The organism is Nitrosomonas aestuarii (assembly GCF_003046585.1).
Classification (GTDB): domain Bacteria; phylum Pseudomonadota; class Gammaproteobacteria; order Burkholderiales; family Nitrosomonadaceae; genus Nitrosomonas; species Nitrosomonas aestuarii.
Map to the genome: position 1 here is coordinate 1 of NZ_QAAE01000014.1, position 57,671 is coordinate 57,671.

A 57,671-nucleotide genomic window follows, 5' to 3' on the forward strand; every position below is an offset into this window, starting at 1 on the left:
TATATTAACAGTATTGCTGGCGCTGTAATTCCAGTCTTTACCAGACTCTAAAAGCAGGTTAGTAACAACGCCGGTACACCACTGTCGCAAGACAGCCGGTGTACCGGTTTTTTTATTGAGAAGGAATAAAATAAAACGCAAGGCACCGCATAAGATGCAGGAAAAGGGACAAACAAAAAGCAAGCAGAGTACAGACAAATGTAAGGAACCAGTGCTGTGCTCTGGTCAGGAGGAAACAGGTGTGTTTAGGCGAGCCAGTAAAATAGGTGCAGCAATAATAGTATTGATCGCGGCGTTATATACAGGCGCAGTATTTGCGCATGGAAAAGAGGCTTTGGAAGATGATAGCTGTATGCGCCGCATCGGTGAAAACATGATTCATTTAAGTGTATACCAGCCGCAGGTAGATGAAGCAGGGCATTATTGTACTGACATACCTGCATCGGGTAATACCGTGCTGGTTGTAGATCTGGTTGATCCGCTGCTGCGGGAGGTACCGATAGGAGTGAAACTGATACGAGGCAGTAATGAAGAAGGGGATGTTATTGCGAATATACGAACAGATATATATGCTGATGGCGTCATCAATACACAACAGGTATTGGATGAAGGCAGGCATGTTTTGGTAATAACAGCCGATGGAATGCCTCCCTTAAAGTATCTATATCATTTGCGAGTTGAGATGATCAACTATGCGGATGTATTCAGGGCTACGATAGGCCCCGTGGTTGGATTGCTGTTGACCATGTTAATTGGATACAAGTTATTCAAATCCAAACGCTTTAAGAACTGGATGGCAAGCCGAAGAGATAAGAAAACAGCGTAGTAATAAAATCTTTAAACTGCTCTGGACAAACAGAGGCGCGTTGTTGTACTAGATAGATGTAAGTAATTAATTAAGTAATTATTGTTGTATTCAAAGAAAACTCAATGCAATGCTTTTGCATTGGTGTTCCTGCCAATAAAACAGTATTCCTGCCAGGTAGGAACTGCAAAACAGTTAGTCGATGGCTGTGATTTGCTCGCAAATCACTTTTTATCATCAAACAGTGCTTAATGAAAAATTGGTTGGTCAAGTTTCGATTGAAAGTGCTATTTGATGTGATGGATTGCGCGTTTATAATGGTAAGGTGGATGTGAAATGTTAAAAGCATTTTCCTGTATTTTAGGGTGATAATGAATTTGACGGTGACCATCACTCTTGAGTTTTGTTAAACGAAGACACACAAAGTTTAACGACGTTTCCGTTACTTTTGAGTTGCATTTAAAAGAGCCTCAATGGCATTGGAGGAACAGTCGGGTGAACCAGCCCAGGAAACCATGTCGTGATTCATTAAATATTATAATTTCAATTAGGCTAGAGCTTTAAAATTAGTGCGAGTATCTAATAGGACTATATGCAGCCATTGTGAAAATTATCTATAATCAATTTCGATAAACATCATGCGAAAGGAACTCGTTCTGTCATTTCAAATCAAAACTGTTTTCAACAAAGGCTTTTATTAAAAATGCGATAAAAATGGAAAATAAAATGCAAATAAAAAAATATATTGAGATAGCAATAAAAAGAACTTTGAAGCTAACAACATGTTTTTGCCTGTGCTTATTGTTAATACAAGTGCCTAACGTGTTTGCGCATGCATCTTTAGTAAAATCTGACCCGCCACGCAGAGCCTCTCTTTCCGAATCGCCATCCCAAATACAACTGTGGTTCAGTGAGGAAATTGAAGCCGCCTATGCATCCGTAGTTGTTCTTGATTCAAATGATAACAATGTCACAAATTATGAGCCTCAAGCTGCGGAGGGTGATCTGAAATCTATCATACTAGCAGTGCCAGAATTAGAACCAGGTGGTTATAAAGTACAATTTCGTGTCTTATCGGTAGATGGACATGTTGTTGAATCAAGCTATGGTTTTAGAATAAAAAATACTCACTGATGAAATGTTAGAAATTATTGCGGCTGCCGCTCGTTGGTTCCAATTGGCGGCAAATTTGATTTTATTGGGTAGTTGCGTTTTTTTAGTTGTTGCAGGTGCAGACAAAAGTACTTATACAGAGCAATGGGTTGAAAGGTTAGAAAGATTATTTCCAAAACTGGCCATAAGTATTGTTATCGGACTTATTGTTATTCTTGCTGCAACGATTGGATTAGTTACTGGTGAAATAGACAATATCCTGCAATTAGAGATTTGGATTGATTTCATCAGTAACACCCGGACCGGTCAAATATGGGGTTTTCATGTGGCTTCTGCCATTTTGTTAACCGTAACTGTTCTTTATCTGCTAAAAAAAACCAGAACGCGTTGGCGCTACATAGTATGCGCATTGATGGCAATGTTTCCATTAGTTGTTGGCGCCATGGTCAGCCATGTGGCTGCTGAAGGTCTAACAGTTCTTAGTTTTTTGCCTTATGCGCTACATATCATCTTGGCAGGTGTCTGGCTAGGAGGCCTACCTGCATTACTGTTGTTGAAATATACATATGTAAAGCAAGTTAAAAGTAAAAAATCAAGCCTTCAGGATGTTGGGATACTAAAACGATTTTCAGCAATGGCTCTGCCTGTTATGTCATTTATTATAATAACGGGGATTGTCGTGGGAGATCATATTTTTGACGGTGATTATGCCGCACTGGTGGCATCCCCATATGGTTGGTTACTTAACACTAAGCTGTTGTTATTGTGCATTGTTCTGATCATTGCTTCAAGTGTGCGCTCATATTGGCTACCATTGTTTTCCAATAGCCAAAATAGCCAAGAGACACAAAAAAGTGCGATCGGAATGCGAAAATGGGTACGGATAGAATTTCTGTTTGCTATGCTATTAGTGTTGGTTGCAACGATTCTTGCAAATAATACGACTCCAGCTAAGCATGTCATCATAGAAGAGTGGCCTTTTCCCTTTCGCTTTTCAATTATCGCAACATGGGGTGCCGAAAATGTTGCATTGCAAGTATGGAGTGGAATAGCAATTGCCGTTTTAGCTGTGTGCGTCTTGTATTTTGGTCGAGTGGCAAATTGGGGTATGAAACGGTTGGTTACGATTCCTGCAGTACTCATTATTTCTGGGATGGCAGTAGCGCTTCCGCCATTGACTATAGAAGCGTATCCTGAAACTTATCAAAAACCGCCAGTTCCTTTTGATGCAATTTCAATTTCGTATGGCGCGGAACTTTATTCGGAATATTGTATAGACTGTCATGGACATCAGGGCAAGGGGAATGGAATCAAAGCAAGGACATTATCGACTATAGTGCCGGATATGCTAACCGAACCACATACTGTAGAGCATACACCCGGTGATTTTTATCACTGGATAACATTTGGCATGAAAAATACCGACATGCCTGGCTATGCTGATAAATTGTCAGAGGAAGAACGTTGGGATTTGGTCAATTATGTGTATGCTTTGTCACGCGGCTATCAAGCGCGTGTTTTATCACCTGAAATCATACCTAACAGAGCAAACGTTCAACCACCCTTATTTTCCTTCTCTACACATGATGGTACAAGAGGCATTCTCCAGGATTTCCGCGATCAGAAATCTGTGTTGCTGGTGATTTTTACATGGCCACAATCTGCAGACAGAATTGGACAACTTAAGAAAAATTATGAAAAACTCAAGGCACAAGATATTGCAATTCTAGCTGTTCCCGCAAAGAAATTATCGTCGGAAGAGCTGGTTGAAATTTCTCAAGATTCACCTTCACCTTTTCCTTTGGTGACACAAGGCGCTGAAGAGATAGTGCAAAGTTATGCCCTATCACGCCGCACTTTGAGTCATCCAGACTTATTAGGTCGTGGGTCAGTTCCGGATCATATGGAATTCCTAATTGATCGAAATGGTTATTTACGTGCACGATGGATTCCTTCGGCTGAGGAGTCCGGATGGAGTGATATTGAATTACTTGTAGAACAAGTAAAATTATTGAATAAAGAAAATTTAAGTATTTCCGCTGCGCATGAGTTTATTCGATAAATATTCGTGACATTTTGGAAGGCTTTGGAACCTATAAATCTACGGACATTATTTGAAAAATGACACTAAGTTAAACCTTTTTCATCGTTCCGGAAGATCACTCTGTTGGAAATAGTTGTTATAGGGCGCTGGTTTACCGATATAGTATCCTTGTACATAGTCGATTTTCATTTTTTTGAGTTGTAAAAAGACTTGTTCGTTTTCGACAAATTCGGCAGTTATTTTTTTGCCAAAACCGCTTGCTACATTACACAAAGCGTTAACCAGAATTCTGTCATCGCTATTTTCTGTAATATTGCGTATAAATGACCCATCAATTTTAACTGCGTCTACTGGAAGTTCTCTTAAATAATAGAAAGATGAAAAGCCAACGCCAAAATCATCCAGCACAAACCCACAGCCCAGTTCTTTAATCTCTTTCATAAGGATTCGTGCCCCTGGTAGATTTTCCAATGCAGCGGTTTCGGTAATTTCAAACATAAGTGTTTTGGGATCTACTTCGTGGCTTATCAATTCTTGCTTGATAATTGGCAATAATTCTGGATCATTAAATGCATGTGCTGATAAGTTAATCGAGAAGCTGATTTTGTGTTTTCCACTTTGATTGATTTTTGCGGCCTGAGTAATGGCTTTCCGTAAAACCAGGTGATCAATTGAATGTATTAGTCCAGTATGCTCTGCTGCTGAAATAAACCCGGCAGGAGACAAGATGGAACCGTCTGAATCAAGCATACGCAGCAGCACTTCATAGTGCTTTATTTCGTGCGTCTGAATATCCATGATTGGCTGTAAGTACAGTATAAAACTGTCATGCAAAAGTGCATATTCAATTTTTTCTTTCCAGTACACGAGGGTTTGCACGCGCTCACGACTGCGATCTTCGTTAGAAAACAAATACCATGCGTTGCGTCCGGTGTCTTTAGCCTGATACATGGCTAAATCTGCCGCAGCCAGTAAATCGTGTACATTCTCGCCATGTTCAGGAAAAATCGCAATTCCTACACTTGCTGAGACCTTATGCGTGCGGCTATTAATTGTTAACTGTGTTTCATTGAGGTGCGTAAGAATTTTTTTGGCAACCTCGATGGCGCCCCCTGTGCTTATTTCGGGTAGAATTACAGCGAATTCATCACCGCCTAAACGCCCAGATATGTCATCCGACCGAATTGTGCGCAGTAACATACCTGCGACCATCCTGAGTAGTGCATCACCGGCTTGATGGCCACTTGTGTCGTTAATGTATTTAAAACGATCAAGGTCGAAAAAGAGTAAAGCACCTGCGTGTTGATATCGATCAGACCGACTAATTGCCTGTTCAAGTTCTTCGCTAAAGCGGCGTCGATTATAAAGATTAGTCAAAGGATCGTGGTCAGCTAACCAAGCCAGATGACCTTCAACCCGCTTATATTCGGTAACATCAAGACCTACCGATAAGATTGATGGATCGTCAGTAGAGTTCCAGGACAGGCGTGAATGCAACCAGGCAACATGACGCGTTGTGCCATCTTTGCAGTGTGTGATGGCTTCGTGACGTAATTGATCTCTTAATCCTCTGTTTATTTCATCCAGATGCACGGATAAATCTTGAGAATCATAATCGGAAACGAGAATGTTTAAAAACGGCGTGTCCTGCAGTTCTTTTTCAGAGTAAAAAGTTAGCATTTCACCATAGGCATTCATAGAAATAATTTTGCCATGTGCGTTTTGCGTGAGAACAATGACCTGGGCCGTGTCAAGTAGGTTGGCAACAAAGTCTCTTTCTTTGCTGAGTGTATCCTTCTGCTCAATGAGCAGCTTAGTCCGAGAAGATACTTTATGCTCTAAGTCCTCAAGCTGTATTGATAACTTAACAGCTGCGTCGTAAAGCATATCGATTTCGTCTCTAAATAATTGTTTTTTCTTTGTCTGTGCGAGTGAAAAGCGGAAATCTTCAAAGTGTCCACTCGATAATAAAGGTAAGGTATATGAAACATCTTTTAGGCGTGAGAGTAAGCGCGTAAAAATACCAAATAATAGAAACTCTGAAATGACAAGTCCCAGCAAACCAATCAATGCAATTGTCCAGATTGATTCATGAATATTGTTGACAACTGAAGTGACATCTGAAATGACTACCAGATGTGCTTCATCTGCATTAACTGATTGTAATGGAAAAAGCTTAATTTGATGATAATTGTTTTTCCAATTAATCTGGATAATCTCTCTGAGAGCATCCATGGAAGAGAACATTGCTGCGGCATGTTTTAAAATTTCGTAACTTTCATTTTTATTGGTAAATGCTGCAATATAAATATCCCACGGCTCGATATATAAAGTATTTGTAGTCTGGTTAGAGTCATGCAGCAATAAACCGATTTCAGCGCCTGATATGCGTCTGAATGCCAAGAGTGCATCTGCCAGAGAGATACCAATAACGTCGATACCTCTGGTTTTTCCTTCTATCAACAGCGGTGCCACTGTGAGCTGAATACAGCTTTTTCTACAAAGTAATGGGTTGATCGGGACTTCATCCTGATTCACCTGTCTGACCCACTCCAGAATAATCTCGTCATCACTATGATTGGGTTCGGCAACGCCCCAATCAGCTGTTAGTTCATTTGAGGCATTGTAAAAACGAACAAATTCAACACCATTATGAAAATGCAATAAGGTCCAATGCTGCTCAAATATCTCATTGATTTTATCCTTGTCATCGGTCAACAAAGCTTCAGTCATTCCATCCAGATAAGGAATTGTCTCGGCTTGTTGGCGGAGTCCGCGTGACAATCTTTCAATCAGGCTATTAATTTCTCGCGAATAACGTTGATATTCGATGTCGCGCTGGTTATCAAAATTAGTAATTAATCCCAAATAACTGACGGAGCAAAACAATAAAACAACCGCCAGTAAAATAAGGCTGCTTAAAGATGTAATTTTCCATTTAAAGCTAAGGAATGTACGTTCCTTAGTGCCAGATACCTGCTCAATATTCGCTTCTTTTTTGATAACTTGTGACATCAGATTGCTTAGGTCTAGAAACGGAAGGAGAGTTGTGCTGCAAAAAGATCCCACTCTTTAACTGTTGACCCGGGAGTATTATCCAATCCTGAAAGCCAGCCTGTTCCGTTTACATGATGATATTCCAATCGCGCCATGATCTGGGGGGTAATATTCCAACGCAGCCCGACTGTTATATCCTTGGCAAAACGGGAATGCGCCGGTGCTGAACCAAACCCGCGATCTTGCCGCCATTGGACAAATTCGCTTCCATCTCGATCATTCCGGTCTGCGTAATAGACATCATAGCGTAAAAGCGCCTCCCATTTATGATTAAAACGATAAACACCCTGAAAATAAAAGCTTTCGCCAGTTGTATTATTGGCTTGTTCGTCAAACCTGGGGTCGCCGAAATTTTTAAAATCCAAGCGTCGAAGCGCATACTCCGCAGTTAGACTCCAGCGTTCAGCATTGTATTGAGCGGACAGATATAGTGGTGAGAAGGAAAACGCTCCGGGTGTGAAGCGATCATTTATTCCCGGCTTGTAGTCAACATTGAGCCAGATGCCGCTGATCGCCAGGCGCAGGCGTGAATCGTGACTTTCATAAATTCCTCGTCCAATAATCGATGTTTCAGGTGTTAATTTTCCCTCTGGCGAGTGAGCAAAAATAGCATACTCGGTTTCCCTATCTTTGACTAATGGTCGCCATACGCCAAATTGTACCGAAAAATTGCCAATTGTCGGATGCGATGTTTCACCGTAGAGCTGTACCGAATCTCCGGATAAGCCCAAGTTACGCGTTCGATCAAAATAAATAGATTGTGGCAGCAAAATGCTGGGGCGGGTAAAAGCAACATCGCGCGTATCATTATAAAAACCAAATGGATTTTTTAATCTTCCTACGCGTATGCCAAACTGATGCGTTTCATGCGAGAAAAGCCTGTAGTCCAAAAAACCGAAATCCAGGCGAGGTTCTCCGGCGGTTCCCCCTTCTCCGGCACGGCGGGATAGCATTTGTCCAGATAATTGCAATCTTGGAAGTGGCCTGAACAGCGCGTTTAATCCAACTTCCGTAAAGCCAAAGCTGCCACCCTGGTCTGTATTGCCAAAAACATCATTATCTGACGTGGCAATAAATGCTTGGCTGGCAAAACCTTGTATCTGGAAGTTATCCCACATATTTTTAACTTTGGGCCAGGTTGATGTGGCTGCATCATTGTTTTTGTAATGGATGTCCTCCTTTTTATCTTGAGCGTATGCTGATAAGTTGAATCCCAGTAAACATGCCAGAAGGGCGAGCAGAGCAAGATTAGGCGGCCCTAAAGAAACATTAATTAATCGATTATTTAATTTTGAGCACATGGAGGTCATTATTTATATAAACGGTTTCTAAATATCCAATGGCGCCTGGTGTATTTGCTATTTTTTTCAGCATTTCTTCATTTGAAGATACCCTGATCGGTGCCTGGCCAGTGCCGGAGAATACCAATCGATCCCAGGTGGAACGTAACTGATAGGGAAAAACGCTCAATTTCTCTTTTGCAAAATCATTGTGCAGAGGGTGATCATCCGGTAATACAAAAACTTTAATTAAGTGGCCATTAGGCCAGGTTTTCATACGCATGCTGAAAATGGCTCGTAGCACATTTACAGAAATTGTTTCTTGATGTATGTCTGGATGTGCTACGACCTCATAATGTCCATTTGCTTGTGCTTTACCAACCGCCAGAAGTAGCAGAATACAATATAAAATTGATTTGACTCTAGACATGTGGTTTTTATAGATATATTTTATTTATTCTTGGGTGCCGAGGCTCGGGAAAGGGGGTTTTTTTCATACGAGTGTATATGAGAAGGTATATATCTGCCTTGATCAGTCAAGATTTCCCAGACATCGTGGTTGTCACTATAAATTCTGTCTAGGACGTCTATATTTTTTACGAAATAAGGTTGTCGAAGCCCATGACACTCAACAAGTGGGCCAATCGGTATAAAGTCTAATCCCGAGAAGCAGAGCAGTCTGTTTAAAGAGGGATTCATGAATGATAACCAGTTCTTAACGTCGTGTTGAGCGCTCATTTGTACAACTGCAGCCATTAGAATCAAAGTGATATTGATCGAAGTCCGCCGCTCTTTTTTTATGGCAGTGCCGTCCAGGTTACTGTCATGAGTATTGGCTTCATTTTGTTTTGCTTGCTGGAAATAGCAATCACCTTTACGTCGTTGAAATTCTTTGATAACGAGAAAACGTGATATTTCCACTGTGTTCTGGCGAGAAATGTTGTTTTTACTAAAAAATTCGGCGTCGAGCTGTGTATATGCTTCAACCGGGAATGGTTTATCCGAATTCTCAGGATCCGGTAAAACCAAGCGTACAGTGCCGATAAATTTTCCAGTCGAACGATGCTTCAGTAATGCATGTGTAGAATGACTGTCATAGGTGTCTTTTTCAAGTTTGTCAGGATAAAGCGATTGATCAAATCCAGGGATACGTTCTTCCGTACATAAAACTTGATAACGTATACTATATACTTCGTTCTTTAATTCGGGCGTATCCGCTATCACAATTTCAAAAAAATTTTTATATGCATCATATAATTGGTTCATCAATGCGCTAACCTCAAATTTTGTTTTGGAGTGCGTGGCATTTACTTATATCTTGATTTATGCCATTGTTCCAGCATCATTAATATCCAGATCATGGTGCCATGATATCCTGCGTGCTCACTTAAGTGCTGCTCAAGTAATTTGTCAATAAAGTCCGTCCGGATTATATTACGTGACTTTAGATCTGTAAGGCTGTCAGCTGCCAATGCTTTAAGCTGTGGATGCGTCTGTAACCAAACCCCAAAGGGCAGACCGAATCCATGCTTTTGTTTGATGATGATCTCATGAGGCAAAAAGTCCTTTAATGCTTCTTTAAAAAAAAATCGTAACTTAGTTCCCTTGACTTTGTAATCCGGTCTGAGTTGGGAAGAAAAGGCTACCATCTCATCACTAATCAGTGGAAACGCGACATCGATTTGCGCAAGCTCACATGCTTTAACGACTTTAGGTAGATCATTGTCAGCAAGTGTGAATTGCCAGTCATATGCCAACATACGGTTAATTAGGTTATTGGTGTGAGCCTGATGATAGATTTCATTGTTTAATGATTCAGGAAAGGTGGTGTCAACATGTGCAAGAAATTCAGTTGTGAAAACAGAAGCGAAACCATGACGTATAAGTAGGTTATAAGTATCCATGCGTGCAGGCATAGGTATTGCTGCCTGTTCTATATAACGGTATGATTTTCGGATGAATGGTGGCAGTTTTTTCCCTGAGGCACTTTTTGCCCAGGGTTCTAGGATTCTTTTTTGTAAAAAAGAAGGCAGGTATTCATATAGTGAAAACAAATATTGTTTTGCGTAGCGTTCGTTTCCGCCAAACAGTTCATCACCGCCATCGCCTCCCAGGATTCTACTGAGCCCATCTTCTTTTGCCATGTGCGCACAAAAATAAGCAGGTATGGCAGAGGCATTGCCAAAAGGCTGATCAAAAATAGCGGCTATTTCGGGTATTGCCGTTACTACATCGTCGGGCGTTACATAGTATTCATGATGCCGGGTTGAGAAATGGCGCGCTGCAATGCGTGCATATTCCATTTCATCATATCCATTGGCTTCAAAGCCAATGGAATAGGTTGATGCAGGTTCTCCTGTGACTTCGCTGAGAATACCCGCTATCGTTGAGCTATCAGTTCCTCCGCTCAAGAAAGCGCCAACTGTTTCGTTGCCTATAGCATCGCGTACGCTGGACCGTAATATAGTATGCAGTTCAAATTTGAGTTCTTCAAAAGAACGTCCTTTGAGTTCGTTAAAACTTGGTTTCCAGTATTTATTTGTCTTAATCTCATTGTGTTGAAAAGTAAGATATTCTCCCGGTAATAAACGGCGCAGGTTTTTATAGATGGTTCCCGGACTCGGAATCATATGAAAGTGTATGTAATTAAACATATTCTGAGCATCGATCTCGGATTCGGTGTATGGGTGCCGAATGATAGCATCTAACGACGAAGAAAAAATTAAGTGCCCTCCACTTGCCTGGTAAGCCAGTGATCTTGTGCCCATACGATCAACTGCGAGAATAAACTGGTTCTTATTTTCATCCAAAACACATACCGTAAATTCACCGGCAATCTCGGTTAACACTTTTTCGCCATTAATTCTCCAGTTTTCCAAAAAGGATTTGGCGATATTCTGTGAGTCAGAATCTTGACCGAATTGGGTATTTATAAATCTAATTTGCCCCCATAAACCAACGATAATGCCCTGGTCCTGACAAGTATGTACGCTGTTAGGCCGCCCTATCACAGCAAGCGCAGATCTTTTACCGAAAAGCATTTGAACCGAGTGGCTGTCATGCTGCACAATTGGTTTAGTCATTTCCTCAAGAAGAGCGCGTCTCTCAATGATCGTCATATTGCAGCCTGTCCAACCGCATATACCCCCCATGCTGATCTCCTAATATTTTATTTTTTATTAATTTGGCTCATTATAGATTGACTATTCGTTTTAATTATAATCAATTGTTTGATGGCGTTACGATTAATGAAAATGAGCGTGATTTTTTATTTAATGACTAAACCATGATTTCTATTGGTACAGGATGGCCGAGAAATGCTGTAGGACTTGCTGTGAGTCCGTAAGCACCTGACTGTAAAACAACAACAAGATCATTTTCCTCTGCCTGTGTCATTTCCATTTGATCAGCCAGTAAATCTAAAGGTGTACATAATGGACCCACGACAGTAACAATTTCTTTTTGGGCGTCTTGTACTTTGTTACCAATCATAACCGGATAATTTTTACGAATGACCTGGCCAAAATTACCTGTCGCAGCCAGATGATGATGCAAGCCACCATCAGTGACTAAAAAAGTTCTCCCTCTGGATTGCTTGCGCTCAATAACACGGCACACATAAATACCTGCCTCAGCGACCATGTATCGGCCAAGTTCAATAACAATTTGCGCCTCGGGCAATTGTTGTCTGACTGCTGGCAAAAGATTATGTAGATGCTTGCCAATAGATTGAATGTCCAAGGGTTCTTCACCTGAGAAGTAGGGTATGCCAAATCCACCGCCTATGTTTAATAAACGAACCGGTGCAGGTGCATTTTCAGCCAGTCTCATGCTCAATTGCAATGTTTTTTCGTGTGTTTCCTTAATAGCTTCTGCCTTCAGGTTCTGTGAACCGCTGAAAATATGGTAACCTACAAAATTCAAACCAAGCTGGCCAATTTGTGTCTGCATGGTTGATGCAAGCTCAGCATCTACACCAAATTGCTTGGGGCCGCCACCCATTTTCATGCCCGATGATTTGAGTTCAAAGTCAGGATTAATGCGGATTGCAACATTAGGGCGAATACCGAGTCGTTCTCCCAGTTTTGCAATCAGAAGCATTTCCCTTTCTGATTCCATGTTCAAAACAATACCAGCTGCAATTGCACAAGATAGTTCATGTTCTGTTTTTCCAGGTCCTGCAAAGCTGATTCGTTCTGCCGGCATGGTGGTGTCTAACGCAACGTGCATTTCACCAACAGAAGCTACATCAATACCATCAACTAAGCCTGCTAAATGTTGTACGACTGCCGGCATAGGATTGGCTTTCATCGCATAATGCAAATGAACTTCATCGGGGAGTGATTGCCGCAGCAGTCGAATACGTTCTGTGATTTTTTGCCGGTCATAAGCATAAAAAGGCGTTTTGCCGACCCGTTGCGCCAAGCGTGTAAGGGGCATGCCACCTATCATCATGCAGTTGTCATTTACAGTAAATTGAGTAAGCGCTGTATGCTTCGGTTGAGAGCGTGTCATGAGTTGTTTTCTATAAATATATTTTGCATTTCCTGAAACAGGGATTTTCTGTCAATCTTGCCGTTTGGGCTTCTAGGTAAATTGTTTTCGCGAATTTCGATATGACTGGGCAGCATAAAGGCTGGCAGGCGGTGTTTGCAGGCGGTCAGTAAATCTTCTGCTTCCAGTTGCTCACCCTCACGTGGTGTTGCAATAACCAAAATGGCCTGTCCAAGTACTGGATGTGGCACACCAACCGCAACTGCTTCTCCTACAGTCTCGGTTGCGTAGATGACTTCTTCAATTTCAGTTGGACTTACTCGATACCCCGAAGTCTTAATCATTTCATCACGGCGGCCTATGAAGTAAAAAAAACCTTCATCATCCACGCGCACAGTATCACCCGACCAAACTGCAAGTTCTGGGATAGTTAAGCCATTTTGGCGCGAGATAATGGGTTTGAAACAGGCGGCTGTTTTTTCGGCATCGTTCCAATATCCCATGGAAACAAGAGCGCCGCGGTGTACCAGTTCTCCCGGTTCTCCCGGTACACAATGTGAACCATCTTCTCTTAAGATCAGTATTTCAGCATTGGGAATTGCCTTACCAATTGAATCGGGATGCCGATCAATTTCTTCAGGTGGAAGATACGTTGAACGAAAAGCCTCTGTAAGACCGTACATTAGAAAAACCTGGGTTTTGGGCAAAGCGTTACGAAGCTGGTCGAGCGTGGTACGCGGCATTGCGCCGCCAGAATTTGTAATGTAGCGTAACGATTTGACTTTGTCCCAATTCAATTGGGCTAATTGAATCCAAAGCGGCGGAACTGCTGCAAGACCGCTGATATTTTCTTTTTCGACAGTCCGGATAATATCTCTCGGCAGTAAGTAATTCATCAAAACGCTGGTCGCACCGACATGAAATGCAGTTGTCAGTTGGCTAAGCCCGTAGTCAAAGCTGAGCGGCAATACAGACAAGATTCGGTCATCTGGCCGGTTCTCAAGGTATTCTGCAACGCTTTTTGCGCCGGCAACAATATTGCGGTGTGATAGTACGACACCCTTGGGTTTTCCAGTACTGCCCGAAGTATAAAGAATGGCGGCCATATCGCCATCAATGACGCGGCTGGGTTTGAGTAACGAGTGAGCAGAAAGCATATCTGCCCAAGATACAATGTTGAGCCCGGCGATTTTTGCAAGATCTTCTTTGTCATCGACAATGATAACTGTGTGAAGATCATGACAGGATGGCAGAACTTCAGTCAACAGCTTTAATCTTTCTGCCGAAGTAACTAAAATGCGTACATTGCAGTCTGCCAGGATATAACTGACCTGCGCGGGCTTTAAAAGTGGGTTGACCGGTACGAAAACGCCCCCTGCAGCATTTGCTGCGAATAAAGTGCTGACGGACTCTAAACGTTTTTCCAGATATACTGCAAGGCGTTCATTGCGGCCTAATCCCACGCTCAGGAAGCCAGTTGCTAATTGTTCTATTTCATCGGCAAGGACTTCATAATTCTTTTTCTGACCCTGGAATGATAACGCTTCAGCATCTGGCGTATGATTTGCAGATTGATAAATCAAGTGATGAACTAAATTAACCATCTTGGTTCTCTTTGAAAACGTTTAAGAATGCTGTGATGTTTAAAAACTGCGTTATCGTAACGCTATATGTGTGTTACGTCTATCTAAGACCGCATCGACTCATTAAGTCATAAATCGTAGGACGGCTAACACCAAGTAATTTGGCTGCTTGGGCAACATTTCCATCGGCTCTTGCCAATGCTTTGACGAGTGCTCTACATTCCTCTTGTTCGCGTATCGTTTTGAGATTCAGCGGTTCTACTGAAGAATCAGTTGTTTTGAGACCCAAATCTTGTGCTGTGATACTCGAATCTTCAGCCATAATAACAGCGCGTCTGACGCAGTTTTCGACTTCACGTACATTCCCGATCCACTGATGCTTTTCAATTGCAGCTAATGCTTCTTGACTGAAGTTTAGTGTTGCTTTTCTTTCTTTGGCGCAGAACTTGTTTTTAAAATGGTGCGCAAGCAGTAACGCATCGCCAACTCTGTCTCTTAGTGGCGGAATTGTAATTACAATTTCGCTGAGGCGATAATAAAGATCCTCGCGAAACCGTCCTTCTTCCATTAATTTGGTAAGATCCTGGTGTGTGGCGCAAACAATCCTGACATCTACTGGCACTTCTTCACGTCCCCCAATGCGTTCAATGACTCTTTCCTGAAGGAAACGCAAAAGCTTTGCTTGCAGTTGAAAGGGCAGGTCGCCCACTTCATCAAGGAAAAAAGTTCCGCTGTCTGCCAGCTCAATTTTACCGAGTGTCTGTTTTGAAGCACCTGTAAACGCACCTTTTTCATAGCCAAATAACTCGCTTTCTAACAGCGATTCAGGAATGGCTGCACAATTTATGGCAATAAAGCGATTGTCTTTTCTCGCGCTCAACGTATGTAAAGCTCTAGCCAATACTTCCTTGCCCGTACCACTTTCACCCAGAAGCATTACTGTTACATCGGATGAAGCCATCTTTTCAATGTTACGACATGCCTTTAAAAGTTCGGGATCGCGAGTTATCAGGCCTTCAATTGGGGAATTACTTTGGGTTAGGCTTAAACGACGGTTTTCCTGTTGTATGGTATGTAAATAGAATGCCCGTTCTACTACCAGTTTTAACATCTCTGGATCAAATGGTTTCTGGTGAAAGTCATATGCACCCATTTCGATGGCCTTCAATGCATTGGCATGATTCTGGTTGCCTGTCAGAACGATTATTTTTGTGTCTGGCGCCATAGCGAGGATTTGTTGCAGTGTGGCAAGTCCTTCGGAAGCACCATCCGGATCGGGAGGTAATCCTAAATCCATGGTAATTACCGCAGGCTCGTGTCGTCTAACCTTGGTTAATGCGCTTTCCCGGTCAGATGCTGCGCTCACTTCATAATTATCAAAATTCCAACGTAGTTGTTTTTGTAAACCGAGGTCATCTTCAATAATCAATAGTTTCTTTTTTTCCCGATTTCCTGACATACTTTTACCTGTTTGTGATTTCTGAACTGTAGTTTGATAAATGTATTGCTTTATATATGTTGTATGTAGATTATTCCTGCAGTATCAAGGTAAAATATTTGCCGATCTTCTTTTTTGAAAATTTGAATTCGGACTAGCAAGTTGTTGATACACACCAAGTTTGCGAATATGACGTTAACATTAATTTAACAGGTTGTTATACTATTTACGTTGCCTTTCAATTTAAAACAAGCAAGTGTAAGGCGCTGATTTATTATGTATGAGGTCAGATTTGCCTGCCTGGAAAACATTTTTCAATGACCAGCTAAATGCTGGCGACTTATGCAAATATAGTTTTTAGCCAGTTTCAGTGCGATATTCCGTTCTTGTGAAAAATTCCAACAACATGCTCAATATTTTCTGTAACTCTAAACACTACGTTTAGTATTCTACAGTTGACCGCTTAGATTCTTTTATTCGAACAAGCATGTTAGTTGACTTTTAATTGATAGTTTAAGTGATTTTATGCGCAGTTGCTTGTGTGGGTCGGGTCAAGCAATTTTAAAGTAATATAAAATGTGGTACCTATTGATTCCTGAGTCGATACATCCATTTTTCCGCCTAGTTCCTGTATATATTCTCTACTTTCAAAAACACCGATACCCATACCTGCCGATTTTGTAGACTCAAATGGTATAAAAAGACGATCCTGAACAAATTTCTCACTCATTCCATGCCCTGTATCCTGTACTTCGATAGTCGCTTCGGAGTTTTGGCAGTATAAACGGATTTTAACAGAGCCTTTTTTTGGTGTGGCTTCAATCGCATTTTGCACGATGTGGCTAATGACACGTTTCAAACGTGACCGATCTGCAGAAATATAGAGTTCAGTCGAAGTGGTTTCAAATACCGGTTTTGGTTCGAAAATGGATTTACTCTCAACAATTTCTTGTAATAATTGATTCAGGGGAATTTGATCTGGCTTATCCTGAGAACTGCCGTTACTCAGCTTTTCGAGTAGTCGCTTCATTTTGCCAATTGATAGATTAACCGTTTGAATCATGTCTTCCTGAAATTCAGGGTTGTTTTTATGTTTCTGTGCATTCGACAATAAAAGCGAGAGTTGAAAAATCAGGTTTTTTAAATCATGTACCACAAAAGTTGACATGCGATTAAAAGATTCAAATTGACGTGCGATCATGAGCGCCTGTGATGCCGATTCTTGTGCAAGGTAGCTAGTGGCCTGCTTACCCGCAACCTTGAGCAGATCTCTGATTTCCCAATTAAGTTTGATTTTGCTTCTTGGCTTCATTAATACAACAAAACCAAATAAATTGCTGTGCTGTATTAATGGAATAACAAACCAGGCATCCGTTATATTAAGAAGCCAATGCGGGGTGACCAAGGGTGCGTATTTTAAGGGATTTGCTTGATATTCTTTCAAATCAATGACCCAATCCCTTTGTTCCAGGAACTCACACAGCGAACTGTCGGCTTCTTCCGTTTCCTTGATTAAGCACATATTCCATTGCTGGACTGGAATAAACTGACCTGCATCATGCCTCAGCCATAATCCGCCTCCAGGGCTTTCGACTAATTGGGCCAGCGATTGAATGACACGTTCTTTGAGTGCTCCTTTTTCTTCTGATAAGGTGTGAGTAAATCGTAACCATTCTTCCCTATAATCATAGTTATAGCTATAAAAATGTTTGCTGATGAAAACTTTTAACCATGAGCGGATAGTGCCAGAAAATAAGATACCTACGAGCAGGATGATGGCGCCGAACAAAAAGCTCATTTGCAATACAATGCCCCATTTACCTCCCGAGAACCGAAGATAATAACCAGCGCCGGCCATAATGAGCAGGTAAATGGCCGTGCCAAATAAGGCAGCTGTATAAAAGATCATTTGACGGGAAACAGCAATACCAACTGTCCATTTTGGATTACGTGCTGCCGACACAGCAATTAGTGGTACTGCCAGGGCGTTGATAATACCCCTTGCAGTCCAGATATCAAAATTAACGCTTCTAAATAACAGCGCATCACTGAACAGATAGAAGTCATATATAAATATCGCTCCAATACCCAGACAGATAAATTTGATTCCCCAGCGTTTTTCAGGCGGTGTATTTCGGTAGAATTGCTCTATAAGAATGATGCCGATAATAGCCGTTACCACGCAACCTATGATCCCGGTAAGCGCCTGGATAGGCATGCCTGGTACAAAAGACCCGTCTTGATAGGTGTATAGTGCGTAACAAATAAAAAAAAGATACGCTAAAGCAATGAATAATACCGAGCTTCTGATTCGTGGCGTTGACGAATTGATAGTTGTTTGCTGAAAGGGGCCTATTAATACTATGAGAAATGTTGACCAGCCGGCATTTCTCAGCAATTCCAGCATGTTGGTTAAAGCCGTAAAAGAATAGCCCCATGTAATGTTAACAACAACCGCTGTCGCCCATGTTGCTGATAGCAAACAAGCGATGGCCAGCATCATGCCGTACAATCGGCCACGCCAGCTTGTCAATAACAGCGTGGATATGAAAAAAAAAGCGATTGCTGCCGCTGAATAACTGATGGTTGCAATATTAGTCAACATAGTCTTTTTGCAGGAAGGTGATTATCTGCTGCCTTTGCCCAGCAATACGACTTCAACGGTAAGAATGAGGATGAGTACGTCAAGAAACAGACTATGATTTTTGACATAATATAAATCATATTGTAGTTTCTCAATCGCATCTTCAACAGAGGATCCATAAGGGTATCGAACCTGTGCCCAGCCTGTAATGCCGGGTTTGACGCTGTGTCGTACGTTATAGTAAGGTACTTGCGCGCTAAGCATGTCGACAAAATAAGGGCGTTCAGGGCGCGGTCCAACAAAACTCATTTCGTTCTTTAATACGTTGACTATTTGGGGTAACTCATCAATACGTAATTTGCGGATAACATTACCTGTTTTGGTAATGCGGGGATCATCAGTGGTGGCCCATTGCGGTTTTTTATTCTTTTCAGCATTCTTGCGCATACTGCGGAATTTCAGCACCATAAAAGTCTCCCCATTCTTTCCAACTCTTTCTTGCCGATAAAAAATAGGAAAACCATCTTCCAATAGAATCAACAATGCTGTAATCAGCATAATAGGTAAAGTGACAGCGAGCAGGGTGAGGCTGGATATCAAATCAAAAATTCTTTTAATGGTTGATCGTAGGAGGCTTTGGTCAAATCCGCCACCCAGAACCAGCCAGCTAGGATATAAGGAATCCATTCGAATGTGACCGTATTCTCTTTCAAAGTATGTTGCGATATCCATGACTCTGATACCGTGCATTTTACACTCCAGTAATTCTTGAATGGGAAAGTAACCACCTCTTCTTTCCTGGGGAGCGATAATGATTTCCTCAGCTTTATATTGTTCAACCAGAGATACCAGGGAATGCTTACCGGTAATGACTAAAGAAGCTGGAACCCGACGTTCTTCACCAGGGAACGGAACAAACCCGACAATTTTCTGCCGACGGTATTCTGAGCTCTCTCCATTATGGGTAATGAGATCGTTTGCATTTTTTCCAATTCCCAGCACTAACGTACGAGGCCTCAAAATGCTAATGTTTAGCCATCTATATAAAATTGCTCTAGCGAGTAGAATTTCAAAAAAAGACAGCACCATGACGAGGAGTAATGTGCCGCGACTTAAATATGTTTCCGGGAAAATATAAAATGTCAACGTCATTAATCCAAAACACAGCACTGTGGAAGGCATGAGCCGGAAAAGAATTGTATTGATACTGCGTTGTGTTTCCAGGAGATACATGCCCATGGCCGCCATACTGATTATCATGACAGACACATAAATCAATGCTTCTGAGCGTGAGGCGTTATAAAAATCAAAATTAAGCGCGTCCCATTCTGCCTGCCGAAGAATAATTCCACCAAAAAAAGCGGTCAACAAAAGTAATAAATCAATACTGATGATTAAAACAGAAAATTTAGGAATATATATGTTACTGATTTTGTACAACTTTACTCTCCAGCTCTATGTAAAAATATGGTTTCAATCTTTAAGGCGGTGTTAGCCCCAATATTGCACAAAGAATAACGGCAATTCTTTATAATTCAGTTGTTTTAATTATTGTGATTGCGATTGAAAACGATAAAGTGTACCCAAGAATGATTTAATTTTCTAGGATGCCTTTCGACAATAGATTGTTTTGTATAAAGTATGTCAATCGGCGCAAATTAGGGAGGTAGTGTGTACCAAATAATTGAAAATGTTACTTTTGACTGGTTTTCTTGCCATAATCATGGTTTTCGTCCGTATTTTTGTGATTCCGAGTGTTATTGAGTAATAATAGCAATTAATGAAACCTGAATCATACCTGAATGTTATTCAAACAACGCATTGCTTGATGCGATTTCGATATGGCTCAGAGAATTCCTGTATTGCTGGGTTTGTATTTGATATTGGCCAGCTTTCGTATTAAACCAGAATCTGGTCTAGGTAATTTATGCTTGAACTACGATATATCAATAAAGCCTATGCCGAAAATCGGCAAGTACTTTGCAATCTGTCTTTTGCCTTGAAATCAGGTGAATATGTTGCGATTATGGGTGAATCCGGTGTGGGTAAGTCGACTTTGCTGAACCTTGTCGCGGGTCTGGATAAGCCAGATTCGGGGGAAGTGCTGATTGAGGGAATTGAAATTTCAAGACTCGACGATGAGGCTGTCACGCTGTTGCGACGTCAAGTATTCGGTTTTATATTCCAGGCGTTTCACGTTTTGCCGCACTTGACGCTCAGTCAAAATATTGCATTGCCTCTGTTGTTGAATCATATCTCCGATGATCGTGTAAATAAAATGCTGGCTGAAGTCGGTTTGCAAGGCCGAGGTGATCATTTTCCACGTCAATTGTCGGGCGGTGAGTTGCAGCGGGTGGCCATAGCGCGTGCATTGGTTCATCGTCCCAAACTTGTACTGGCTGATGAACCAACGGGTAATCTTGATCCTGATACGGCTCATGATGTTCTTCAACTGATGCGTGATGAAATTAAGAGAAATGGTGCTTCCGGTATACTCGTTACCCATTCGCATGCCGCTGCGGCTACAGCCGATCGTGTTTTGATTTTGACCAAACAAGGCTTGCAACCAGCTGAAAAAGTCAAATCTATATGAAAGCCGCATCTTTGACCACTTGGCTTTTACTGAGTGAATGGCGGGCACGCTTTGTGCAGTTGATTGTTGCGGTTATGGCGATTGCGCTTGGGGTGGCCCTGGGATTTTCGATTCACCTGATCAATACCGCGGCTTTTAATGAATTTTCTGCTGCCAGTAAAAGTCTTTCGGGTCAGTCGGATTTGCAAGTTTATGGTACACGAGGCCTGTTTGACGAGTCGCTTTACCCCAGACTGGCACAATACGAAGGTGTCAAGCTGGCCAATCCGGTGCTTGAATTCACTGCGATTGTGCCGGATAAACTGGAAAGCAGAAATAATCATAAGCTGAGAATACTCGGAATAGACATGTTCAGGGCGGCAAACATGTCGCCCGATTTGCTGGGTGTGCCGGCTGAAGATAAATTGATGGATGGTCTGGCTGATGATGCAATTTTTTTATCGCCCGCTGCTAAGGAATGGCTACAGGTTAGACAGGGCGATATCCTGCGTCTAAATGTGGGCATGCAGTCCATAGCATTACGCGTTGCAGGTGGATTGACGCGTGCGCGTGCCGGTCAACGAGTTGCAATCATGGATATTGGCGCGGCGCAATGGCATTTCCAATACCTGGGACTCCTTTCCCGGATTGAACTTAAACTCGATGCAGGTGTTCGACACGCAATCTTTAAAGAAAAATTGCAGAAAGAATTGGGGGCGCAATTCTTTGTAGCTGAAATTGTTGATCAGGAGGCGCGTGTTGCCAATATGTCGCGCGCCTATCGTGTCAATTTGAACATGCTGGCACTGGTGGCGTTGTTTACGGGGGCATTTCTGGTTTTCTCCACACAGGCATTGTCGGTCATTCGACGTCGTAGTCAGTTTGCGCTGTTACGGGTACTCGGCTTCACGCAGCGACAATTATTGCGACAAATGGTGATGGAAGGTTTTGTCCTGGGGGCCATAGGTTCTCTAGCAGGGTTAGCTGTAGGATACAGTTTTGCAGCGCTAGCAATCAAATTGTTAGGTGGAGATCTCGGCAGTGGTTTCTTTCCTGGGATACAACCAAGCCTTTATTTGAGCCCGATAGCAGCTTTAGTATATTTTTTTGTGGGGTTAGGCGTTACTTTACTGGGGAGCATTTTGCCAGTATTGGAAGCAGTGCGGGCCAGGCCCGCTGTGGTACTTAAACCTGGCAGTCAAGACAGCGCCATGGAGCGTCTGTCAACACCCTGGCCAGCAATGATTTGCTTGTCTGCCGGAATTCTATCGACACAATTGCCACCGATTCATGAATTACCGGTGTTCGGTTATCTGGCGATTGCTTTATTACTGATTGGTGGTATTTCATTAATGCCACGTTTTGCTGTCTGGGCTTTTTCATTTTGGATGCGTATTGTGAACGGCTTCATCAGTCGTGGCCGATTGAATGCGGTATCACTCATGATATTTGCACGTTTGGCCAATGCACCCAATCAGGCCTCAATTGCGTTGAGTGGTGTGCTGGCCAGTTTCAGTTTGATGGTGGCAATGGCGATCATGGTATTGAGTTTTCGAGTGTCGGTTGATAACTGGCTTGAATATGTATTGCCGGCGGACCTCTATGTGCGCGCAGCTGACAGTGGTAATCAAGGTGGTTTTCAAAGTGTTGAGCAACAAATCATGACAGCCTTGCCGGGATTTGCACGCATTGATTTTTTTCGTGTGCAGCAACTGGTTCTGGATCCGAATCGACCGGAAATTACTTTATTTGCACGCCCAATTGATAATGCGAATCCTGGTAATACCTTACCCTTAATAGGGGAGATGATGGAGCAGACTCAATGGCCCAAAGACAGCAGACCCTTATGGGTATCTGAAGCGATGGTTGATTTGTATGGCTATACAGTCGGTAAACAGGTAATGATACCGATCGGTAATATGTTGCGTGAGTTCACTGTTGTCGGTATCTGGCGTGATTATGGACGACAGTTTGGTGCTGTACAAATGCAGTTGTCGGATTATCAGATGCTGTCTAATGATTTGAGTATCAATACAGTCGCCTTATGGTTGCAATCGCAAACCACGATGACCGATGCCTATGCGACATTACAACAGTTACCGTTCAGTGATGCACTGGAAATTACTCAATCACAAGCGATACGCGCCAAAAGCCTGGAAATTTTCGATCGCAGCTTTGCCGTTACTTATTTGCTGGAAGTGATTGCTGTAGTGATCGGCTTGTTAGGTGTGGCGGCTAGTTTTTCTGCGCAGACACTTGCGAGGAAAAATGAATTTGGCATGTTGCGCCATATCGGCGTTACCCGTCGGCAGATTTTGGCCATGTTGGCCGCTGAAGGCACCCTGTTGACATTGCTGGGGGTTGCGATCGGATTTATGCTGGGATGGGCCATTAGTCTGATACTGATTTTTATCGTCAATCCGCAATCTTTCCATTGGACCATGCAGCTTCACATGCCATGGAGCTGGTTAATACTGATAGCAGGTATTTTGCTGGTTTCGGCATCAATGACGGCTCTGACTGCAGGACGGCGCGCTGTTTCAGCAAATGTTATCCGTGCCGTGAAGGAGGATTGGTAATGCAAAATGACAGATACAAGCAGTATATTTTTATAGCGCTGATTTTGTTGGCAGCCTGGCTTGCGTTCCCAGTTTCGCAGCTATTGGCAGAGGGCCCGCGCTATAAACAAGTTGTTCCTCACTATGATCTTACATTTCCGCAAGATTATGGCGCACATCCCGACTTTCGCATTGAGTGGTGGTATGTGACGGGTTGGTTGGAAACAAGCGAAAAAAAACCGCTGGGGTTCCAGATAACATTCTTTCGTCCATCTACTGGCCATAATCCAGAGAATCCGAGTCAGTTCGCGCCAAAACAACTGATCATCGGACATGCGGCCTTGTCTGACCCTGCTGTGGGTCGTCTGATTTATGATGAAAAAACAGCGCGCGCAGGTTTTGGTTTGGCTTATGCCCGTGAAGGAGATACTGATGTGAAACTGGATGACTGGTATTTCGTTCGTAGTCCGGATGGAAGTTATACAACAGAGGTACAGGCAGATAAATTTGGGCTGCATTTGACGCTTAAACCGTCACAATCACTTATGTTACAAGGCAAAAAAGGATTTTCACGTAAAGGACCTGATATAGAACAGGCCAGCTATTATTACAGTAAGCCTCATTTGCAAGTATCTGGCATCATCAGACATCAAGGGCAAACATTAACCGTGAAAGGTCATGCCTGGCTTGATCATGAATGGTCATCAGAACTCTTGGACTCCCGAGCAGATGGATGGGACTGGGTAAGTGTTAATTTAGATGATGGTTCTGCATTGATGGCTTTTCAGATACGCGGGAAAAATGATAAGAAACTGTGGGCTTACGCTAAGTTGCGAGATGCTAATGGTCATGAAATCCTTTTTGCTCCAGAGCAAGTAGAATTTATACCGGTGCGCACCTGGCAGTCTCCACATACCAATGCAACATATCCAGTCGAGATGCGTATTCGTACGGACAAAACTGAATGGCGATTGATGCCATTGTTTGATGATCAGGAGCTGGATTCTCGTAGTTCAACAGGTGCCGTTTATTGGGAAGGTGCCGTAACTGTTTTTCGTGATGAGCAAAAAGTGGGACGGGGCTATTTGGAATTAACCGGTTATGTGGAGTCTTTAGATTTGTAAAATTATTTGTTTAGTTTATAATCATTGCATTACAATCCAAACTTAAAAAAAATATTAATATGGTTTTGATTTTTGTAAACTATAAAAAAGCATCATAATCAATGGTTTTTTTAAGGAATGCAAAGCGATCAGAACAAATAAAATGTCATATCGTGAATTGATGGAAGTATATTCTGTGTAGGGCATTAATATAGTGTGGCAGCATATTGCAAAATCCGTATTTTGAACATCAGTGTTTATTTATAACATAAACAGTGTTAACGAAATAAAGTGATTTTATTTTGTTATACAGAATGTGCTTTTGGAACGTCGCGCTAAATATGTACAGTATCTAACGTTTAGAGAGGATTGGCTCCATGTTTGACAAATTTACTAGAAGAAAATACGGTCTTGTCCTGATTGTATTATTGTTATTAACCTTGGCAAGCCAGGTTCAAGCAAATCCCCGTTATGCTTCTATCGTAATCAATGCGGATACGGGTGTCGTACTCCATGAATCTAATGCTGATGCCAGCCGTTACCCGGCTTCTTTGACAAAAATGATGACGCTTTACATGCTGTTCGAAGCAATGAAGCAAGGTAAAATAACGCTCAATACTCAAATGCCTGTGTCGGCATATGCTGCGTCTAAGCCACAAACTAACATTGGCCTGCGAGCAGGGGACTACATACGCGTTCGTGATGCAATACCTGCTTTGATTGTGCGTTCCGCGAATGATGTGGCTGCGGTGATAGCCGAAGCACTGGGTACTTCCGAAGCTAATTTTGGTCGCATGATGACTGATAAAGCGCGTAATTTTGGTATGCGTTCAACCACTTTCCGCAATGCTTCAGGCCTTCCTGATAATGAACAGAAAACTACAGCGCGTGATATGGCGACGTTATCCGTGCGATTAATGAAAGATTTTCCTCAGCATTATCATTACTTTTCTACAAGATCTTTTGCTTACAAAGGTATTACTTATAATAGTCACAACCGCATGGTTCGTAACACTCAGGGTGTTGATGGCTTGAAAACCGGTTTTATTCGTGCTTCTGGGTTTAATGTGGCGACTTCCGCGAAACGTGGTGATCGCCGAGTGATTGCCGTGGTTATGGGTGGGCAAACTGCAGCATCCCGTGATCAACACATGGCGCAGCTATTAGATCGCAGTTTTAAACAGTTCTCGACAACGCAAATGGCTGGCACGAATGCTAATAAAGGTGATAGAAAAGACAGTCAGCATGGTAATCCAACAAGCTTAATAACAACCGAGGCTCCCATTCCCGTCGTTAAGCCAAACAATATCGTCGCAGGTGATGGCCCCGACCCGGCTGCAATATTGCGGGGTGAATTGTCAGTGGTTACTGCAGCGCAACACCAACCTGTCCGGGCGAGTAACGATACCTGGGGGGTGCAGATTGGCTCATATTATGAGCATGATCGTGCACAGGCCCAGGCTAAGGCGGCGACTCGTTGGGTTGCAGGAGAAGTGGCGGTCGTCGAGGTGGAAATTAGCAACCGTAGATTGTATCGAGCAAGGTTAATTGGGTTGCAGCGGAACCAGGCGCATAATGCCTGTCAAAGCTTATCGCGACATGGAATGGATTGTATGGTTGTCCGGTCGCATGGTTAGTTAAGCTGGCAACGATATTATTTCCTTAACCGAAACGACTGCATAGATAAAATGTGCATTCGATAATTTTCGGCCGGTATCGTTATCTTTCATGGCGCCTTCTTACGATATGTTTCATTTGAGCGCGATCACTACTTTTTTTAAACAAAGTGCGACAATGAATGTGGGTCGCATGCATTTCGTGTGATGCTATTTTACCGCAAATACTTTTTTTAAATTTGCCCATATCTTATTTGATCTTGCTGACTTCGATGGGTGGGGTCAGGTTAACACCCCAGTAAAATGCCTGGTTGTGGTCAGTCATATTTTTTAATATTCCATTTTCAACATCAGCCATGAATCAATTTGTTAAGAAGCTACTCGTTCCGACGCTTACTTCGAACGGGGCTTTAAAAAAACCGCATCATATTGCTTACATGGATTGGGGTGATGCATGCAATCCACATATTGTTTTCTGCGTTCATGGCTTGACACGTAATTGCCGGGATTTTGACTACTTGGCGTCCGCGCTGTCTTCGCGGTGTCGTATCATTTGTCCTGATGTGGTTGGACGTGGCCAAAGTGATTGGCTTGAGGATGAAAAAGACTATGATTATCATCCTGTGTATCTCTCTGACGCGACTTCGCTAATTATGCATATCCAGAGCCAATATAGTGTTCCTATAACAATCGACTGGGTAGGGGTATCTATGGGTGGATTAATTGGCATGATGGTAGCCATAGAGCCGGAGATTACTATCAATAGACTGGTTATCAGCGATATCGGGCCGTTGATTCCGGCTGCGGCGTTAAAGAGAATGTCGGAATATGTCGGTAAAGATGTTCATTTCCAGAGTCTTGAGGAATTTGAAGCTTATATCAGGAAGATTTCAGCTCCTTTTGGTCCATTGACTGATGAACAATGGCGTCATCTTACGATTCACAGTGCGCGTTTTAGAAGTGATCATACCTATAGCTTCTACTATGATCCTAAGATTTCTGCAAGCTTTAAAGAACACGCACTCATGGAGGATATTGACTTATGGAGATACTGGGACATGTTATGCACATCAACATTGGTAATTCGCGGAGCCGAGTCCGATGTTTTGCTTGCAGAAACAGCGGTAGAAATGCAAAAAAGAGGTCCTAAAGCAAAAATTGTTGAGCTGCCTGGTATAGGGCATGCGCCGATTTTGCTTGATAATGCTCAGATTTCGATGGTAAAAGATTTTTTGTTAATGTGAAACATAATATGACTGTCTTGTGCTTTTTGTACCGTATCTTTGCATGATTTTTTAATAGAAAATTTCTCTCAATAAATACACAAAAGCGTCCGATGTAATTAATGTCTGAATGCTCGGCGAAGCACCTGTCTGGCAGGAAGGCAAATTTACATTCATAAACAGACGAAAGTAGCATTGGATTGATTAAAACAAGTTTTTTCCAGCTTTTGTCATTCTTAAAAGGAGTATTTATGAAAGGACTGTTAATTTATGCAGTTTTGTTACTGGTATTTTCAGGACCCGCTTTTGCGGTTGTCAATATCAATACGGCAACGCACGCTGAGCTTGAAGCGCTTCAAGGTATCGGGCCGGCTAAGGCAAAAGCAATTGTAGAACATCGCGAAAAGAATGGCATGTTTGCTTCAACAGAAAGTTTGATTGAGGTTGATGGCATTGGTCAAGGTACCATGAAACAACTCGAAAGCAGTATAACAGTTGGTAATATAGTAGATACTGAAACGACTGCAGCCATGACAAAACAATAAGATTAAATTAATAATCAACCATAAAAAAAGCCCTCCGTATATGTCGGAGGGCTTTTTTTATGGTTACTGGCTTTTCTAATTGATAGCATGTGCGATAATCCATGACTACCCATCTTAGATTATTTATTCATTTTGCTCATGTTCAAAACGATAGAAGATTTTGTCGGCAATACGCCACTTGTGAAATTGAAGCGTCTACCCGGAATAACAAATAATACTATTCTTGCCAAGCTTGAAGGGAATAATCCGGCGGGTTCAGTTAAAGACCGCCCGGCACTTTCAATGATTAAGCACGCGCAACAGCGTGGTGATATTAAACCAGGTGACACTTTGATTGAGGCTACAAGTGGTAATACAGGCATTGCGCTGGCTATGGCCGCTGCCATCATGGGTTACCGCATGGTGCTGATTATGCCTGAAAATCTAAGCATAGAACGGCGTCAGTCGATGAATGCCTATGGTGCTGAGATTATATTAACACCGAAGGAAGGCAGTATGGAGTATGCAAGGGACATGGCCGAAAAAATGCGAGCGGAAGGTCGTGGTGTAATCCTTGATCAATTCGCGAACCCGGATAATCCCTTTGCCCATTATGAGGGCACAGCACCTGAAATTTGGCGTGATACGAAAGGTACCATAACGCACTTTGTCAGTAGCATGGGAACAACTGGTACGATCATGGGCTGTTCTCGTTTTTTTAAGGAACAGCGACCGGCAATAAAAATTGTTGGTGTTCAACCTGAAGAGGGTGCGCAGATTCCAGGTATACGTAAATGGCCGTCAGCATATCTTCCAAAGATTTATGACGCGAAACAAGTGGATGACATGATTTATGTTTCTCAGTCCGAAGCGGAAGATATGACGCGGCGATTGGCGCGGGAAGAGGGTATTTTTGCTGGTATTTCATCTGGCGGCGCATTGGCTGCTGCACTTAGGCTCTCGGCTGAAGTGGATAATGCGGTGATTGTTTTTATTGTCTGTGACCGGGGCGATCGTTATTTGTCTACGGGTGTATTTCCTGCATAGCTACACTATTTAGTATTGTTTTTATCACTAATGTGTAATCGGTTAATTATTATTATATTTGCTGCGCTCGTTTTAACGCTCTATGTACTGATGTTATCCGCTTCAGCAGCCGATTTCCGGTTTGCGCTGGTGTTGGATGATATCAAGAATCCTGTTTTTGAAGCACAACAGATTCAAGTTCAACTGACTCATGGCTCTTCTGGAGCCGGACGGCTGGATATCAATATTGCAGAAATTAAAGTGCAGCATGATGTCTGGAAAAACGTCAATGTTTCATGTCGTACATTCCATCTGGAACAAAAAAATATTAATTGTACCAGTGGGTACTTAAATATTCCGGGGTTGTTATCATATCCGGTTTCATTGCATTTGGATTCTGATTCCTCGCTTCTGAAAATCAAAGTATATCCAACAAAAAGTGAAGACTGGCAATTCACATTACAGTGGAGTCATACATCTTGGCAAGGCGTTGTTGCGATCAATAATGGTCAGTTGAGCCAGATTGTCGCATGGTGGCCGAGCTATGAACAAATGCCTAAGCTCAGTAGCGGTAAAATCAATGGGGTAGCACGATTGCAGGGTGATTGGTCGGGTCTAAAGATTGCGTCTATTGATATGTCGGTTGATGCACTCACATTTGCGGATCAGTCCGGTTTGCATGCGGGAGAAGATATATCGTTTGCGCTGAAATCAAATATTGCGCGCTCAATGCAGCCTAACCAATGGGACTGGCAAAGTGATTTGTACTGGCAAGACGGGGAGGTTTTCTGGCAACCTGTTTATATGACGGGTGACGGTCATCATCTAAGCTTGCAGGGTGTTTGGGACGATACAAATGTGCGACTGCTCGATAGTAGCTTGATACTTGCCGGCATCGGTACTTTTAATTTTTCCGGTTTGATGAGTAGAACAGGCAATCAAATAAGTGCATTCAAACTAGTAGCGGATAAAGTTGAATCATCGACCTTATTTAGTCAAATTCTTAAACCGTTTCTGAGAGATACTTCGTTTGCGGAAATGGAAGTTACTGGGCATTTTGACCTGTCTTTGCGTTTGCAGGAAGGCGAACTGCAATCCATAAGCCTTGATTGGGACGATGGGAGCATTATCGATTCGCGCGATCGGTTTGCTTTTCATCGTATTCATGCACATATTCCTTGGCGTGCGGGCAGTACTACAATTGCCGATATCAGTATGTTGAAGGGGCATGTGTTAAATATTCCGCTGGGGGCGGTGCGTGTACCGCTTGAAATAAACAATTTTAATTTGTTCCTGCCACAATTGGTATTACCAGTGCTGGATGGCGTGCTAAAACTGGAAGATTTCAGTGCTGCTTATACTGAAAATGGTTGGCAATGGAAATTTAATGGTGAGCTTTTGCCGGTATCAATGGAAACTTTAACAACGGCACTGCAAATACAACAGATGCATGGCACACTGTCGGGCTATATCCCGGAAGTGAGTTACGATGGCAACAATGTGTCTGTGAATGGCGTGCTGCAAATTAATGTTTTTGATGGAAGTGTGGTTGTTCACAAATTGATGTTGATTGAACCAATGGGATTAACGCCGCATTTGAAAGCAGATATTGCCATGCGCGATTTGGATCTTGAGTTGTTAACAAGAACTTTTTCATTTGGAAAAATGGAAGGGCGAGTTGATGTTGATCTTCGTAATCTTGAACTCGCAAATTGGAGACCTATTCATTTCGATGCACGATTGTTCAGCAGTCCTGGCGATTACCCCCGCCGTATCAGTCAGGCGGCAATCAGAAATATATCTGCTTTGGGGGGTGAAGGCGCGGTTGTAGCCATTCAGCGTAGTTTTTTGCGTTTTTTTGAAGAATTTCGATATTCAGAGATTGGTTGGCGCTGCGCTTTACGTTTAAACATATGTTTTATGGGCGGTATAGAACCTGAACTTCAATCCAGCTACATGCTGGTTAAGGGGGGGGGGATACCAGCAATTACGGTGATGGGCTATAATCAAGAAGTGGGATGGCAAGAGCTGGTCAATCGTCTGCAACGGATTACTCAGGAAAATGAACCCATTATTCAATAGACGAGTAAAGAAAATAGGGTAAATATGAAAAAAAATTTATTTTATGCAAATCTGCTTGTGGCTTTTGTGATGTTTTTGTCAGCGTGCGTTACCATTAATATCTATTTTCCGGCAGCCGCAGCAGAAAAGGCGGCGGATAAGATTATTGAAGAAGTTTGGCAGCTGGAAAATGAAAAGAAAGAAAAAAAGAGTGATTAGTTTTTTTAAGTTACGCATTTTTGGATCGGCTTAACTCAGTCAATTATCCTTTTATTCGAGGTAATCATGATCAAACGGACAATATATTGCTCGTTGTTATTGTTATTTTTAATGTTTGCTTCAATACTGTTAATCAGTCGCGTACAAGCAGCAAATCTTGAAATTAATACGCCGGCAATAACCAGCATCAAGCAAAGTATGCAAAGTAGACATGCACAGCTTGTTGAACATTATGATAGTGGGGCCGTGGGATTAACCATGGACGGCATGATTACGATGCGCGATGCGAATGCTGTACCACTGGCTAAGCGACAGTCGGTCAATTCGCTCGTATCAGCTGAAAACCAGGACAGGAATGCACTGTATCGTGAAATCGCCCGCGCGAACAATCACCCTGAGTGGGAATCCCAAATACGATCAACATTTGGTCAGCGTTGGATTAATATGGCAAGACCTGGCTGGTGGTATCAAACCAACCACAATAGCTGGGCACAAAAATAAATAAACATAAGAATTTGCAGCTTTCTGAATGGTAATCGTCTTTCAGTATTGTATTTTTTTACAACTCTATTTTAACGTGCAATAAGATTTATCTTATACTTGCACTGGCATCATGGTTTTTCGTGATGTGCTTGAACTAAAGATATTGTTTGTTAGTCTCATTTACTTGGTAGAATAGTTTGGTATTTAATTGTCAATAGGAGGTTGTTTAATAATGAATCAAAACTACTCAACAATTGGTCGAAAAGCACGATCAGGAATTGAAATAAACAAAGTATTGCGTAATACATATATGCTGTTATCGCTCACATTGGTGTTTAGCGGTTTTACTGCTGCAATTTCCATGGCGATGAACATGCCACCGATGACTTATTTAATATCAGTGATTGGCGGCATGGTGATTGCTATGTTTGTACTGCCACGTTTTGCGCACTCAACAGCCGGTATTGGGATAGTTTTCCTCATTACCGGTCTTTTGGGGTTTGGACTGGGTCCAATATTGAGCATGTATGCATCGCTCCCTAATGGCGGTAATATCATTATGCTGTCGTTGGGTGGTACGGGTGTAATTTTTATGGGTTTATCAGCATACGTACTGACTACACGTAAGGATTTTAGCTTCCTCGGTGGGTTTCTAATGGTGGGTTTTCTGTTGGTATTGCTTGCTGCAGTTGCCAATATCTTCCTGGCAATTCCAGCGATGTCATTGATGATTTCTGCTGTAGTAATCATGCTGATGAGCGGTTTCATTTTGCATGATACGAGCCGTATCATCCATGGTGGTGAAACCAATTATATTCTGGCGACCATCGGGTTGTATATGACTATCTTTAATATCTTTATCAGCTTGTTGCAGATTCTGGGTATTATGGGTGGAGATGATTAATTTTTGCATGTACTTTGATTAGTGAGCAAACCCCGGCTAGTCCGGGGTTTTGTATTTATGGGTGCATGCATGATATTGAATAATTCGAGTAAAGGGTTTATAAGCATATGGACTGGATGAAAATAGTCGCCGCTATGGCTTTGATAATGTTCATAATATTTCTCTTCCCAAGAGCCCGCCACATGATGGAAAACAGCCCTAAAGGCTCATCGTCAGATTGGATGAGTTTTGTGATTCCTATTGTGATGATTGTCTTATTTATTATGCTTTTAATTCAATTAGTATAGCTGTTAGTTGGATATACACAGCAAAATCAGGCGAACACTATTCAGGCGCCGGCAATTTTTCCCCATGAATCGCGTAATGTCACTGCGCGGTTGAATACGGGTTTCCCAGATTTGCTGTCAATGCGGTCGGCGATGAAATAACCATTGCGTTCGAACTGAAAGCATTGTTCCGGATCGGCTTTACATAGAATTGGTTCAACGTAAGCATAAATAATTTTTTTAGAATCCGGGTTGAGGGAAGTTTTGTAATCCTTACCTCCGCTATCAGGGTAGGGATCGGTAAACAGGCGGTCATACAGGCGAACTTCTGCTTTTTTTGCATGTTTTGCCGAAAGCCAGTGTATGTTTCCTTTTATTTTGCGTTTCGCTGAGCCATCTGTGCCGCTTTTGGTGTCCGGGTCATAGGTGCAATGTATGGCTTCTATTTCGCCCTGTGCATTTTTGTCTACCTGGATACATTTCACAATATAGGCATAGCGCAGACGGACTTCTTCACCGGGTGCAAGGCGAAAATAACCTTTAACAGGCTGTTCCATAAAATCATCCTGTTCGACGTATACTATTTTGGAAAACGGTACAATGCGTTTTCCCCATTCCGGTTTTTGTGGGTGATTGGGTGCAAAGCAGTCTTCTTCCTGTTCTTCGGGATAATTATCAATAATCAGTTTCAAAGGTTTCAAAATAGCGATTCTGCGTGGTGCAGATTCATTCAGATCTTCACGCAGACAATCCTCCAATACCCCCATGTCTATCCAGGAATCAGCTTTACTGACGCCAATTCGTTCGGTAAACATGTGAATTGAACGGGCTGTATAACCACGTCGACGCACACCTGCAAGGGTACTAAGACGTGGATCATCCCAGCCGTCGACAAGTTTGCACTCCACCAGTTCAATGAGCTTGCGTTTGCTCATGACAGTAAAGGTTAGATTCAAGCGAGCGAACTCGATTTGTTGTGGATGGCAGGGTATTTTTTGCTGCAGTTGATCCAGTACCCAGTCATAAAGCGGGCGGTGATCTTCGAATTCGAGCGTGCATAACGAGTGGGTGATGTTTTCCAGTGCATCCGAAATGCAATGGGTATAATCGTACATGGGATAAATACACCATTTGTCTCCCGTGCGTTGGTGGTGTACGTAGCGAATGCGGTAGATGACCGGATCACGCATATTGATATTAGGTGATTCCATATCTATTTTTGCGCGCAATACATGTGTACCTTCGGCAAATTCACCCGCTTTCATGCGCCGAAACAAATCCAGGTTCTCAGCAGTGGAACGTTCGCGGTATGGGCTATTCTGACCAGGGTTGGTTAAGGTGCCGCGTTGCTCGCGTATTTCATCAGCCAACTGGCTGTCAACATATGCTTTGCCCTGATTAATCAGATATTCTGCAAAAGAATACAATTGTTCGAAGTAATCAGAGGAATAATATAGGTGTTTTCCCCAGTCAAAACCCAGCCATAGCACATTATCGCAAATAGCATCGACGTATTCCTGTGCTTCCTTCGCGGGATTGGTATCATCAAAGCGTAGATGACAGATACCGTTATATTCCTGTGCGATACCAAAATTCAAACAAATACTTTTTGCATGTCCAATGTGCAGATAGCCATTAGGTTCTGGTGGAAAACGAGTTTCTACGCGTCCCTGCCATTTGCCGGTACGATTATCTTCATTAATGATACTGCGAATAAAATTGGAAACAGCGGGTTCAGTGGATGCGTGTGTCGGGAAATTCTTTTTGGATTTGTCTTTCAAGTGTTGCCCCTCGTCATTAACGACAATAGTTTTGGAGTCCGGCTGGCGTTGATGTTGTAAAAATCTAATTATAACCATGAATGCCCTGGAATCTATACACCAGTCGATATATGTTTAGTCAGTTATTACTTTGTTTGACTTTTTGCTTCGAGTGAAATAGAATTGCCGCCTCTTTTTGAATTTGCAGGATATAGGTTTTTCGTGAAAACATTCTCAGCTAAGCCACATGAAGTAAAGCATGACTGGTTTGTAATTGATGCGACTGATAAAGTATTGGGGCGACTTGCTTCGGCGATTGCACATCGTTTGCGGGGCAAACATAAAGCCATTTATACACCTCATGTTGATACCGGTGATTATATTATCGTGATTAATGTTGATAAGCTTCGCGTTACCGGTAATAAGGCGGAAGACAAAAAATATTATAGGCATACAGGCTATCCCGGTGGATTGTATGAAACCAACTTCAAGAAATTGCAAGTACGTTTTCCTGGAAAGCCATTGGAAAAGGCAGTCAAAGGCATGTTGCCAAAAGGACCGCTCGGATATGCTATGATTAAGAAACTTAAATTGTATATAGGTGATACACATCCACATGCAGCGCAACAGCCACAACTCCTTGAAGTCAAGGGTTAAACTATGAGTTCACAATATAATTACGGAACCGGTCGACGAAAAAGTGCAGTAGCGCGTGTATTTATCAAGCCTGGCACAGGAACGATTGTTGTTAATAGCAAACCTGTAGATGAGTTTTTTTCACGCGAAACAGGACGTATGATTGTTCGACAACCACTTGAACTGACGGATAATCTGACGAAGTTTGATATTTTGGTGAATATTCACGGTGGGGGTGAGTCGGGACAGGCAGGAGCTGTGCGTCATGGGATTACGCGTGCACTTATTGACTATGACGATGAACTAAAGCCGGTATTAAGTAAAGCCGGTCTTGTTACGCGTGATGCACGTGAGGTTGAAAGAAAAAAAGTTGGCTTGCGTAAAGCAAGGCGGCGCAAACAATTTTCTAAACGTTAGTGCTTTACTGCTGATATTAATAAGAGTACACGAAGCATCAAAAAAGCCGCCGATGTTATGGCGGCTTTTTTTATTTGAAGCTTGTTTTTTTTGTTTGCTTTTTGTTTTTAACCTGTCATTATATTTCTTGGAAGTAAAGACTGATTAAACCAGAAATTAGAATTGAATATGATTAATGTCGGTATCGTAGGCGGAACAGGTTACACAGGTGTGGAGTTGCTGCGTTTCCTGGCGCAGCATCCTAAAGTAAATATTAAGACCATAACGTCTCGAAGTGAGGCGGGGATGGAAGTCGCTGAGCTTTTTACCAGCTTAAGGGGCTATGTTGATCTAAAATTTATTGATCCGGCTGAATCAAAGCTGACTGAATGCGATCTTGTTTTTTTTGCGACGCCAAATGGTATTGCAATGCAACAAGCAGAAGCGCTGATTAATTCAGGTGTGAGAATAATTGACCTGGCTGCAGACTTTCGCATAAAAGATATTACTGAGTGGGAAAAGTGGTACGGTATGCAGCATGCTTGTCCTGAACTGGTAGCGGAAGCCGTTTATGGGTTGCCTGAAATAATAAGCCGTGACCAGATTAAAACAGCGCGTCTGATTGCCAATCCTGGGTGTTATCCGACTGCTGTGCAACTGGGTTTTTTACCGTTGATAGAATCGGGATTAGTCGATATCAAACAGCTAATCGCAGATGTCAAATCAGGTGTTTCAGGTGCTGGCAGAAAAGCGGAAGTACATACGTTGCATGCAGAAGCTTCCGATAACTTCAAGGCCTATGGTGTTCCGGGCCATCGTCATCTTCCTGAAATCAAGCAGGGATTATCCAAGGTGGCCGGAGAACAGGTCGGGCTTACATTCGTACCTCACTTGGTGCCCATGATTCGTGGCATACATGCGACGCTCTATGCCAGATTAAGCAGTAATAAACAAATTAATTTGCAGGATTTATACGAAAAACGCTATGCTGGTGAAGCATTTGTGGACGTATTGCCAGCAGGGAGGCACCCCGAAACGCGCTCGGTGCGCGGTTCGAATATTTGTCGCATAGCAGTTCATCGGCCGCAAAATTGCGATACAGTTGTAATTCTCTCAGTTACCGATAATCTGGTTAAAGGTGCTGCCGGTCAAGCAGTGCAGAACATGAACATAATGTTCGGTTTGCCAGAAACGTTGGGCATCACTCAGATTCCGCTGCTGCCTTAGTCATTTGCTGATTAACAATAAGTAATTTTTCACAGGTTTGCTAATTTAATTTGTTGAGTTTTGCGCGTGAAAAAACTATTCAAGAAAAAATCTGAAATATTGTCTTCACGTGTTGTGGTGCGTCCACATGTATCATGGCAGTCACGTTTGCTGGCCATTATTGTTGTTTGCTTACTCTTGTTGCTGCTTTCTTGGGGAATGTATGAAGTGGGCAGAAGTTCAGCGGGTGAGATGAGCGCCGTACCGCATAACAAATTGGGCGGGTCTTATAATATGGCGACTTGTTTACAGAAGAAACGCGCGGCTTTATGCACGCAACTGGCCGAATTAACGAGACAATTTCAGATGATACAAGCAGCCAACGATAATCTGGCTAAACAAACCAAGCTGCTCAGTAAAGAAAATAATCGTTTGAAAGAAGAGCTCGATTTTTTTGAACATGTCATGGCCGGCAATACAAAAATTAATAGCGGAATTTCCATACATCATTTCAGTCTGAAGAAAGATATTAATCCTGGTGTATATCGATACACGGTATCGTTAGTGCAAGGTGGTCAGCGGCCTAAAGACTTTAACGGAAGTCTGAAGTTCTTTGTAAATTTGCGGCAAAATGATCAAACAAAAACAGTATTGTTGGCCAATAAAAATACAAAACAAAATTTTAATGTCAATTTTAAGTTTTATCATAGAATAGAAGAGTCTTTTAAAGTGCCTCCTGATAGCGTCGTTGAGAGTATGAAGGTGCAGGTTTTTGAACAAAATGATGCTCAAGCAAAATTGACTCAAACTGTCGAACTATCTTTGTAAGGGAGATAATGATGTTTGGAAAAAAGAAAAAGACAAAAATGCATAATCATATAGATACCCTGATTGGGGCAAATACAAATATCACGGGTGATATTAATTTTAGTGGCGGTCTGCGCATTGATGGTCATATTAATGGTAATGTTATTGCTGAGGATGAAGAACAGAGCACATTGGTGCTCAGTGATGCAGGCCATATAGAAGGAAAAATTCAAGTGGCCAACGTTATCATTAATGGAACGGTAACAGGGCCGATTCATGCATTCAAATATCTGGAGTTACAGGGGAACGCCCAGATTCATGGAGATGTGCATTATGGTGCAATAGAAATCAAACTGGGCGCTTCTGTCGATGGAAAAATGATTCATCAGGATAAACTTCAATCGGAAAAAATGGTCACACTAATACCGGTTGCTCCTGAATAAGATACTTGAGTATTTTACAATCGTTTATCAATCTAAATTGAATCAATTTAAATCCACTAGCAATTTAATATATTAATAAATATGTCAATCGAAGATCCCAATACTCCTATCCTGTTTACCGAGAATGCGGCAAACAAAGTCAAAGAACTGATTATGGAGGAAGGTAACCAGGCCCTTAAACTTAGAGTCTTCGTGAGTGGTGGAGGCTGCTCCGGTTTCCAATATGGATTTACATTTGATGAATTGATTAACGATGATGATATGGTACTGGAAAAAAACGGTGTTCAGTTATTAGTTGATTCCATGAGTTTTCAGTATCTGGTTGGCGCTGAAATCGATTATCAGGAAAACATACAAGGCGCGCAGTTTATAATCAAAAACCCGGGTGCTTCTAGCACATGCGGTTGCGGCTCTTCATTTTCGGTATGACTGAAAAGGCAAGCATGGAGAAGAGTGTGTGTAAATATTCGCTTGTTTTTTATAGCACTCAAGCTGAATAGATGGCGCCCAGTATTCTCTCTCCTTTGGCGCCAGTAACTGAAGGAATATTTCCCGGTTGTTTCAAGATCGCCTGACGCGCTAACCAAGCAAAAGCACAGGCCTCAACCCAGTCAGCTTGTACTCCCAGTTCATCAGTTACGGCTACCTTTTTATCGGAAAGAGCGTTTTTCAAATGACGCATCATTTGTAAATTATGCGCACCTCCGCCACATACATACACTGCTTCAGTTGCTGGATAAAATTGCTCGATTGATTGCGTAATTGACGTAATGGTTAGCTGCATTAAAGTCGCTTGAACATCTTCCGGCGATTCATGTCCCTGCAAATGACTTCTCAGCCATTTAATATTAAACAAGTCTCTGCCGGTACTTTTGGGCGGTGTACAGGCAAAATAATCTGCCGATATAAAACTATCAAGCAAAGCAGGAATCACCTGGCCGGTGGCGGCCCATTGGCCGTTCTTATCATAGGATTGGCCAGTGTGCTGTAAACACCAGGCGTCCATTAATAAATTGCCGGGGCCACAATCAAATCCACTTACCGGTATTCTTGGATCTAGGTATGTCAGATTAGCAATGCCACCAATATTGATAATAGTACGACGACTGTTTGAATCCATGAACATGGCCTTGTGAAAAGCGGGTACCAGTGGTGCACCCTGACCGCCTGCGGCAATATCACGGTTTCTGAAATCAGCGATTACAGTGATCTCAGTGAGTTCGGCCAATAGTGCAGCATTAACAAGCTGGATCGTATAGCTTTTATCGGTTTCGGGGCAATGGCGAATTGTCTGGCCGTGACATCCAATTGCAATAACATTTCGGGGCGCAAGCGCGCTTCTTTCCAGGAGGCTGGCTACCGCATGTGCATATTGATGGGATAATTGATTGCTTATCAGCGCTGCTTTGTTTAATTCATCGCCACCTGAATGATGCAGGGCAAGTAGTCTTGATCTAAGTGTATTATCAAAAGAGGAAAAAAAAGTCTCAATACATGAGGCGCGTTGGTTATGATCAAAATCAACTAATACAGCATCGACACCATCAAGACTTGTTCCGGACATGATGCCGATATAGCGTCCCGATTCCACAAAGCTTTAATCCTGCTTGCTGTAAATCAACTTCTAGTTCAATGCGGCAAAATGGAGACTGCGCATAATATCGAGACGCGAAACCAGTGATTCTGTTTCGTTTTGAAAAATCGGCATATCTTTTTTAGCAATTGGCGGCGCTGTCGGCAGGATTACTTTTGATGGATCGCGCTGTACACCATTGACACGCAATTCATAGTGCAAGTGTGGTCCGGTCGCCATACCTGTCATGCCGACATACCCGATGATATCGCCTTGTTTGATACGCTTGCCATTGGTTAATCCTTTGGTAAAACCGGAAAGATGGCCATAGGCTGTTTCATATTGATCACTATGTTTAAGAATAATAAGCTTGCCATAACCTCTTTGTGTGCCTGCAAAAGAAACAGTTCCATTAGCAGTTGCTTTGACTGGTGTACCTGTCGGCGCCGCATAATCAATGCCTTTATGTGCGCGCCACTTTTTGAGTACAGGATGGAAGCGCGCGTTGGTGAAACCAGAACTGATACGTGAAAAATCAAGCGGTGCCCTCAAAAATGCTTTGCGTAAGCTTTCTCCCTCGGGCGTATAATAACCAAAATCGCCGTTAGAAGACTGAAAATAAATCGCTTGATATGCTTTGCTGTTATTGACGAATTCAACCGCCAAGACTTTTCCAGTTTTGGCATGTTCGCCATTGGTATCCAACAGCGTTTCATAGACGACTGTAAAGCGGTCTCCTTTGCGCAAGTCTCGATGAAAATCGATTTCAGATGCCAGTATTTCAATCATCTGGGCAGCAACATTATTAGGGATTCCAGCACTATCAGTGGCGGCAAACAATGAGCTATTCACAACCCCTGATTTCATCTGAACTTGAGACTCAAGCTCAATTTGTTGTTCAGACATTTTGAATGCCTGATCCGTTTTCTCCATTAGAAATAATTCTCCATTTCCAAAGAAATAGCGGAGTGTTAACAAGCTGCCGTCTGCGGTAGTTTGTGCGTGTACTGTTTTTCCTGGCTTCAACTGACGCATTGCGCGGCTGTCACGTGCGGTACGTAGAAAGTCCAGTTTGTCCTGTTGGTTGACGTCCAGTCGATCAAGAATGGCTGATATCGTGTCCCCGCGGCGAATACTTTCTTGCCGCCAGAACGATTGATCTGATGCTGATTCGGGGTCCGGTAAAACTTCGGGCAGGTATAAGTCGCGAACAACTTCTTCTATAGGGACGTCTTGAAGGGAAGGTGTATTGGGTGCAATACCAAATGCAGTAACAAATCCAAATAAGGGTATAGTCGATAATACAATTAGCCAGCGTAGCGTTTTTTTAGTCAGTCTATGTGATTTTTGAGCTAAAATTCTTGATTTACTGCGTATTGGCATAAATCGCATACAGGATATTCCTCTTTTTTAATGTTAATTCAATTCATGTCAGGCTACAGAAATGAACTGATTCTAACATGAAAAATTGAAAACATTACACTAAAGTACAATTTACAATGTGTATGTGCAGCATAGAAAACTTCTGGCCGGATTAATCCGGTCGAAACAACTTGAAAAAATTTATTGTGAACAAAACAGTCAGTCAGCATATAGAAATCATCAAATATGGTAGTCATGAGCTACTAATTGAGCAAGAGTTAAAAACTAAGCTTAACTCAGGTAAGTCATTACGGGTAAAAGCCGGGTTTGATCCGACAGCACCCGATTTGCATTTGGGTCATGCCGTTTTGCTGAACAAGTTGCGGCAGCTTCAGGATTTGGGTCACCATGTTCTTTTTTTGATCGGTGATTTTACCGGCATGATCGGCGATCCAAGCGGTAAAAACGCTACGCGTCCACCTTTGACACAAGAGCAGGTGGCTGAAAACGCTCAGTCATACACAACTCAGGTATTTAAAATTCTGCACCCCGATCAGACTGAAATTGTCTTTAATTCATCGTGGATGGATAAACTCAAAGCAGCGGACTTGATAAGGCTGGCATCGACCTATACAGTTGCACGCATGCTGGAGCGCGATGATTTTGAAAAACGTTACCGCGGCAAACAACCTATCGCAATACATGAGTTTTTATATCCTCTGGTTCAAGGTTATGATTCGGTCGCACTGAAAGCCGATCTGGAATTAGGCGGTACTGACCAGAAATTTAATCTTCTGATGGGAAGAGAATTACAAAGGCATTTTGGGCAGCCACAACAATGTATTCTGACCATGCCTTTGCTGGAGGGATTGGATGGTGTCAATAAGATGTCCAAATCGCTCAATAATTATGTGGGTATTACTGAAAGCCCCACAGAAATATTCGGTAAATTGATGTCGGTTTCGGATCAACTGATGTGGCGTTATATTGAACTACTGTCTTTTGAGTCCATTGAAACCATCCAAAAATGGCAACAGGAAGTCAAGCAGGGACGGAACCCGCGTGACGTCAAGGTTATTTTTGCACAGGAAATTGTTACCCGCTTTTATAATCGAAAAGAAGCCGAAGCTGCTTTGACTGATTTTGAGGCGCGTTTCAAACGCGGCATGTTGCCGGATGATATGCCGGAAAAATCCATACAAATCCCTGACGATACGGTGTTATTGACTCAGTTGTTAAAGCAGGCTGGATTAACAGCCAGCACAAGTGAAGCGCAACGCATGATAGATCAGGGTGCGGTCAAATTGAACGGACAAAAAATTGAAGACAAATCCATGAAAATTGCGCGTAATGAAACGGTTGTAGTGCAAGTGGGTAAGCGAAAATTTGCAAAGGTAGCTGTTATTTGAACGGATGAATCTATCCATGATTACATGGCGCCAGTTGACCAAAAGTGACATTACAGACGGGAATCAGCGTATTTGCAGGTCTTGTTTTTCGCTTGAATGACTGTAACTTTTTCAATTTTCAAGTGCCTAACTGCTTTTATGATTATTGGTTTCATTCAGTTAAACTGTGTATCCTGATACGTATTTCTCAATAATATCAGAGCGTTTAACCGGCATTTTTTAAAGTTTAAAGGAAAAAATATGATCCGTAATCCAATTGATGTGGCTACACGCGTGAGTCCCAGTTTGTCAGCACTGATTGAAAGCCGACTGAATCATTCGGAGCCTGAAGAATATATAACATTATTGATAATACGTGATTACGTTACCGGCTTGCTATCAGCGGAGTTTACTGAAGCAGAACAAATACATCACTTTGATATCAATGAATCATTACTTGACGAACTAAACGCGCTCATTGAAGAATTCGGAGAAACGGCATTAGCGCATGATTTTGTACAAAACAGCGCCAGCGAATCAATGTCCCGGGTGATTGATGCCGTGATTAGCAACAGAGAGTATGATAATCCTCCTACGCTTGAGATCATCAAACAAGCAATCGTTATGGGATTGCCCGCTAGTTTAGTGGGTGATGGTGTTCTGGATGAAGATGAAGACGATGGTTTGCTTGCAGAAATCGATGCATTGATTAACCGGCACGGTGCCGACGCAATTGCAGAAGAATTTTTACGCTATGAGTAACGTCAGGGGCGATTGTTGGTTGTGTGGCGAGGGTAAAAAATTGCGGAAAATGAACCTTGGCAGTATTTGAAGATCGAATCAATCATTTAATTGACTAATTCGAAAAAATGGCTCTTGACAAAATTCACACATTGCAAACAGGCGTCAGTCTGGAAATTTCTACAGTGACTTTACAGGAACTGATTGCCAAGATTTTAACCGGACGGGAATTGCCTGAGCTTGGACAAATACACTGCGCGAATGATTTATATGAGTATTTGTCTGTCATTGTTTATAAAGGTGCTGCCGATCTGATAAAACGGCGGCAACAATGGGTGAGTCAAAAAAACAAAGCGGACCTGGTTGCTGCGCGTCCCATTCCGTTCCGGGAATTCTGTGATTTCTTCTGGCGAAATCTGGACGAACATGATCCTGATGGCGATGAATGGGTCCGACTAATAGCCGATGACAGTTTTTTTACTCAGCTAAGCGAATTTTTGAATAAAATACGCACCGCTGAGCGCAAACTGCACCAGGAAAAAGATTTGATGATTGATCTTAATCTCGGCTCGGTGTAGCCGCTTCTGGAAGATGTGGTATGTCGAGCAGTATTAGGCTTTTTAAGTGGATAAAACAACCACCTGCCGGAATATGAATTCATGCAGGTGGTTTGTTTATTCAGAAATGATTTTTCTTTACTGAAAACGAAAACAGATGTAGCTTCAGCTGCAAGCTGACAGATTATGGCACTGGATTTCTCTGTGCTTCTGTCAATCCGGCTTGCCATTCGGGAGGTAGCTGTTGTACCCACCCATTGTACACGTTGGGGATGGCCAGAACGCCTTGGCCTCCCATACCTGCCAGACTCACCACTGCGTCATCGGTAGTGGCGCTATTGTCAGCCATGGCTATAGTGCCAGCGATCGCTGCGTCAGAAAAATCACCATCATCATTTGGATCTGGATCCACCACGATCAGTCGATTGGAAAATTTGCTGGTTATATAGGCATAGTAGCCACCACCTGCCTTGGCGCCAAAGTTGGCGCCATGGCAACCAGGGTCGCATGGTAATACAGCCACAACAGTATTGGTGCTAGTGTCGACAATGGTAATGCTGCCACCTGTATTGGCGGTTACGACCACCCTCCCGGTGGGATCAACAGGTGTCTGAATTGGTAAAATGCCGGAATTTGCCGCACCATCGCCTGACACAGGATCGTAGGATGCGATCAGGTTGATATAAGGCTTGCCGCCATTTGCTGTAACCGGTACCGGATTGCCGTCAAAATCATAAACATTCAAAGAATGATCCAGCAGGTTGGCTGCGTAAATTCTGTTGTTACCGACACCGATTGCGATCGGATGCGGGCCATGCGAGAAGTTTCCGCCCGCGGCGGGCCGCGCAATAATTTGTCCGGAATGGCCGTCATAAAAACCGGTATCGGATGAGTTGATATTGGGTGTGACAATCTTGCCTTCCGGTGTAATCCAGTGACCGTGGGGATTTGCAGGAACCTGTCCAGGCAGTTGTGTGGGAATGCTGGATACCGGTGTTGTTGTGCCTGCCGGTATGGTTACAATTCTGTTCTCGCCATTAATGGCCACGGTAATATCGTCACTGTCCGGCATTGTCATGACATGCGAAGGCGAATCGCCAATTTGAATATTATCAATCATCTGACCGTTGGATTGATTAATAAACGTTAGTTTGTTATCAAACCATTGTGTTTGAAAAACGGTTGCCTGATTACGATCCACCCACATATTATGTGGATGATTCATATTGATTCCCGGCAAGGCAATTTTACGTTTAACTGTCCAGTTCGTTGTGTCCAGCACAGTAATGGTGCCAGGTTTTGTTTTGCTGGCTGTTTTTTCAAACTGGGTATTTATCCATACCTCACCGATCCCCGGCGTTACAGGCTTTGACAGTGGGCCCAGCACAATATCCTGACCGTATCTGCTTTCCAGCACGGCTTGCAGATTCAGTACCGCTCCGCCGCTTAAACGTACATTAACATCAGGGTAGTCAGCATGCCAGGGTGCAGGTGAGGTGTAATCCTGCCAGTTTTCTTGGGTGGTGGCGACAAAAAAGGTTCTGAGCAAACGGGTAGCCAGGTCACTCGTGGTTGGCAGGTCATGAATCCCGGTTACCAGATCAATGGCTTCGCCCAGGTCCAATCCCTCGGTGCTGGGATCGTCAACGATAACAGCGCCAAACATATAGGGATGGATTTTACACGTGAACACATACAGTCCGGGCGTGTTGAGTTGCACGATGCCGCCGCCACGATATGCTTTGGTCTGATCGAACGGTATGTCGTGCTTGTTTTCCGAATCAGCATCGCTTGGCCAGATTAAGGTGGTAATAGTATGCACTGCACGGGTGTCGGACATAATGAAATGTGCACTGCTACCCGGTGCCATTACTTCTAGTGATCGGGTCTTGATATTAAGCGCGCCAAGAGGCCCGGCAGGGTCAACTATTGCATCACTGCGTGCGCTTCTGAACCAGCTGCCCGGCTCGTCTGAAATTTCGAAGGTCACTAATCCAGGATCGCTTTGATTGGAACTCAGCAATATTGCGCCGTACGGCGTTGCGCCCGCTACGCTGACACCGGATGCTGCACCGGGTTCATCCACGCGGAATCGTGCGGCCATATTGGATTCCATATGCGATACAACGTGACAGTGCAAATGCCACATGCCTGCGCCGACGCCCGTGCCTGCTTTGACGGTAAATGCATGGCTGTCTGCTTTGCCGGTCAATATTTTGACGTCGATAATGTGGGGTGAAAAGCCTTGATGAACGGGATCGACTTCGTCGAGCCAGCGGTGTGCATGCAGATGGAACGTATGATCGTGTTCGAGTGACAATACATGAAAGCGCACCACTTCATTCAATGTGGCGCCCAGTACAGGATTGGTCCAAAGTGGTGTTTGTGTGCCGCTGGCTATTTCGGCGCCCCAGAATGTTGATCCCACCATGAACATGATATATTCCTTGTCCAGATCAGCAGCGTCAGTCGGAATAATACTGCCGTCACCATCAATATAGCTCTGTACCGAGCCGTCGACAGCATTTACGATCAGAGCGCCAAACAATCCGAGTAACCCGGAACCGTCATCATAATAAGGATAGGTGCCTGCCTGGTTAGCGGTGAACGAATAATTTTGCGAGCCGCCCCCTGCGGCAGCTTCGGCTGCATTTTCCAGTATGCCCGGAATATTGAGCCCAACTGGCACACCAGTGTTGTTGGTGAGTGTAATGTTGATTGTGTCACCAAGTTGTGCAAACAATGTCGGACCGGGAATAATTGCTTCTGCAGGATAATTCTGGGTTGAACCGTCATGGCTGATCATTTTGTAGCCCAATTGGCCATTAGGCAGTGTTTCAGCTGTAATGTTGATGGTATGCGTGGTGGCCGCCAGTGCGATACTTGAGAAAAGCATTGCCGTCATGAAAGCCATCAGCGCCGTCATCGTTTTTTTATTCAACCAAAAAATAATCGATTTCATTTTTCTGTCCTTTTTTGAGAAGTATTTTGTTGATTAGGGAATAACGTTGAAGTCGCCTTTCATGTTCAGCGAATTGCCGATGAAAGTGTCATCCCAATACTGCGAATCCCCTCTTGCCTGAACAACAAAAACATGTTTCTCGAGCGGACCTATTATTTTCTCACTGATGACTAAATTGGTGCCTGGGTCAGTCCATTCATAGTGATTCAATTTAAAATTATGCGTATTGTTCCCCAAGGCAATCAAATGAAAGCGGACGAAGCTTTTTTCCTGTGCAAGAAGCGTCGGATTTTCCCAAAGCGGCGTGTGCCGTCTGTTTTTGTTATTGATCTCGGTTCCCCAGAACGCATCATCGCCAATAAACAAAACATATTCTTTTTGGATTCTGGATAAAGGCACTCTTTGTAATTTGCCTGCTTTATTCAAGGCAAGAATTTTTGATTTTTTGTCGTTTACGATTACAGCGCCGTAAAGCCCCCTGTCTTCCGCGCCATTCAGTGTAATCATATTGTGATCATGATAGGGCCATGTACCCGCTGTGCCCGGTGCGGCAACCCAGTGATAGGTATAACTCATGGTCGGCGTGGCACTTTCGTCTGCAACCAGATTGATATACTCGATGGTGCCATCACTGTGAATATCGTAGTGGACGCCATGTACATGAACGCTGACTTGCTCAAGCGTAGCCGAATTACCCGGATCAAATACATGTTTCAGTGTAAGCCTTACTTCGTCTCCCTCATCAATGATAATTGTGGGTCCCGGAATAGTCGGTTGCATCGAATATCGGGAGGTGATATCAGTTTCGTTGTTACGCTTTTTAATGACGTGGCTGGCCATGCGATAGGCAAACAAATCATTCCCGCCCTCGATGCCCGCCGGTATTTTCTCGGCCCATAATTCGATTAAATGTAGTTTTCCCTGTTTCGATTTTGTATCCAGTCTGTCCTCAGCCTCTCTCGCAAGAACTGTACTGGTTCCTGACAAAAAAATAGATACTATTAATATCCAAATAGACAGCAGCCGTTTTGACTTACTTTTGTGATCAGAGATGACCGCCTTTGGGACATGTTGCGGACAATTTGAATCCACTGAATAGAATATGTATTTCATTTAATTAGCCCTCTGTGATTTGTGCTTAACTTTTTGAGCGCTGATAATGAATGGATTAATTGGATTCTTCTACTACTGAATGCTAATTAACTGATACTGAACGTTGCCAGAGATAGTACTGAATGCGATCAGGGTTAATACTGAACGCAACTGCGTTAATCAGCCATAAACACTACGTACAAAGTATTGAGCTGAGAAATGATGGTGTGGCGCTTATTCAGCGTCACATTATGGAAAATGTTGCTGCAAATGGTTGTGCTATGGTGTAAATTTATTTCGTAATTCTGTGGGCGTCATTCCAAAGTGAGTTTTGAAAGCGCGGTTGAACCAGGAAAGGTTGTTGAAACCCATATCAAACGCCAGTGCGCTGATGCTGTAGCGGGTATACAGCGGATTGTGCAGCTGACAACATATCCGTTGCAGGCGCAATTTGGTGACATATTCACTAAAAGTAGTTTTCTCGGTGCGAAACAGTGCCCGTATATACTGTGCAGATACACCTTGACGTATGGCTACCTGATTGATTGTGAGATCGCTATCGGCAATATGCGTTTCTATATCGTTCTTGATTGTTTTGAGTCGTGCGAGACGTGTATTGCGTCCGTTCGCGATTTCGAGTACTTCGCGTTTTGCATTGAGCAGTAGTGCGGTCATGTCCTGTATCTGCGAAGAAGCCAATGAAACAATGCCAGCAGGCAAGCCATTTTCTCCCAGCTTTATCAGCATGTTAAGATAACCTGTGAGCAGGCCTAATCCTGGCGTGGTTGACATGGTTATTTTTTTTATCAATGGCGTAATCAAATTCGAGATTCCTGATGTAATGAGTACTTTGGATACATCGATGACTGCAAGAAATATTGTGCCAGCCGTATGTATGTGAAGAACCGGATTACTCGACATCAGTAAGGCATCTCCGGGAAGGCAATATAGAGGATCGTCACATCCGGATCTGATAACAGAAGGGCCGTTAACAGATATCAGCAGCGACAAATCTTCCGGATTGCGATCAATTGTAATATGAGGGCGCGGGTGGTGTCGGTATGGCGTAGTTGCGATTTCATAAATTTTCAAATTTGGCAATAATTGTGCAATCAGCTTTACACTGGAAGATTGGCCAAAGTTGAATTCATGGGCCAATTGAATAATGGGGGCGCACGCTTTAGGTGGCAAATGCAAGCGCTTCTTGCCGGGGAAATCCAAATAGGTATTTTTGAATAAATCCATTAATTATTGTCAGCTTACCGAAAAGTGTAAAAATTATTCTTGAATACTGAGCCTGTAGCGTTTTTGTTAACTAGAATAGCGCTTGTCAATCAAGGTAAAGTTTTTTTCTGTGTATCGCGAACAGGTCGGCCAGGGCATGGTGTGTGCAATACTCGCCAGCTTGCAGATATGTCGCAATTTGTATCAGTATGTGGCGTTGGATTTTTTTGTGTGTGTATTTGCGAGCCTTGTATTAAATGTTTTTGATATGTATTTCGACAAAATTAAAAATAGATTTGATAAAATTGGCTTATGTTAAAAGACAAGCAATTTTTATGCCATTTTTCATGGTCGTTACAGGAAACCAAGTGCTGACAATGAACAGGATCAAAAAAAAATCTTGAAAGGCTGGGTAGATCGAATAATTGTTACAGTAATGTGTCAATAATTAAAAATTTCGACACTTTTTCACTCTTAATTACACCGATTAACATGGGGTAAGCAGCATGTATTGTTTCAAAAGTTAATTCATGACATTGAAACATATGAATTTTATAACATCCAGCTGCGACAAATTGTCGCAGCTGATCAAAATGAATTGTGTAAAATTTCTCGACAAATATGAAGTTTGAGTTTGAAAACGAATGACATATCTTTTTTAGAAATCAAATTTATATTTATCAGTTGGTTGAAAGACGATCTGCGTGACCGCTGCGGCGTTAAAAACATGCTAAAAATGTGCATAAACGCCGTTTTTTGTTCGGTACATACTGTGCTTTCGCCCTCCAGGCCGGCTTCCAGCCGTTCAAAATCCATTTCCAGCAATTTTCTCACTTGTTTCTGTTTTGCATCGGTTGATTCGAAAACGTCAACGCCCTGTCGTACTCAGTAACAGGCTTTGTATGGCGCAGAAAAAACATGATGACTTTGCGATTATGTGATCTTTGCAAAGCTGGTCATTACATCAATTTTTCACAAAACATTAAAATAACTTTCATTGTTTAGACATAAACAATGAGTAAAGTATGCCCCTGTATCATCATTGGTCTTTTATAGAGACTTATCTTTAATACATACGAGGTATATATTATGAAATACGGTAAAACTTCAGGGATTATTGCAATTTTTACAGTGTTGGTTTTGATGACAAGTGGCGTGTCATTCGCAAAAGGCGATACTGTGGCTAAGGAAAATCTTCGACAAAATGCGGTTGGAATAGCAACGAGTTCTAATGGCATGCAAAATATAAAGAACAAACTTATAAAGCTGCAAAGAGATTCTCAATCATTCTTCCCAATAGATAATATAGCAAACAAATACAAAAATAAGTTGGGCGCAAAGTAAATATCATTTAAATCTATAAAATAATAATTGACTGAGGTTTCTATGCACTAACTTCTGATAATTGTATTTTTGTTATCTTTTATTTGCATTTTTTACTCTAAAATGATGGAGAGAAGCTTCCGCCTCCTTCATTTTTTTTGCCCAGATTTTCATTCGGAAATAATCTCTGATTGAAGGTCTGGTTTTTTTTTTGCAATGCATCATTGGCTGTTTTTTTCTGAAGCTAATTTTAAAAGGCTTAACAGTCATTCTCAGTTTCCAGGCAGTCTGATCATGTGCAAATATTGAGATGAACGCAAAGGGACTTTCCATGTGACTGCTTTCTGCAGTCAGCGAATTACTGTCAGTTCGAGATTGAGTGTGTATTGATCGAATAGCCCCGTGACATACACTGTTTTCAAAGCAACAGTAAGCGGATGACTTTTCTCGATGGCATATATATAGCCAGTTGCAAGTATGTTTTTATTGACCCAATAAATTTTTTCTTATCCTTTCTTTAAGAGTTAATTTGTTACGTTTGATTCCGCGGCAGTCAATTACCCCCTGCACAGGGGGTATTTGAACCCGGCTAAAAAAGATGGCGCAATCCAACTGTCCAGGTATTGCGGTCGCGGTCTACTGTTTCATTATGATTGATGACATTTACCCGTTGGTAACCGCCGAACAAATTCGTTCGTTTGCTCAAGTGGTAAAGTCCTCCAATTGTATAGCTTTTAGCTGCACGACGCTTAAAGACGCTGGTGCCATGTGCATCAGTCATGCCTCCTTGCGCTACAAGCGTTGCATTGCCCATTTTATATTGACCGCCAACATACCAGATGTTGCCGTCACCGCCTGCGTTCATTGCAGAGTTGCATTGTCTGGTTGCAACTTGACCGATCGCACCTAAAGCGGCGGCATCCGAACAGGTAGCGGCACCTATTGCATCGCTGATAAAGTCATATTGACCCTGGATCTGGACGTTTTTGTAAGACCAGACGCCGCCGATACGGCCGACTTCTTCTGTTTTTAAATTAACGGCCGTGATTCTTTTTTGCGCGGTACTGACATTGTCTCTGGAATATCCGCCGAACACCTCAAATTTATGCTCATGAAAATCCCAAACATATTTTGCAGCAAACTGAACATCCCACTCGCCGTCTTCACCGCCTGTTTCACCAATATTGCCGCCATGGCCACCGAGCACGCCGCCAAGATTGGCTTCCAGTTTTTCTGAATCGCCGGGCATCAGCAAGGCGGCAAACGAAAAACCGTTGAATTCAGCCGATGTAAAACGAACAACGCTATTGACGGCCGAATATGCGCCTGCGCCCAGTCCATTTGCGCTGGCAATCATTGTGCCGCCGCTACCGGCAGCCTGCAGGGTCGTATAGACCAGGGGATCAATTGTCCAGCCGCCGGCAAAATCGGCAAATGGTGAGTGCGTGCGGCCAATTTTTAAGGTGCCTATAGCATCGTTATTGATTCCGACAAAGATTTCACGGCTGCCCTGTGCCGAGCCATTTGTATCGAAACCGAAATCAATCATTGCCATTGCCTGAAAACCATTGCCCAGGTTCTCGAATATACGAAAACCCCATGACGAAAAAAAGGTCGGGTCGTTAATTAAGGATTGACTTGAATAGCCTTCGATATTGATGTGGCTGTATTCGGACTGAATTCGGCCGACTAGAGACATTTTTGTTGTCGTTGCAAATGCAGATCCCGCGGTCGTCAATGCAAAAATGCCGGTTAATGCCGCAGATATCAACGTCTTACTCATAATAAATCCCTTTGTATATAAATATTTAATCAATATGAAACTTAAGTGTTATGAACATGTAATAAAGCGCTTCTACAATCTTGCCGTGTCTGTGCAGGTAAGAAGGTATATCTCAATCGTTTCATTTTCATGAAAGCAGGGGGTGGCACGATAAAACATTGAGGTTTTAAGTGATGTGAGAAATCTCACAGCGATAAAGCGCCCGGTCTCATTAACATGCGGGCTTTCAATGCTGTGTATTTGCCTGGAATTGATCTGGATGCATCAGATCAATATCGGGTTGTTGTAAATCGGAAGGTGCGGCATACGCTTCTTTCGATCTGGTTTCTTGACGCATTGAAGCTCATACATTTCAATGTGTTAAGAATTTAATATTAATCTTGGAGGAAAATTTAATGGTTTCAACAATGAAACGCAGACGTATGGTTTCAATAACAGTTGCATGCGTACTGGCGTTATCAGCAGGTTCTGTAAGCGCTGAAAATTTTGATGATGACGAAGGTGAAACACATTTTCGGAGTGCACAATATCCAAACTATCAATATCCGAATGTTTATAACAATTACCTGCAGCCTGTCGTAACCGCCATTGACTATCACACTCGCGTGCTCTATCTGTTTAACTATGAGACTGATAAGTTGATTATTGTCGATCCAGCCAGTATTGCCGGCTGGCCAGGGGATTTGCCGTTACAACATACAGGCATATTGCCGGGAGCAGATGTCATCTATGTCACTACCGATAATACCGAATTGCATTCGTCCTACATCATTGCATTGAAAGTAGATCATATCGACTGGGACGCAGGTTCAGCTTCGCTTTCGCTGGAATCGGTGTTGGCGGCGGACAGCCCGAATACGCCAGCCGAGCTGCCATTTGTCGAGCCGGTGAATGATGTTCAAGACGTGCCCAACTGGATTGTGGGCAGAGGAACCCAGCTGCATGGCTTTACACTGTTGCCTTTCACAAAATATGCTTATCTGGCTGAATGGACTGCGGACAGAATGCGCGTCATTGATCTTGAGACGAATGATTTTGCAAGCGCAGACCCTATCACTATTCCAGGTTATACCGAACAAACACATGGTGTTACCTTTAATAAATCAGGCACTATCGGTCTTGGTACGGGATATTTTTTTGATAACAGTGTGATCGATGTTTATGAGCCCAACAGAGCAACCGGCGATCTGCAGGTGGTCGGTCAGATCCAGCTGGGTAATGAAAAAAGACATGCGGCGTTTACCCATTATGTGTACTGGCTGGATGAACGGTTTGCGCTGACTGCTTCAATGCAACTGGACAAAACTTCGTTGACACCATCCACTACTAAAAGAATTATTCCACCAAGTGTGTGGTTATTGGATACGCTGGAGGGAACCGCGACGAAAATTATCAGACACACTAAACGTGTTAATGGTCAGGGTGTTTTCCGTTCACCTTCCGACCTGGCTGTTATCAATGGCAAACTTTATCTTGCCGAGGAAGATTCGATTGATCCCACATTTGGCGAAGATGGCTATATTTCAATTTGGGATTTAACCGATCGTTATAATCCGCGTTTTATCAAGCGCATGAAACCCGGGCGCGATCTGCCGGAGGGTTACGCTGTTGCGCATACCATCAGCCCAACGCCTGATAATCGCCATTTGATAATAGGAAGCTGGGTTTCCGGCTATGTGCTTAAGCTCGATACATGGACCGATACCATTGTTAAGGTCTGGGGTCCTGCAGACGGCCTTGTGCAACCCCACGGCCTCTTTTCAGCAGGCGGTGACCGTTAATCATTTTTATTAATTAACTGTTCGGCCCATCTGCGCTTGCCTGTGTACATTTGCAGGCAAGTCCAAGGTGGGCCGTTTAGACGATACAACAGAATGACTGCCAAAATGAACAATAAGGAGAAATTAACTTGAAAAGATACGTTTTAGATAAGCACAGTACCGGGGTAGTGGTTATGATATTTTTATTTTTTATTCAGATCGATATCATGGCTGCACCGCTTGTTCTGCCCCGACCTGTTCCGCTTCAGGCGGAAACATTTGCGCACCTGCAGCAAGCGCATGCGAATGAAAACAGCCAATGGCAATTGGTGGTTTTTGGATTTACCCGCTGCAAGGATATTTGTCCCATGTCGCTTGCTAACCTGGCTATGCTTATTCAAGCCGCCGAAGATGAAAAAATCAAATTGAACGGTACATTCGTATCCATTGATCCTGACAGGGACTCCGTCGGCGCACTATCGAGTTATACAGAAAGATTCGGAACCGATATCGCTTATTTACGTTTTGAAGATGAAGAGCTGGCGAAATTTAAAACTGCGTTTGGTGTCGAAGTTGCCTTCTATACAAAAAATGCGGGCAATCAACAGAATTATCAGGTCGATCACAGTACCACCGCCTTCTTAATTGACCCGCAAGGCAGAATAAAAATAATGTTTGACGCCGTAAAGGATGCCACCAGCGTGGCAAAATTATTTCATGACAAAAGGGAGTTATTTTGAGAATGAATTGGATTGCCATGTTATTCATGCAATTGCTTTTGATGGCCGGACCGGTGTCTGCCATGCAGATCGAAGCGGATCCGCGCACCATCATTTCTTTTATGGATAAATCTTTGTCGCCAGAATTGGATATTCTACGTGTGACAACGGACATTACGCCGGATAATCACCTCGTGTTCCAGGTAAAAACCAAAGACGAAAGAATAGAAGGGGAGGGTAGCGATTATTTGCTTTTAAACATTCAGCACGAGAAAAATTACGTGCTTCTAATTCCATTGAGCAAGGCAAAAGGCGACAATATCCGGGTGTATGAAGGCGCGCCTCAACCGGGAACTGAGTTGACATCGATTAAATTCGAAGAGTCCAGTATAAACAAATTGCACGAAGGCTTTGATGCAAGACATATATCCCGGGGGGCAGAATTTATAGTACCGCTCGAGTGGATTAATTTCGGTGCTGATTTTGGTTTTGATGCGTATACTGTTCGAGCTGAGATCGTAGACAATGCATTGTTAATCAGTAAAGTATACGACCAGGCAAGAAAAGGGCGCGCTGCAGTAAAACAGATATCTGCAATTACATTGCTAAATAACATTTGTTCGCCAAAGAAATAATGGATATATGGTGCTTGCCTGAAAAAATGGGGGATGTGTGATGGCTATACAGGCGAAACGTATAGATCCTGTTCAGAAATACCTGGTTCGTGCGTCAATTCAGCTTTAGGAATTTATCGTGTATGCGGCGCGTTATGTACCATACAGCCCAGAGTACAACCGGAATCATGACACCGGCAACCATCTCTGGATAAATCGGCAAACCAGCAGCCTTGCCCGCCTTGGCTAAATATAACACCAGGCTGACCACGTAATATGAGATAGCCGCGATTGATAAGCCTTCCACTGTGCTTTGCAGTCGTAACTGCAATTCCTGTCCGCGCGTGAGCTTTGCAAGCAATTGTTGATTTTGTGCCTCGGTGATGATGTCAACACGTGTGCGCAGCAGGTCGCTGGTTCGTGAAATACGCTCAGAGAGAGAGACCATGCGCTGCGCAGTAGCTTCAACTGTGGCTATAGCAGGCGAAAGACGACGCCCCATAAATTCACCAATCGTTTGCGTACCGGGTATAGCTTTCTCTCTTAATTCGCTAATGCGTTGCGTCACCAGTTTGTCATAGGCACGGGTGGCTGCAAAGCGATACATATGCTCGACAGTTGCCCGCTCAATACGGACAGCCAGTGAAATCAGCTTGTCGAGCAATTCCTGTTCGGAGACGGCTTTGTTTTCTAACTGGGCCGTAATATTCGCTAGTTGTTGTTCGGCATTACTGAGCTCTGGAATCAGCTGCTTCGCAATGGGTAAGCCCCGCAGCGCCATCAGCCGGTAAGTTTCTATTTCGAGCAGGCGTTGGGCAGCGCGTCCCGCCCGTGACTCGGAGGTCTCGATTGGTGCAACCACCAGCATACGTTCAAAACCACTGTCACGCAGCATGAAATCTGTTACTGCGAGTGAGTGACTGTTTCTGCCGGCGAGGGAAGCCACCACGGGGCGTTCCCCAAACCAGCTGCGTGCCAGCGTCAGTACTTCCTCTAAGCGATCAAGGTCACCATGTACCATAGCCAGTTTAATGGCGGCAAAGGTCCGGCCCGGAATGCCCCCTAACCATCCCTCTGGTAAGGACAGGGATGAGAGTAATTCAGGGTCTGTGGCGCCCAGTTGCGCGTTCTCGGGTAACTGTTGCACAAGCGTGTAACGTGTGAACTCGGTATGGCGTTCCCACCGTACGGTATAGTTCTGCAGTTTCAGCCGCAGAAAGTTGTTCTGTAAGTGATCGATCGTCAGCGTTTCCTGGCCGGGAAGGCGGCGCAGGTGTTCCCACTCTTGCTCAAAGGTGACATCACCGTTGAATACCGCCGCGTAAACTACCAGTGCAGGCAAGTGGATGCGTTGACTTGGGCGGGCGTGCACATGGTTGTGCAACACAATACGTTGCTGATCGTCAGGAGGTAACCAGTTGTGCGGAACAATATTAAAGTTCATGCGTAATGAAGAACAATAGTCCAGTTCAAATGTCTTGAATGTACCAAGTATGCGGCATCAGGTCAAAAATAAGTCGCTGGCAGTACATGCTATGCTGATACCTGGAAGTTATCCGGTGCGTAGCAATGCTACCATCAGTTCATTCCAGCTCATTAATGATTTTTGATTGTCTGCACAAACCATTGCGGCCATCCATAAGCAGGTCGAGTTATGCTCCAGCATTGATCTTGACAACGAATTTATGACTATTATCGATTGGCTGCTATTTATATCTGCATCAGATTTGGCTTATGTATAGTACACTCTAAAAAAACCATTAGCATATGAGATACAATGATTTTACATCTGCGAAACACGCGCCTTATACTGATAAACCTGTTTATAGCTATAGGTTTGTTGATGTGCATTTCAACCTGGAATATCGTTTTGGCAAAAGATTTAATTATTGATGACCGAACCAGTGGCAATTTAAGTTCCAGCCTGGGCACATCATGGCGGCTGGTCACCGATCAGGTCATGGGTGGCGTATCCAGTGGTAATTTGTCGCTGGATAATTATAAAGGCAGGGATTGTCTGCACCTGCACGGTGATGTCTCTACTGACAACAATGGTGGTTTTGTCCAAATAGCACTGAACCTGGCGGAAAATGGATCGTTTGATGCCTCTGCCTATGCAGGTATCGAACTCAGCGTTTCCGGTAACAATGAGCATTATAATGTTCACTTTCGTACAACTGAACTCTGGCTGCCGTGGCAATCATACCGCTTCAGCTTTAAAGCCACGCCAGAGTGGCAAACAATTCGTATCCCCTTTGCGAATATGGAAGCCTACAGAACAACAACAAAATTCCATCAAGACAAGCTCAGGCGCATAGGTCTGGTCGCTATAGGTAGAGCTTTTGAGGCTAATTTATGTGTGGCGTCGTTAA

At 43.0% G+C, this 57,671-nt stretch carries 46 protein-coding genes (1 of these 46 running past the window's edge); 28 read left to right on the forward strand and 18 right to left on the reverse strand.

All coding sequences use genetic code 11. The features are described from left to right. Positions 1-154 precede the first annotated feature (154 nt). The 3 genes from C8R11_RS11560 to C8R11_RS11575 all read left to right on the forward strand — a co-directional run bounded on the left by C8R11_RS11560 (position 155) and on the right by C8R11_RS11575 (position 3,980). Complete coding sequence (locus C8R11_RS11560; RefSeq protein WP_244907651.1) at positions 155-826, forward strand: hypothetical protein; 672 nt, start codon at positions 155-157, stop codon at positions 824-826. 693 nt (positions 827-1,519) lie between these two features. Next, positions 1,520-1,939 carry a copper resistance CopC family protein gene (locus C8R11_RS11570; RefSeq protein WP_107795841.1) on the forward strand — a complete coding sequence of 140 codons (420 nt, stop codon included), beginning with the start codon at positions 1,520-1,522 and terminating at the stop codon, positions 1,937-1,939. Positions 1,940-1,943: 4 nt separating this feature from the next. Further along, complete coding sequence (locus C8R11_RS11575) at positions 1,944-3,980, forward strand: CopD family protein (protein WP_107795842.1); 2,037 nt, start codon at positions 1,944-1,946, stop codon at positions 3,978-3,980. A gap of 81 nt (positions 3,981-4,061) precedes the next feature. On the opposite strand, the gene C8R11_RS11580 is transcribed toward C8R11_RS11575, so the two are convergent. The 10 genes from C8R11_RS11580 to C8R11_RS11625 form a co-directional block, all read right to left on the reverse strand. Further along, the gene (locus tag C8R11_RS11580; protein ID WP_107795843.1) at positions 4,062-6,977 is read right to left on the reverse strand and encodes a bifunctional diguanylate cyclase/phosphodiesterase; all 2,916 of its coding nucleotides are present in this window, start codon (positions 6,975-6,977) and stop codon (positions 4,062-4,064) included. Positions 6,978-6,991: 14 nt separating this feature from the next. Continuing rightward, positions 6,992-8,320 carry a porin family protein gene (locus C8R11_RS11585; protein WP_107795844.1) on the reverse strand — a complete coding sequence of 443 codons (1,329 nt, stop codon included), beginning with the start codon at positions 8,318-8,320 and terminating at the stop codon, positions 6,992-6,994. Next, a complete protein-coding gene (locus tag C8R11_RS11590) occupies positions 8,301-8,729 on the reverse strand; it encodes a hypothetical protein (protein WP_244907652.1) in 429 nt (142 codons plus the stop codon). The genes C8R11_RS11585 and C8R11_RS11590 overlap by 20 nt, the downstream gene beginning before the upstream one ends. 20 nt (positions 8,730-8,749) lie before the next feature. Continuing rightward, positions 8,750-9,565: a PEP-CTERM/exosortase system-associated acyltransferase gene (locus tag C8R11_RS11595; RefSeq protein WP_107795845.1), complete on the reverse strand. Its 816-nt coding sequence runs from the start codon at positions 9,563-9,565 to the stop codon at positions 8,750-8,752. A gap of 41 nt (positions 9,566-9,606) precedes the next feature. Further along, a complete protein-coding gene (locus C8R11_RS11600; protein WP_107795846.1) occupies positions 9,607-11,451 on the reverse strand; it encodes an asparagine synthetase B family protein in 1,845 nt (614 codons plus the stop codon). A gap of 127 nt (positions 11,452-11,578) precedes the next feature. Further along, positions 11,579-12,814 (reverse strand): pyridoxal-dependent decarboxylase, exosortase A system-associated, encoded by a 1,236-nt coding sequence (locus C8R11_RS11605; RefSeq protein WP_107795847.1) that lies wholly within the window; start codon positions 12,812-12,814, stop codon positions 11,579-11,581. Beyond that, positions 12,811-14,397 (reverse strand): acyl-CoA ligase (AMP-forming), exosortase A system-associated, encoded by a 1,587-nt coding sequence (locus tag C8R11_RS11610; RefSeq protein WP_107795848.1) that lies wholly within the window; start codon positions 14,395-14,397, stop codon positions 12,811-12,813. Before C8R11_RS11610 ends, C8R11_RS11605 begins: the two co-directional genes overlap by 4 nt. A 79-nt stretch (positions 14,398-14,476) precedes the next feature. Next, positions 14,477-15,835 carry a PEP-CTERM-box response regulator transcription factor gene (prsR, locus tag C8R11_RS11615; RefSeq protein WP_107795849.1) on the reverse strand — a complete coding sequence of 453 codons (1,359 nt, stop codon included), beginning with the start codon at positions 15,833-15,835 and terminating at the stop codon, positions 14,477-14,479. A 502-nt stretch (positions 15,836-16,337) separates the two neighbouring features. Further along, a complete protein-coding gene (gene prsK / locus C8R11_RS11620) occupies positions 16,338-18,419 on the reverse strand; it encodes an XrtA/PEP-CTERM system histidine kinase PrsK (RefSeq protein ID WP_107795850.1) in 2,082 nt (693 codons plus the stop codon). Positions 18,420-18,440: 21 nt separating this feature from the next. Then, positions 18,441-19,838: a TIGR03013 family XrtA/PEP-CTERM system glycosyltransferase gene (locus C8R11_RS11625; RefSeq protein WP_107795851.1), complete on the reverse strand. Its 1,398-nt coding sequence runs from the start codon at positions 19,836-19,838 to the stop codon at positions 18,441-18,443. 487 nt (positions 19,839-20,325) lie between these two features. Between C8R11_RS11625 and C8R11_RS11630 the strand changes: the two genes are divergently transcribed. The 11 genes from C8R11_RS11630 to C8R11_RS11675 all read left to right on the forward strand — a co-directional run bounded on the left by C8R11_RS11630 (position 20,326) and on the right by C8R11_RS11675 (position 32,687). Then, positions 20,326-20,991, forward strand: a complete 666-nt coding sequence (locus tag C8R11_RS11630) for an ABC transporter ATP-binding protein (protein ID WP_107795852.1) — start codon at positions 20,326-20,328, stop codon at positions 20,989-20,991. Further along, positions 20,988-23,549 (forward strand): FtsX-like permease family protein, encoded by a 2,562-nt coding sequence (locus C8R11_RS11635; RefSeq protein ID WP_107795853.1) that lies wholly within the window; start codon positions 20,988-20,990, stop codon positions 23,547-23,549. Before C8R11_RS11630 ends, C8R11_RS11635 begins: the two co-directional genes overlap by 4 nt. Further along, on the forward strand, positions 23,549-24,652 hold the full coding sequence (locus tag C8R11_RS11640) for a lipocalin-like domain-containing protein (protein ID WP_107795854.1): 1,104 nt from the start codon (positions 23,549-23,551) through the stop codon (positions 24,650-24,652). The genes C8R11_RS11635 and C8R11_RS11640 overlap by 1 nt, the downstream gene beginning before the upstream one ends. A 356-nt stretch (positions 24,653-25,008) precedes the next feature. After that, on the forward strand, positions 25,009-26,268 hold the full coding sequence (locus C8R11_RS11645; RefSeq protein ID WP_107795855.1) for a D-alanyl-D-alanine carboxypeptidase family protein: 1,260 nt from the start codon (positions 25,009-25,011) through the stop codon (positions 26,266-26,268). A 335-nt stretch (positions 26,269-26,603) separates the two neighbouring features. Next, positions 26,604-27,491: an alpha/beta fold hydrolase gene (locus tag C8R11_RS11650; RefSeq protein ID WP_090697506.1), complete on the forward strand. Its 888-nt coding sequence runs from the start codon at positions 26,604-26,606 to the stop codon at positions 27,489-27,491. A gap of 230 nt (positions 27,492-27,721) precedes the next feature. Further along, positions 27,722-28,015: a ComEA family DNA-binding protein gene (locus tag C8R11_RS11655; RefSeq protein WP_090697508.1), complete on the forward strand. Its 294-nt coding sequence runs from the start codon at positions 27,722-27,724 to the stop codon at positions 28,013-28,015. Between the two features lie 138 nt (positions 28,016-28,153). Next, entirely contained in the window at positions 28,154-29,041 is an 888-nt protein-coding gene (gene cysM / locus C8R11_RS11660) for a cysteine synthase CysM (protein WP_107795856.1), read from the forward strand. 90 nt (positions 29,042-29,131) lie between these two features. After that, positions 29,132-31,102, forward strand: coding sequence for a hypothetical protein (locus tag C8R11_RS11665; protein WP_146159108.1), 1,971 nt, complete (start codon positions 29,132-29,134; stop codon positions 31,100-31,102). A gap of 24 nt (positions 31,103-31,126) precedes the next feature. Then, on the forward strand, positions 31,127-31,300 hold the full coding sequence (locus C8R11_RS16220) for a hypothetical protein (RefSeq protein WP_170841573.1): 174 nt from the start codon (positions 31,127-31,129) through the stop codon (positions 31,298-31,300). 111 nt (positions 31,301-31,411) lie between these two features. Continuing rightward, positions 31,412-31,801, forward strand: coding sequence for a YdbL family probable chaperone protein (locus tag C8R11_RS11670; RefSeq protein WP_244531783.1), 390 nt, complete (start codon positions 31,412-31,414; stop codon positions 31,799-31,801). Positions 31,802-32,015: 214 nt separating this feature from the next. Beyond that, on the forward strand, positions 32,016-32,687 hold the full coding sequence (locus C8R11_RS11675) for a Bax inhibitor-1/YccA family protein (protein ID WP_090697516.1): 672 nt from the start codon (positions 32,016-32,018) through the stop codon (positions 32,685-32,687). Positions 32,688-33,015: 328 nt separating this feature from the next. Here the strand turns inward: C8R11_RS11675 and C8R11_RS11685 are convergent, their stop codons facing one another. After that, a complete protein-coding gene (locus tag C8R11_RS11685; RefSeq protein ID WP_107795858.1) occupies positions 33,016-34,812 on the reverse strand; it encodes a glutamine--tRNA ligase/YqeY domain fusion protein in 1,797 nt (598 codons plus the stop codon). Positions 34,813-34,935: 123 nt separating this feature from the next. On the opposite strand from C8R11_RS11685, the gene rplM reads away from it, so the two are divergent. The 6 genes from rplM to erpA all read left to right on the forward strand — a co-directional run bounded on the left by rplM (position 34,936) and on the right by erpA (position 38,630). Then, positions 34,936-35,370 (forward strand): 50S ribosomal protein L13, encoded by a 435-nt coding sequence (gene rplM, locus C8R11_RS11690; RefSeq protein WP_107795859.1) that lies wholly within the window; start codon positions 34,936-34,938, stop codon positions 35,368-35,370. Positions 35,371-35,373: 3 nt separating this feature from the next. After that, a complete protein-coding gene (gene rpsI / locus C8R11_RS11695; protein WP_107795860.1) occupies positions 35,374-35,766 on the forward strand; it encodes a 30S ribosomal protein S9 in 393 nt (130 codons plus the stop codon). Positions 35,767-35,934: 168 nt separating this feature from the next. Continuing rightward, positions 35,935-36,972 carry an N-acetyl-gamma-glutamyl-phosphate reductase gene (gene argC, locus C8R11_RS11700; RefSeq protein ID WP_107795861.1) on the forward strand — a complete coding sequence of 346 codons (1,038 nt, stop codon included), beginning with the start codon at positions 35,935-35,937 and terminating at the stop codon, positions 36,970-36,972. Between the two features lie 147 nt (positions 36,973-37,119). Continuing rightward, a complete protein-coding gene (locus tag C8R11_RS11705; RefSeq protein WP_244907653.1) occupies positions 37,120-37,779 on the forward strand; it encodes a DUF6776 family protein in 660 nt (219 codons plus the stop codon). Positions 37,780-37,817: 38 nt separating this feature from the next. Then, a complete protein-coding gene (locus C8R11_RS11710; protein WP_425320586.1) occupies positions 37,818-38,201 on the forward strand; it encodes a bactofilin family protein in 384 nt (127 codons plus the stop codon). Positions 38,202-38,282: 81 nt separating this feature from the next. Then, positions 38,283-38,630 carry an iron-sulfur cluster insertion protein ErpA gene (gene erpA, locus C8R11_RS11715; protein WP_090697530.1) on the forward strand — a complete coding sequence of 116 codons (348 nt, stop codon included), beginning with the start codon at positions 38,283-38,285 and terminating at the stop codon, positions 38,628-38,630. A 58-nt stretch (positions 38,631-38,688) separates the two neighbouring features. Here erpA and C8R11_RS11720 read toward each other — a convergent pair whose 3' ends face one another. Together C8R11_RS11720 and C8R11_RS11725 are read right to left on the reverse strand one after the other, a co-directional pair. After that, positions 38,689-39,792, reverse strand: coding sequence for an anhydro-N-acetylmuramic acid kinase (locus C8R11_RS11720; RefSeq protein ID WP_107795864.1), 1,104 nt, complete (start codon positions 39,790-39,792; stop codon positions 38,689-38,691). A gap of 33 nt (positions 39,793-39,825) precedes the next feature. Further along, positions 39,826-41,166, reverse strand: a complete 1,341-nt coding sequence (locus C8R11_RS11725) for a peptidoglycan DD-metalloendopeptidase family protein (RefSeq protein ID WP_107795865.1) — start codon at positions 41,164-41,166, stop codon at positions 39,826-39,828. Positions 41,167-41,327: 161 nt separating this feature from the next. Here C8R11_RS11725 and tyrS point away from each other — a divergent pair, with 161 nt between their 5' ends. The 3 genes from tyrS to C8R11_RS11740 all read left to right on the forward strand — a co-directional run bounded on the left by tyrS (position 41,328) and on the right by C8R11_RS11740 (position 43,843). Continuing rightward, complete coding sequence (tyrS, locus tag C8R11_RS11730; protein WP_425320587.1) at positions 41,328-42,545, forward strand: tyrosine--tRNA ligase; 1,218 nt, start codon at positions 41,328-41,330, stop codon at positions 42,543-42,545. Between the two features lie 240 nt (positions 42,546-42,785). Then, positions 42,786-43,286, forward strand: a complete 501-nt coding sequence (locus tag C8R11_RS11735; protein ID WP_090697537.1) for a hypothetical protein — start codon at positions 42,786-42,788, stop codon at positions 43,284-43,286. 107 nt (positions 43,287-43,393) lie between these two features. Beyond that, positions 43,394-43,843: a hypothetical protein gene (locus C8R11_RS11740; RefSeq protein ID WP_107795866.1), complete on the forward strand. Its 450-nt coding sequence runs from the start codon at positions 43,394-43,396 to the stop codon at positions 43,841-43,843. Between the two features lie 163 nt (positions 43,844-44,006). Here C8R11_RS11740 and C8R11_RS11745 read toward each other — a convergent pair whose 3' ends face one another. The 3 genes from C8R11_RS11745 to C8R11_RS11755 form a co-directional block, all read right to left on the reverse strand. After that, the gene (locus C8R11_RS11745; RefSeq protein ID WP_107795867.1) at positions 44,007-46,784 is read right to left on the reverse strand and encodes a multicopper oxidase domain-containing protein; all 2,778 of its coding nucleotides are present in this window, start codon (positions 46,782-46,784) and stop codon (positions 44,007-44,009) included. Between the two features lie 33 nt (positions 46,785-46,817). Beyond that, entirely contained in the window at positions 46,818-47,897 is a 1,080-nt protein-coding gene (locus tag C8R11_RS11750; RefSeq protein WP_107795868.1) for a multicopper oxidase domain-containing protein, read from the reverse strand. 258 nt (positions 47,898-48,155) lie between these two features. Further along, positions 48,156-49,121, reverse strand: coding sequence for an AraC family transcriptional regulator (locus tag C8R11_RS11755; protein WP_107795869.1), 966 nt, complete (start codon positions 49,119-49,121; stop codon positions 48,156-48,158). 1,068 nt (positions 49,122-50,189) lie between these two features. Here C8R11_RS11755 and C8R11_RS11770 point away from each other — a divergent pair. Beyond that, positions 50,190-50,444: a hypothetical protein gene (locus tag C8R11_RS11770; RefSeq protein WP_107795872.1), complete on the forward strand. Its 255-nt coding sequence runs from the start codon at positions 50,190-50,192 to the stop codon at positions 50,442-50,444. A gap of 568 nt (positions 50,445-51,012) precedes the next feature. Here the strand turns inward: C8R11_RS11770 and C8R11_RS11780 are convergent. After that, complete coding sequence (locus C8R11_RS11780; protein ID WP_107795874.1) at positions 51,013-52,206, reverse strand: porin; 1,194 nt, start codon at positions 52,204-52,206, stop codon at positions 51,013-51,015. Between the two features lie 395 nt (positions 52,207-52,601). Between C8R11_RS11780 and C8R11_RS11785 the strand changes: the two genes are divergently transcribed. From C8R11_RS11785 to C8R11_RS11795, 3 genes are all read left to right on the forward strand, one after another. Further along, on the forward strand, positions 52,602-53,987 hold the full coding sequence (locus tag C8R11_RS11785) for a hypothetical protein (RefSeq protein ID WP_244907654.1): 1,386 nt from the start codon (positions 52,602-52,604) through the stop codon (positions 53,985-53,987). A 128-nt stretch (positions 53,988-54,115) separates the two neighbouring features. Next, positions 54,116-54,706 (forward strand): SCO family protein, encoded by a 591-nt coding sequence (locus C8R11_RS11790; RefSeq protein WP_244907655.1) that lies wholly within the window; start codon positions 54,116-54,118, stop codon positions 54,704-54,706. Between the two features lie 2 nt (positions 54,707-54,708). Continuing rightward, a complete protein-coding gene (locus C8R11_RS11795) occupies positions 54,709-55,320 on the forward strand; it encodes a DUF1292 domain-containing protein (RefSeq protein ID WP_107795875.1) in 612 nt (203 codons plus the stop codon). A 94-nt stretch (positions 55,321-55,414) separates the two neighbouring features. Here C8R11_RS11795 and C8R11_RS11800 read toward each other — a convergent pair whose 3' ends face one another. After that, complete coding sequence (locus C8R11_RS11800) at positions 55,415-56,743, reverse strand: DUF3422 family protein (protein ID WP_107795876.1); 1,329 nt, start codon at positions 56,741-56,743, stop codon at positions 55,415-55,417. Positions 56,744-57,142: 399 nt separating this feature from the next. On the opposite strand from C8R11_RS11800, the gene C8R11_RS11805 reads away from it, so the two are divergent. After that, positions 57,143-57,671: the 5' portion of a CIA30 family protein gene (locus C8R11_RS11805; RefSeq protein ID WP_107795893.1), read on the forward strand. It continues 20 nt past the right edge of the window; only the first 529 of its 549 coding nucleotides appear in the window; the start codon lies at positions 57,143-57,145; the stop codon falls past the right edge of the window.

Excerpts from the sequence above, each read along its gene's own strand:
- C8R11_RS11665 (WP_146159108.1), top strand. The coding sequence starts at position 29,132 with ATGTTATCCGCTTCAGCAGCCGATTTCCGGTTTGCGCTGGTGTTGGAT.
- prsK (WP_107795850.1), bottom strand. The coding sequence starts at position 18,419 with ATGTTGACTAATATTGCAACCATCAGTTATTCAGCGGCAGCAATCGCT.
- C8R11_RS11570 (WP_107795841.1), top strand. The coding sequence starts at position 1,520 with ATGGAAAATAAAATGCAAATAAAAAAATATATTGAGATAGCAATAAAA.
- C8R11_RS11645 (WP_107795855.1), top strand. The coding sequence starts at position 25,009 with ATGTTTGACAAATTTACTAGAAGAAAATACGGTCTTGTCCTGATTGTA.
- cysM (WP_107795856.1), top strand. The coding sequence starts at position 28,154 with ATGTTCAAAACGATAGAAGATTTTGTCGGCAATACGCCACTTGTGAAA.
- C8R11_RS11670 (WP_244531783.1), top strand. The coding sequence starts at position 31,412 with ATGTTTGCTTCAATACTGTTAATCAGTCGCGTACAAGCAGCAAATCTT.
- C8R11_RS11630 (WP_107795852.1), top strand. The coding sequence starts at position 20,326 with ATGCTTGAACTACGATATATCAATAAAGCCTATGCCGAAAATCGGCAA.
- C8R11_RS11795 (WP_107795875.1), top strand. The coding sequence starts at position 54,709 with ATGAATTGGATTGCCATGTTATTCATGCAATTGCTTTTGATGGCCGGA.
- C8R11_RS16220 (WP_170841573.1), top strand. The coding sequence starts at position 31,127 with ATGAAAAAAAATTTATTTTATGCAAATCTGCTTGTGGCTTTTGTGATG.
- C8R11_RS11750 (WP_107795868.1), bottom strand. The coding sequence starts at position 47,897 with ATGAAATACATATTCTATTCAGTGGATTCAAATTGTCCGCAACATGTC.
- C8R11_RS11575 (WP_107795842.1), top strand. The coding sequence starts at position 1,944 with ATGTTAGAAATTATTGCGGCTGCCGCTCGTTGGTTCCAATTGGCGGCA.
- C8R11_RS11785 (WP_244907654.1), top strand. The coding sequence starts at position 52,602 with ATGGTTTCAACAATGAAACGCAGACGTATGGTTTCAATAACAGTTGCA.
- erpA (WP_090697530.1), top strand. The coding sequence starts at position 38,283 with ATGTCAATCGAAGATCCCAATACTCCTATCCTGTTTACCGAGAATGCG.
- C8R11_RS11580 (WP_107795843.1), bottom strand. The coding sequence starts at position 6,977 with ATGTCACAAGTTATCAAAAAAGAAGCGAATATTGAGCAGGTATCTGGC.
- C8R11_RS11610 (WP_107795848.1), bottom strand. The coding sequence starts at position 14,397 with ATGGTTAATTTAGTTCATCACTTGATTTATCAATCTGCAAATCATACG.
- rpsI (WP_107795860.1), top strand. The coding sequence starts at position 35,374 with ATGAGTTCACAATATAATTACGGAACCGGTCGACGAAAAAGTGCAGTA.
- argC (WP_107795861.1), top strand. The coding sequence starts at position 35,935 with ATGATTAATGTCGGTATCGTAGGCGGAACAGGTTACACAGGTGTGGAG.
- C8R11_RS11600 (WP_107795846.1), bottom strand. The coding sequence starts at position 11,451 with ATGGGGGGTATATGCGGTTGGACAGGCTGCAATATGACGATCATTGAG.
- C8R11_RS11725 (WP_107795865.1), bottom strand. The coding sequence starts at position 41,166 with ATGCGATTTATGCCAATACGCAGTAAATCAAGAATTTTAGCTCAAAAA.
- C8R11_RS11745 (WP_107795867.1), bottom strand. The coding sequence starts at position 46,784 with ATGAAATCGATTATTTTTTGGTTGAATAAAAAAACGATGACGGCGCTG.
- C8R11_RS11735 (WP_090697537.1), top strand. The coding sequence starts at position 42,786 with ATGATCCGTAATCCAATTGATGTGGCTACACGCGTGAGTCCCAGTTTG.
- C8R11_RS11800 (WP_107795876.1), bottom strand. The coding sequence starts at position 56,743 with ATGAACTTTAATATTGTTCCGCACAACTGGTTACCTCCTGACGATCAG.
- C8R11_RS11685 (WP_107795858.1), bottom strand. The coding sequence starts at position 34,812 with ATGGTTATAATTAGATTTTTACAACATCAACGCCAGCCGGACTCCAAA.
- C8R11_RS11650 (WP_090697506.1), top strand. The coding sequence starts at position 26,604 with ATGAATCAATTTGTTAAGAAGCTACTCGTTCCGACGCTTACTTCGAAC.
- C8R11_RS11780 (WP_107795874.1), bottom strand. The coding sequence starts at position 52,206 with ATGAGTAAGACGTTGATATCTGCGGCATTAACCGGCATTTTTGCATTG.
- C8R11_RS11560 (WP_244907651.1), top strand. The coding sequence starts at position 155 with ATGCAGGAAAAGGGACAAACAAAAAGCAAGCAGAGTACAGACAAATGT.
- C8R11_RS11655 (WP_090697508.1), top strand. The coding sequence starts at position 27,722 with ATGAAAGGACTGTTAATTTATGCAGTTTTGTTACTGGTATTTTCAGGA.
- C8R11_RS11605 (WP_107795847.1), bottom strand. The coding sequence starts at position 12,814 with ATGACACGCTCTCAACCGAAGCATACAGCGCTTACTCAATTTACTGTA.
- C8R11_RS11755 (WP_107795869.1), bottom strand. The coding sequence starts at position 49,121 with ATGGATTTATTCAAAAATACCTATTTGGATTTCCCCGGCAAGAAGCGC.
- C8R11_RS11710 (WP_425320586.1), top strand. The coding sequence starts at position 37,818 with ATGCATAATCATATAGATACCCTGATTGGGGCAAATACAAATATCACG.
- C8R11_RS11635 (WP_107795853.1), top strand. The coding sequence starts at position 20,988 with ATGAAAGCCGCATCTTTGACCACTTGGCTTTTACTGAGTGAATGGCGG.
- C8R11_RS11595 (WP_107795845.1), bottom strand. The coding sequence starts at position 9,565 with ATGAACCAATTATATGATGCATATAAAAATTTTTTTGAAATTGTGATA.
- C8R11_RS11585 (WP_107795844.1), bottom strand. The coding sequence starts at position 8,320 with ATGTGCTCAAAATTAAATAATCGATTAATTAATGTTTCTTTAGGGCCG.
- C8R11_RS11740 (WP_107795866.1), top strand. The coding sequence starts at position 43,394 with ATGGCTCTTGACAAAATTCACACATTGCAAACAGGCGTCAGTCTGGAA.
- C8R11_RS11675 (WP_090697516.1), top strand. The coding sequence starts at position 32,016 with ATGAATCAAAACTACTCAACAATTGGTCGAAAAGCACGATCAGGAATT.
- C8R11_RS11590 (WP_244907652.1), bottom strand. The coding sequence starts at position 8,729 with ATGTCTAGAGTCAAATCAATTTTATATTGTATTCTGCTACTTCTGGCG.
- prsR (WP_107795849.1), bottom strand. The coding sequence starts at position 15,835 with ATGTCAGGAAATCGGGAAAAAAAGAAACTATTGATTATTGAAGATGAC.
- C8R11_RS11770 (WP_107795872.1), top strand. The coding sequence starts at position 50,190 with ATGAAATACGGTAAAACTTCAGGGATTATTGCAATTTTTACAGTGTTG.
- C8R11_RS11640 (WP_107795854.1), top strand. The coding sequence starts at position 23,549 with ATGCAAAATGACAGATACAAGCAGTATATTTTTATAGCGCTGATTTTG.